The organism is Streptomyces sp. NPDC049040, from assembly GCF_043197715.1.
Classification (GTDB): domain Bacteria; phylum Actinomycetota; class Actinomycetes; order Streptomycetales; family Streptomycetaceae; genus Actinacidiphila.
In genome coordinates this window covers 1-55654 of the sequence record NZ_JBICTO010000016.1, presented here as the reverse complement: position 1 = coordinate 55654, position 55654 = coordinate 1, and the positions used below count along the sequence as shown (strand labels likewise).

Annotated in this window: 56 protein-coding genes (1 of these 56 cut by a window edge); 29 read left to right on the top strand and 27 right to left on the bottom strand. The window is 72.1% G+C overall.

All coding sequences use genetic code 11. The features are described 5' to 3' along the window. The 3 genes from ACGFMP_RS29580 to ACGFMP_RS29570 all read right to left on the bottom strand — a co-directional run. Positions 1-117, bottom strand: the start of a protein-coding gene (locus ACGFMP_RS29580; protein WP_393676103.1) for a pyridoxal phosphate-dependent aminotransferase. It extends 1095 nt beyond the left edge of the window; 117 of the gene's 1212 nt are visible here — the first part of the coding sequence; the start codon lies at positions 115-117; the stop codon falls past the left edge of the window. Between the two features lie 161 nt (positions 118-278). Then, the gene (locus tag ACGFMP_RS29575) at positions 279-1850 is read right to left on the bottom strand and encodes an amidohydrolase family protein (protein ID WP_393676102.1); all 1572 of its coding nucleotides are present in this window, start codon (positions 1848-1850) and stop codon (positions 279-281) included. 44 nt (positions 1851-1894) lie between these two features. Beyond that, positions 1895-3169 carry an alanine racemase gene (locus ACGFMP_RS29570; protein ID WP_393676101.1) on the bottom strand — a complete coding sequence of 425 codons (1275 nt, stop codon included), beginning with the start codon at positions 3167-3169 and terminating at the stop codon, positions 1895-1897. A gap of 142 nt (positions 3170-3311) precedes the next feature. On the opposite strand from ACGFMP_RS29570, the gene ACGFMP_RS29565 reads away from it, so the two are divergent. The 3 genes from ACGFMP_RS29565 to ACGFMP_RS29555 are packed head-to-tail and all read left to right on the top strand — an operon-like array spanning position 3312 to position 5580. Next, entirely contained in the window at positions 3312-4337 is a 1026-nt protein-coding gene (locus ACGFMP_RS29565) for a sugar kinase (protein ID WP_393676100.1), read from the top strand. After that, positions 4334-5140: an IclR family transcriptional regulator gene (locus ACGFMP_RS29560; protein WP_393676099.1), complete on the top strand. Its 807-nt coding sequence runs from the start codon at positions 4334-4336 to the stop codon at positions 5138-5140. The genes ACGFMP_RS29565 and ACGFMP_RS29560 overlap by 4 nt, the downstream gene beginning before the upstream one ends. Continuing rightward, on the top strand, positions 5137-5580 hold the full coding sequence (locus tag ACGFMP_RS29555; RefSeq protein WP_393676098.1) for a RidA family protein: 444 nt from the start codon (positions 5137-5139) through the stop codon (positions 5578-5580). The genes ACGFMP_RS29560 and ACGFMP_RS29555 overlap by 4 nt, the downstream gene beginning before the upstream one ends. 207 nt (positions 5581-5787) lie before the next feature. Here the strand turns inward: ACGFMP_RS29555 and ACGFMP_RS29550 are convergent, their stop codons facing one another. Beyond that, positions 5788-7335, bottom strand: a complete 1548-nt coding sequence (locus tag ACGFMP_RS29550) for a chitinase (RefSeq protein WP_393676097.1) — start codon at positions 7333-7335, stop codon at positions 5788-5790. Between the two features lie 266 nt (positions 7336-7601). Between ACGFMP_RS29550 and ACGFMP_RS29545 the strand changes: the two genes are divergently transcribed. The 11 genes from ACGFMP_RS29545 (at position 7602) to ACGFMP_RS29495 (ending at position 16986) form a co-directional block, all read left to right on the top strand. Next, on the top strand, positions 7602-8450 hold the full coding sequence (locus ACGFMP_RS29545; RefSeq protein WP_393676096.1) for a hypothetical protein: 849 nt from the start codon (positions 7602-7604) through the stop codon (positions 8448-8450). Positions 8451-8462: 12 nt separating this feature from the next. After that, positions 8463-9191, top strand: a complete 729-nt coding sequence (gene cpaB / locus ACGFMP_RS29540) for a Flp pilus assembly protein CpaB (protein ID WP_393676095.1) — start codon at positions 8463-8465, stop codon at positions 9189-9191. After that, on the top strand, positions 9188-10768 hold the full coding sequence (locus ACGFMP_RS29535; protein WP_393676094.1) for a CpaE family protein: 1581 nt from the start codon (positions 9188-9190) through the stop codon (positions 10766-10768). The genes cpaB and ACGFMP_RS29535 overlap by 4 nt, the downstream gene beginning before the upstream one ends. Positions 10769-10965: 197 nt before the next feature. Further along, entirely contained in the window at positions 10966-11313 is a 348-nt protein-coding gene (locus ACGFMP_RS29530; protein WP_393676093.1) for a TadE/TadG family type IV pilus assembly protein, read from the top strand. Then, complete coding sequence (locus tag ACGFMP_RS29525) at positions 11310-12644, top strand: CpaF family protein (protein WP_393676092.1); 1335 nt, start codon at positions 11310-11312, stop codon at positions 12642-12644. Before ACGFMP_RS29530 ends, ACGFMP_RS29525 begins: the two co-directional genes overlap by 4 nt. After that, a complete protein-coding gene (locus ACGFMP_RS29520; RefSeq protein ID WP_393676091.1) occupies positions 12641-13663 on the top strand; it encodes a type II secretion system F family protein in 1023 nt (340 codons plus the stop codon). Before ACGFMP_RS29525 ends, ACGFMP_RS29520 begins: the two co-directional genes overlap by 4 nt. 40 nt (positions 13664-13703) lie before the next feature. Continuing rightward, positions 13704-14603: a DUF5936 domain-containing protein gene (locus tag ACGFMP_RS29515; protein ID WP_393676090.1), complete on the top strand. Its 900-nt coding sequence runs from the start codon at positions 13704-13706 to the stop codon at positions 14601-14603. Positions 14604-14880: 277 nt separating this feature from the next. Then, the gene (locus ACGFMP_RS29510) at positions 14881-15123 is read left to right on the top strand and encodes a Flp family type IVb pilin (protein ID WP_393676196.1); all 243 of its coding nucleotides are present in this window, start codon (positions 14881-14883) and stop codon (positions 15121-15123) included. 35 nt (positions 15124-15158) lie between these two features. Next, a complete protein-coding gene (locus ACGFMP_RS29505) occupies positions 15159-15713 on the top strand; it encodes a pilus assembly protein TadG-related protein (protein ID WP_393676195.1) in 555 nt (184 codons plus the stop codon). Between the two features lie 35 nt (positions 15714-15748). Beyond that, positions 15749-16339, top strand: coding sequence for a hypothetical protein (locus tag ACGFMP_RS29500; RefSeq protein ID WP_393676089.1), 591 nt, complete (start codon positions 15749-15751; stop codon positions 16337-16339). 5 nt (positions 16340-16344) lie between these two features. Then, positions 16345-16986 (top strand): OmpA family protein, encoded by a 642-nt coding sequence (locus ACGFMP_RS29495; RefSeq protein ID WP_393676088.1) that lies wholly within the window; start codon positions 16345-16347, stop codon positions 16984-16986. 93 nt (positions 16987-17079) lie between these two features. On the opposite strand, the gene ACGFMP_RS29490 is transcribed toward ACGFMP_RS29495, so the two are convergent. Both ACGFMP_RS29490 and ACGFMP_RS29485 read right to left on the bottom strand, forming a co-directional pair. After that, on the bottom strand, positions 17080-17856 hold the full coding sequence (locus ACGFMP_RS29490) for a GNAT family N-acetyltransferase (RefSeq protein ID WP_393676087.1): 777 nt from the start codon (positions 17854-17856) through the stop codon (positions 17080-17082). 87 nt (positions 17857-17943) lie between these two features. Beyond that, complete coding sequence (locus ACGFMP_RS29485; RefSeq protein ID WP_393676086.1) at positions 17944-18291, bottom strand: DUF192 domain-containing protein; 348 nt, start codon at positions 18289-18291, stop codon at positions 17944-17946. A gap of 41 nt (positions 18292-18332) precedes the next feature. On the opposite strand from ACGFMP_RS29485, the gene ACGFMP_RS29480 reads away from it, so the two are divergent. Next, on the top strand, positions 18333-19061 hold the full coding sequence (locus ACGFMP_RS29480; RefSeq protein WP_393676085.1) for a prepilin peptidase: 729 nt from the start codon (positions 18333-18335) through the stop codon (positions 19059-19061). Between the two features lie 627 nt (positions 19062-19688). Here ACGFMP_RS29480 and mgrA read toward each other — a convergent pair. After that, a complete protein-coding gene (mgrA, locus tag ACGFMP_RS29475; protein ID WP_393676084.1) occupies positions 19689-20732 on the bottom strand; it encodes an L-glyceraldehyde 3-phosphate reductase in 1044 nt (347 codons plus the stop codon). A 165-nt stretch (positions 20733-20897) separates the two neighbouring features. Between mgrA and ACGFMP_RS29470 the strand changes: the two genes are divergently transcribed. From ACGFMP_RS29470 to ACGFMP_RS29455, 4 genes are all read left to right on the top strand, one after another. Then, on the top strand, positions 20898-21659 hold the full coding sequence (locus tag ACGFMP_RS29470; protein WP_393676083.1) for an isoprenyl transferase: 762 nt from the start codon (positions 20898-20900) through the stop codon (positions 21657-21659). Positions 21660-21907: 248 nt separating this feature from the next. Next, entirely contained in the window at positions 21908-23227 is a 1320-nt protein-coding gene (locus ACGFMP_RS29465; RefSeq protein ID WP_393676082.1) for a PhoH family protein, read from the top strand. A 412-nt stretch (positions 23228-23639) separates the two neighbouring features. Beyond that, positions 23640-24335, top strand: coding sequence for a transglycosylase SLT domain-containing protein (locus ACGFMP_RS29460; protein WP_393676081.1), 696 nt, complete (start codon positions 23640-23642; stop codon positions 24333-24335). Positions 24336-24522: 187 nt separating this feature from the next. Next, a complete protein-coding gene (locus ACGFMP_RS29455; RefSeq protein ID WP_393676080.1) occupies positions 24523-25947 on the top strand; it encodes an AI-2E family transporter in 1425 nt (474 codons plus the stop codon). A gap of 46 nt (positions 25948-25993) precedes the next feature. Here ACGFMP_RS29455 and ACGFMP_RS29450 read toward each other — a convergent pair whose 3' ends face one another. From ACGFMP_RS29450 to ACGFMP_RS29395, 12 genes are all read right to left on the bottom strand, one after another. After that, positions 25994-28438: an ABC transporter permease gene (locus ACGFMP_RS29450; protein ID WP_393676079.1), complete on the bottom strand. Its 2445-nt coding sequence runs from the start codon at positions 28436-28438 to the stop codon at positions 25994-25996. Continuing rightward, the gene (locus ACGFMP_RS29445) at positions 28435-29124 is read right to left on the bottom strand and encodes an ABC transporter ATP-binding protein (RefSeq protein ID WP_393676078.1); all 690 of its coding nucleotides are present in this window, start codon (positions 29122-29124) and stop codon (positions 28435-28437) included. The genes ACGFMP_RS29450 and ACGFMP_RS29445 overlap by 4 nt, the downstream gene beginning before the upstream one ends. Continuing rightward, entirely contained in the window at positions 29121-29645 is a 525-nt protein-coding gene (locus ACGFMP_RS29440) for a PadR family transcriptional regulator (RefSeq protein WP_393676077.1), read from the bottom strand. Before ACGFMP_RS29440 ends, ACGFMP_RS29445 begins: the two co-directional genes overlap by 4 nt. A gap of 77 nt (positions 29646-29722) precedes the next feature. Next, the gene (locus tag ACGFMP_RS29435; RefSeq protein WP_393676076.1) at positions 29723-30037 is read right to left on the bottom strand and encodes a hypothetical protein; all 315 of its coding nucleotides are present in this window, start codon (positions 30035-30037) and stop codon (positions 29723-29725) included. Between the two features lie 13 nt (positions 30038-30050). Further along, on the bottom strand, positions 30051-31013 hold the full coding sequence (locus ACGFMP_RS29430) for an SPFH domain-containing protein (RefSeq protein ID WP_393676075.1): 963 nt from the start codon (positions 31011-31013) through the stop codon (positions 30051-30053). A gap of 149 nt (positions 31014-31162) precedes the next feature. After that, a complete protein-coding gene (locus ACGFMP_RS29425) occupies positions 31163-31462 on the bottom strand; it encodes a hypothetical protein (protein WP_393676074.1) in 300 nt (99 codons plus the stop codon). 120 nt (positions 31463-31582) lie between these two features. Further along, the gene (locus ACGFMP_RS29420) at positions 31583-33658 is read right to left on the bottom strand and encodes a SpoIIE family protein phosphatase (RefSeq protein WP_393676073.1); all 2076 of its coding nucleotides are present in this window, start codon (positions 33656-33658) and stop codon (positions 31583-31585) included. A 184-nt stretch (positions 33659-33842) separates the two neighbouring features. Further along, a complete protein-coding gene (locus ACGFMP_RS29415) occupies positions 33843-34499 on the bottom strand; it encodes a class I SAM-dependent DNA methyltransferase (RefSeq protein WP_393676193.1) in 657 nt (218 codons plus the stop codon). Positions 34500-34777: 278 nt separating this feature from the next. Continuing rightward, positions 34778-35533, bottom strand: coding sequence for a DUF402 domain-containing protein (locus tag ACGFMP_RS29410; protein WP_393676072.1), 756 nt, complete (start codon positions 35531-35533; stop codon positions 34778-34780). Positions 35534-35556: 23 nt separating this feature from the next. Next, positions 35557-36966: a class II fumarate hydratase gene (locus tag ACGFMP_RS29405; protein WP_393676071.1), complete on the bottom strand. Its 1410-nt coding sequence runs from the start codon at positions 36964-36966 to the stop codon at positions 35557-35559. Positions 36967-37031: 65 nt separating this feature from the next. Next, a complete protein-coding gene (locus ACGFMP_RS29400) occupies positions 37032-37928 on the bottom strand; it encodes a YhjD/YihY/BrkB family envelope integrity protein (protein ID WP_393676070.1) in 897 nt (298 codons plus the stop codon). Between the two features lie 136 nt (positions 37929-38064). Continuing rightward, on the bottom strand, positions 38065-39720 hold the full coding sequence (locus ACGFMP_RS29395; protein ID WP_393676069.1) for a fumarate hydratase: 1656 nt from the start codon (positions 39718-39720) through the stop codon (positions 38065-38067). A 212-nt stretch (positions 39721-39932) separates the two neighbouring features. On the opposite strand from ACGFMP_RS29395, the gene ACGFMP_RS29390 reads away from it, so the two are divergent. Together ACGFMP_RS29390 and ACGFMP_RS29385 are read left to right on the top strand one after the other, a co-directional pair. Next, positions 39933-40640, top strand: a complete 708-nt coding sequence (locus ACGFMP_RS29390) for a DUF1707 domain-containing protein (protein WP_393676068.1) — start codon at positions 39933-39935, stop codon at positions 40638-40640. 999 nt (positions 40641-41639) lie between these two features. After that, positions 41640-41969, top strand: a complete 330-nt coding sequence (locus ACGFMP_RS29385; protein WP_235001883.1) for a WhiB family transcriptional regulator — start codon at positions 41640-41642, stop codon at positions 41967-41969. A gap of 83 nt (positions 41970-42052) precedes the next feature. Here the strand turns inward: ACGFMP_RS29385 and glpX are convergent, their stop codons facing one another. Next, on the bottom strand, positions 42053-43084 hold the full coding sequence (gene glpX, locus ACGFMP_RS29380; protein ID WP_393676067.1) for a class II fructose-bisphosphatase: 1032 nt from the start codon (positions 43082-43084) through the stop codon (positions 42053-42055). 169 nt (positions 43085-43253) lie between these two features. On the opposite strand from glpX, the gene ACGFMP_RS29375 reads away from it, so the two are divergent. Continuing rightward, complete coding sequence (locus ACGFMP_RS29375) at positions 43254-43793, top strand: DUF4245 domain-containing protein (RefSeq protein WP_393676066.1); 540 nt, start codon at positions 43254-43256, stop codon at positions 43791-43793. A gap of 40 nt (positions 43794-43833) precedes the next feature. Here the strand turns inward: ACGFMP_RS29375 and ACGFMP_RS29370 are convergent, their stop codons facing one another. From ACGFMP_RS29370 to xseA, 3 genes are all read right to left on the bottom strand, one after another. After that, a complete protein-coding gene (locus ACGFMP_RS29370; RefSeq protein ID WP_393676065.1) occupies positions 43834-44427 on the bottom strand; it encodes a malonic semialdehyde reductase in 594 nt (197 codons plus the stop codon). Between the two features lie 177 nt (positions 44428-44604). Then, positions 44605-44883, bottom strand: a complete 279-nt coding sequence (locus tag ACGFMP_RS29365) for an exodeoxyribonuclease VII small subunit (protein ID WP_393676064.1) — start codon at positions 44881-44883, stop codon at positions 44605-44607. Positions 44884-45037: 154 nt separating this feature from the next. Beyond that, on the bottom strand, positions 45038-46252 hold the full coding sequence (gene xseA / locus ACGFMP_RS29360) for an exodeoxyribonuclease VII large subunit (protein WP_393676063.1): 1215 nt from the start codon (positions 46250-46252) through the stop codon (positions 45038-45040). 110 nt (positions 46253-46362) lie between these two features. Between xseA and ACGFMP_RS29355 the strand changes: the two genes are divergently transcribed. The 3 genes from ACGFMP_RS29355 to ppgK all read left to right on the top strand — a co-directional run bounded on the left by ACGFMP_RS29355 (position 46363) and on the right by ppgK (position 49278). Continuing rightward, on the top strand, positions 46363-47412 hold the full coding sequence (locus ACGFMP_RS29355; RefSeq protein WP_393676062.1) for a hypothetical protein: 1050 nt from the start codon (positions 46363-46365) through the stop codon (positions 47410-47412). Between the two features lie 54 nt (positions 47413-47466). Further along, complete coding sequence (locus ACGFMP_RS29350) at positions 47467-48462, top strand: 4-hydroxy-3-methylbut-2-enyl diphosphate reductase (RefSeq protein WP_393676061.1); 996 nt, start codon at positions 47467-47469, stop codon at positions 48460-48462. Positions 48463-48534: 72 nt separating this feature from the next. Continuing rightward, a complete protein-coding gene (ppgK, locus tag ACGFMP_RS29345) occupies positions 48535-49278 on the top strand; it encodes a polyphosphate--glucose phosphotransferase (protein WP_393676060.1) in 744 nt (247 codons plus the stop codon). On the opposite strand, the gene ACGFMP_RS29340 is transcribed toward ppgK, so the two are convergent. After that, positions 49199-49774, bottom strand: coding sequence for a DUF6542 domain-containing protein (locus tag ACGFMP_RS29340; protein WP_393676059.1), 576 nt, complete (start codon positions 49772-49774; stop codon positions 49199-49201). The genes ppgK and ACGFMP_RS29340 overlap by 80 nt on opposite strands. A gap of 176 nt (positions 49775-49950) precedes the next feature. On the opposite strand from ACGFMP_RS29340, the gene ychF reads away from it, so the two are divergent. After that, entirely contained in the window at positions 49951-51039 is a 1089-nt protein-coding gene (gene ychF / locus ACGFMP_RS29335; protein WP_393676058.1) for a redox-regulated ATPase YchF, read from the top strand. A 107-nt stretch (positions 51040-51146) separates the two neighbouring features. Here ychF and ACGFMP_RS29330 read toward each other — a convergent pair whose 3' ends face one another. Then, on the bottom strand, positions 51147-51839 hold the full coding sequence (locus tag ACGFMP_RS29330) for a tyrosine-type recombinase/integrase (RefSeq protein WP_393676057.1): 693 nt from the start codon (positions 51837-51839) through the stop codon (positions 51147-51149). A 97-nt stretch (positions 51840-51936) separates the two neighbouring features. Continuing rightward, positions 51937-52323 (bottom strand): CPCC family cysteine-rich protein, encoded by a 387-nt coding sequence (locus ACGFMP_RS29325; RefSeq protein ID WP_393676056.1) that lies wholly within the window; start codon positions 52321-52323, stop codon positions 51937-51939. A 576-nt stretch (positions 52324-52899) separates the two neighbouring features. Between ACGFMP_RS29325 and ACGFMP_RS29320 the strand changes: the two genes are divergently transcribed. Beyond that, on the top strand, positions 52900-53181 hold the full coding sequence (locus ACGFMP_RS29320; RefSeq protein ID WP_393676055.1) for a type II toxin-antitoxin system Phd/YefM family antitoxin: 282 nt from the start codon (positions 52900-52902) through the stop codon (positions 53179-53181). Next, entirely contained in the window at positions 53178-53432 is a 255-nt protein-coding gene (locus tag ACGFMP_RS29315; RefSeq protein ID WP_251490148.1) for a Txe/YoeB family addiction module toxin, read from the top strand. Before ACGFMP_RS29320 ends, ACGFMP_RS29315 begins: the two co-directional genes overlap by 4 nt. Positions 53433-53877: 445 nt before the next feature. On the opposite strand, the gene ACGFMP_RS29310 is transcribed toward ACGFMP_RS29315, so the two are convergent. After that, on the bottom strand, positions 53878-54384 hold the full coding sequence (locus tag ACGFMP_RS29310; protein ID WP_393676054.1) for a hypothetical protein: 507 nt from the start codon (positions 54382-54384) through the stop codon (positions 53878-53880). Here ACGFMP_RS29310 and ACGFMP_RS29305 point away from each other — a divergent pair. Next, a complete protein-coding gene (locus ACGFMP_RS29305; protein ID WP_393676053.1) occupies positions 54371-55189 on the top strand; it encodes an Ig-like domain-containing protein in 819 nt (272 codons plus the stop codon). The genes ACGFMP_RS29310 and ACGFMP_RS29305 overlap by 14 nt on opposite strands. Positions 55190-55654: the final 465 nt, after the last annotated feature.

Genomic DNA, 55654 nt, shown 5'->3' with positions numbered 1-55654 from the left:
GGTGTTCAGCTTGAGGATGCGGTGACCGGCCGCCTCCAGCCGCATCGCCTCCTCAAGAACCGGACCCCGGATCTCGTAACAGACGTTTGCGAGTTTTGTGGACTGGATGACCTGCATGCCGGTCACCTTACGGGGCGGTCAGGTGCGCCGCTCGGTGTTTTTCGCCACGACGGGGACGTCGCGGCCACGCCCCGCCTGGCCGATCCGGCGGCCGCGCGGGCTGCCGCCGCCCTGGTGCCGCCCGGTGTGTTTCACCCCGGCGATCGGCTCCGTACGGGTCACTGCCGCCCCGCCGACCGCACGGAGCGTCCCGCCAGCACATCCGTCCGCCGGCCGTCCTCGATGACGAAGCGGCCGTCGATCAGGACGTGGGGGATACCGGTCGGCAGCGTGCGCGGCCGCTCGTAGGTCGCGCCGGAGGCGACCGTCGCCGGGTCGAAGAGGACCAGGTCGGCGCGGTGGCCCTCGCGGATCAGGCCGCGGTCGGCCAGGCGCAGCCGGGCGGCGGGGCGGCCGGTCAGATGGGCGACGCACTCCTCCAGGGTGAGCACTGCGAGCTCGCGCACGTAGTGGCCCAGGTAGTGCGGGAAGGTCCCGTACGCCCGCGGGTGCGGCTTGGCCCCGTGCAGGATGCCGTCCGATCCTCCCGTGTGGGTGCGGTGGCCCATCACCGTGCGCACGTTCCGCTCGTCGCCGACGTGCTGGAGGATCGTGGTGCCGAGCCGGTCGGCCAGCAGCAGGGCGCGGGCCGCGGGCCAGCCGTCGAGGCGGCTGCCGACGCGGCCGGCCAGGGCCGGGTCCGCGGTGCCGGAGACCTCGATCGTCGACCAGTCCATCGGCACCCCGTGGCAGCCGTCGGAGCCGGTCACCTCCAGGGCGTGCCTGACGCGTTCCGCGGTCGGCTCGTCGCGCAGCCTGGCCAGCGTCGCCTCGGGGCCGCCGACAGCCGCCCAGCTGGGCAGCAGCGCGGCCAGCGTCGTACAGCCGGCCGTGTACGGGTAGCTGTCGAGCGTGATGTCGGCGCCGTCCGCCAGCGCCTTGTCCAGCACATCGAGCAGGTCGGCGGCGCGACCCGCGTTGACGTCGAAGTTCATCGTCGCGTGCGCCAGGTGCAGCGGGCAGCCCGCCGCCCGGGTCAGCGCGATCATCTCCTCGTACGCGCGGAGCGCCCCGGCGCCGTAGGAGCGGTGGTGCGGGCAGTAGTAGCCGCCGTGCTGGGCGACCACCCGGCACAGCTCGGTCAGCTCGGCGTCGGGTGCGTACATCCCCGGGGTGTACGTCAGCCCCGACGACATCCCCACCGCGCCCTGCGCCATGCCCTCCGCGACCAGCTGCTTCATCCGCCGCAGCTCGTCCGGCGAGGCCGCCCTGTCCTCCCAGCCGACCGCCATCATCCGGACGGTGCCCTGCGGGACGAGGTAGGCGGCGTTGACCGCGACGCCCCGGTCGAGACGGTCCAGGTAGCCGCCGACGGTGCGCCAGTCGAAGCTGACGCCCGAGCCGTCGCCGTTCCAGCCGGCGATGAGGGTGCGCAGGGTGTCGAGGGTGCGGTCGTCGGCCGGGGCGTACGACAGGCCGTCCTGGCCGAGCACCTCCAAGGTGACGCCCTGCGCCGCCTTCGCCTCGTGGGCCGGGTCGGTGAGCAGCGCGAGGTCGCTGTGGGAGTGCATGTCGATGAAGCCGGGGGCCGCGGCCAGGCCTTCGGCGTCGAGCATCCGCCTGCCGGTGGGCCGCCGCCCCTCGCCCCGCCACACCCGGACGATGCGGCCGCCCTCGATCCCGAGGTCCCCTCGGTACGAGGGCGCGCCGCTCCCGTCCACGACGCGTACGTCCCTTACGACCAGGTCCATGCCTGCGACCTTACGTTCCGCCCTGCCCGCGCCCTCCCCGGCCCTCAGAAGAAGGTGCGGACGTAGTCCGTGACGGTGCCTTCGGGGGTGGCGACGGGGATCAGGGGCCACTTGTCGAAGGTCGTGCAGGGGTGCGAGAGGCCCAGGCAGACCAGGTCGCCGACCCGGAGCGGGTCGGCGTGCGGCACGTCGAGCCAGAGGTGCTGGTCGGAGATGCCGCTGACGCTGAGGCCTTCGGGCGCGGGGCGCTCGCCCTCGGCGGAGCGTACGGCCACCGGGGTGGGAAGCCCCAGGTCGTACGGTGCGTCGCGCTTGCCCGCGTTGAGGAAGGCCTGCCCCGGCGCCGGCCGGGAGACGACCTGGGCCCACAGCCGGAAGGCCGGCTCCAGGTGCCCCGGCACCCGGGTGAAGGGCGTCACCCGTGCGTAGTGCGTGTCGTCGTGCGTGACGTAGGCGCCCGACCGCAGCAGCCGCAGCACCGGCCGCGACATCGGGCCGATGTCGCCGAAGACGTCCGCGACCGCGTCGAACCACGCCGAGCCCCCGGCGCTGACCACGATCTCGTCCGCCTCGCCGAAGGCACCCGTCCGGTCCAGGCCGGCGGCGAGCGCGACCAGCCGCCGCAGCCAGGCACGCACCCGCTCCGGGTCGGCGTCCGGCACCTCGCCCTCGTAGCCGGCCACGCCGACCAGCCGCAGCCGGCCGGAGGCCGCGACGGCCTCGGCGACCACGGCGCACTCCGCTTCCGTGCGCACCCCGGTGCGGGCGCCCTCGCCGGCGCCGAGTTCGATCACGACGTCCACCGCGCGCCGGGTGCCGGCCGCCCGCAGCGCCTCGTCCATGAGCCGTACGCCGTCCACGGAGTCGACGTAGCAGATGAAGCCGAAGTCCGGGTCGGCGTCGAGTTCGGCGCCGAGCCAGCGCAGCGCGGCCGGGTCGACGAGCTCGTTGGCGAGGAAGACCCGCGGGATGCCGAAGGCGCGGCAGACCCGCAGCTGGTGGGGCACGGCGACGGTGATGCCCCAGGCGCCGCGTTCGAGCTGGCGGGCGAAGAGCTGCGGGGCCATCGACGTCTTGCCGTGCGGGGCGAAGGCCAGGCCGTGCTCGGTGCTCCAGCGCTCCAGGACGGCGAGATTGTGGTCGAGCGCGTCGGCGGCCAGCACGAGCAGCGGGGTGGTGAAACCACCGCCGGTCAGGGTGCGGCGCTGGTCGGCGAGTTCACCGACGGTGAGCCCCTCGGCGTCCGGGGGCAGGCCCTTGAAGCGGTGGTCCACGCGTTCCCCGCGCAGCGCGGCGACCCGTTCGGCGACGACGTCCATGCACCCTCCGTACCCCGCACTGCGTTGCAACATGTGCAACGGCCATTGCGTATCGTGTTTCGAGCTGTCTAACATCCGGGCCTGCGGCCGGTCAACGGCCGCCGACCCGTCCCCCCCCGTGGTTACCCCAGTGAGAGCGAGCGTGAGCGTGACGCCGAGCGTGGACGTCGTAGCCCTGGGGGAGTCCATGGTCACCTTCGTGCCCAGCAGGACCGGCCGGCTGGCCGACGTGCCCGCCTTCCACCGGACCATCGGCGGCGCCGAGTCCAACGTCGCGTGCACCCTGGCGCGCACCGGCCACAGCGCCCGCTGGGTCAGCCGGGTCGGCAGCGACGGCTTCGGCGACCACCTGGTCGACACGATCGCGGCCGCCGGCGTCGACGTCGGCGCCGTGCAGCGCGACCCGCACCGGCCCACCGGCATCTACTTCCGCACCGCAGGCGAGCGCGCGACCACCCTGGACGCCGTCCCCGGGCGCGCCGAGGTCGTCTACTACCGCAAGGGCTCCGCCGCCTCCGCCCTGTCGCCCGCGCTGGTGCAGCGCAGGGACGTGTGGGCCGGCCGGATACTGCACCTGACCGGGATCACCTGCGCCCTGTCGGCCACCTGCAAGGCGCTGACGCGGCGGCTCACCCACCGCGAACCCGGCCGCCCGCTGGTGTCCTTCGACGTCAACCACCGCCCCGCCCTGTGGCACGGCGCCGACCCGTGGCTGCTGGCAGAAATCGCCCGCGGCTGCGACCTGGTCTTCGTCGGCGAGGACGAGGCGCAGGCCGCCTGGGGTCTGGCGGACGCCGACGCGATCAGGGCCGCCCTGCCGGAACCCGCGACCGTGGTGGTCAAGCAGGGCGCCGCCGGCGCCACCGTCTTCAGCGGCGGCGAGCGCATCCGGGTGCCGGCGCCCGCGGTCGACGTCGTCGCCCACGTGGGGGCCGGCGACGCCTTCGCCGCCGGCTTCCTGTCCGCGACCCTGCGCGGGCTCCCGCTGCGCGACCGGCTGCGGCACGGCCACCTGCTGGCCGCCGCCGCGCTGACCGTGCCGGGCGACCTCGCGCCGCCGCCCGGCCGCGCGCACGCAGACGCGCTTGCCGCGCTGGACGACACCGCGTGGGGCAGACTGCGACTCGGCCCCGGCTGGACGGAGCGGGCACAGGAGGTGGGGCGGTGAGCCAGACGGTCGACCGCGCGCTGAGCATCCTGCCGCTGCTCGCCGAGGGCCCCGCGAGCCTGGAGCAGGTCGCCACCCGGCTCGACGTCCACAAGTCCACCGCGCTGCGGCTGCTGCGCACCCTGCACGACCACGGTCTGGTCTACCGCCAGCAGGACCAGCGCTACCGGCTCGGCGCCCGGCTCTTCGCGCTCGCCCAGCAGGCCGTCGAGGCGCTGGACATCCGCGGCATCGCCCACCCGCACCTGGCCGCCCTCAACGAACGCACCGGCCACACCGTGCACCTGGCGGTCTACGAACAGGGCGAGGTCGTCTACATCGACAAGGTGGAGAGCCGCTACCCGGTCCGCATGTACTCGCGGATCGGCCGCCCGGTCGCCATCACGGTCGCCGCCGTCGCGAAACTGCTGCTCGCCGACCTGCCGGAGCCGGAGCGCAGGGCGGTCGCCGAAGGCCTCGACTACCCGCGCTACACCGCGCGTTCCACCCCCGACGCCGCCGCCTTCCTCGCCGAGCTGGCCCGAGTGCGCGAACAGGGCTGGGCCTGCGACCTGGGCGGCCACGAGGAGTCCATCAACTGCGTCGGCGCACCGCTGCGCGGACCCGACGGGCGGGTCTGCGCGGCCATGTCGGTCTCGGCGCCCAACGTGGTGGTCACCGCCGAGGAACTCCTGCGGCTGCGGCCGCTGGTCCTGCGGACCGCAGAGGCGATCGGAGCCGAGCTGTCCGGCGTCGCGGGACCCTCCCCCGCCGCTGTCCCTTCCCCCGCTCCCACAGAACCCACGAGAGGCGCGACCGCATGAGCGAGCTGCCAGAGGCCAACCCCGACCGACTGCCGCGGCTCACGAAGACCGCGATCACCCCGCCGACGCACACCACGCCCCCGGCGAAGTTCTCGCACGGGGTGCGCAAGGGCAACATCCTCCAGGTCGCGGGCCAGGTCGGCTTCCTGCCCGCCCCCGGGGGCGGCGCGCCGACCCCGGCGGGCCCGACGCTGCGCGTCCAGGTCCTGCAGACCCTCTCCAACGTCCAGTCGATCCTGGAGGAGGGCGGCGCGACCTGGGAGGACGCGGTCATGGTGCGGGTGTACCTCACGGACACGGCGCACTTCGCCGAGTTCAACGAGATCTACGACGGCTTCTTCGCCGGCCTCCGGCAGGCACCGGCCGCCCGCACCACGGTCTACGTGGGCCTCCCGGCGGGACTGCTGGTCGAGATCGACGCACTGGCCGTGCTCGGTTAGCCGCAGCCGGCCGCGCACCGGCGCGGGCGCCGCGCCGAAGCCGCGGGGGAGGACCGCCCGCCCGGCCTCCCGCCGGCCGGGGCGGATATCGGCCTGCGGACGCCGACGACGTCCAAGCCCGTCGACGGCCGGCCGCGGGGAATCCCGCGGCCGGCCGTCGACGCGTGCCCGGGAGCGCGAGGGTGGCGCTCCCGGGCACGCCGCGCGCTACGGCAACGCGTGGACGTGCGGGCCGACACCGTTGGACCAGGTGTTGCCGGCCTTGGCGTCCCAGTTGGTCGACCAGGTCATCGCGCCGCCGATGCCGGGCCACGTGGTGGACGGGTGGAAGCTGCCGCAGCCCGTGCCCTTGGCGAGGCAGTCGAGCGCGTTGTTGACGACGGTCGGGCTGACGTAGCCGGAACCGGCCGCGCTGGTCGACGCCGGGGTGCCGATGCCGACCTGGGACGGTGACAGGCCGGCCTGGATCGCGGTGCAGGCCAGCGTGGTGATGAAGTCCACGGAACCCTGGCTGTAGACGCCGCCGTCACACCCGTTCATCGAACCGCTGTTGTAGTACTGGGTGTTCACGATGGTCAGGATGTCCTTGACCTTCAGCGCGGTGGCCAGGTAGTCGCTGCCGGCCGACAGCATGTCGATCGTCTGCGGCGCCATCGTGATGATCAGCCCCGAGCCCGCCTTGGTCCGCAGCGCCCGCAGGGCCTGCGGCATGTAGGTGGAGTCGATGCCGTTCTCCAGGTCGATGTCGACCCCGTTGAAGCCGTACGTCTGCATCAGCGTGTAGACGCTGTTGGCGAAGTTGGTGGCCGACGCGGAGTCGCGTATCGAGATGGTGCCGTTCTGGCCGCCGACCGAGACGATCACCTTCTTGCCCGCGGCCTGCTTGGCGGCGATGTCGGCCTTGAACTGCGCCACGCTGTAGCCGAGCGAGGGGTCGAGGGTGAAGGACACCGCTCCCGGCGTGGTCGTCGCGTCCGCGAAGGCGACGGCGATGATGTCGTACTGGCTCTGCACCTGCGCGATGGTCTGCACGGTGGCGCCGTTGTTGAAGTTCTGCCAGTAGCCGGTGACCAGGTGCTTGGGCAGGTTCCCGGACGGCGGCGTGGTGGGCGGCGTCGTCGGAGGTGTGGTCGGGGGCGTCGTCGGGGGTGTGGTGGGCGGGGTCGTGTGGGTGGTCGGCGGGGTGGTGGGCGGCGTGGTCGAACCGCCGGGGCCGGACAGGGTGATGTCGTCGGCGAAGTACGCCGGCTGCGCGTACCACCCGTGCGTGTAGACCGTGACCGAGCGCGTGCTCGCGCCGGTGGTGAAGTTGACGCTGAGCTGCTGGTAGGAGGACGCGCCGGGCGTCCAGGTCGACGGGTCGGTGCCGCCGGTCCCGGTGGCGCCGATGTAGACGTAGCTGCCCTGGACCCAGGCGCTCAGCGTGTACTGGGAGTTGGGCTGCACGCTGACGGTCTGCGAGCACTGCCCTGTGTCGCTGCTCGACGGGGTGGCCTTGAGCGCGCCCGACCCGGTGTGCACCGGGCTGGAGACGGCGGCGCCGCTGCCCGCGGTGCAGGTCCAGTTCGAAAGGCCGCTCTCGAAGCCGGGGTTGGCGACGAGGTTGGTGGTCGCGGCGCTCGCGCTGCCGACGGTGACCACGGCGACTCCGGCGCCGATCACCGCCGCCGCGCTCAGCGCGGCGACCGTACGCTGCCTGACGGTCGATCTGCGGTGCGTATGACTGGCTCGATTCGCGTGCGATGCACGTTCCACGACTGCCTCCTGGGGGCAAGGAGTTGGGGGGTGGTGGGAGTGCGGGAGGCCCGGAACGCCGGGCAGACCGTCGGAGGTACCGGGAAGCCCCGGTAAGGGAGAAAGTTGGTCCAGACCAATTGGGTTGTCAAGACCCCTTGCGGACAGCCGCCGTCCACCGCCGCCGATCCGCAACTTTGCGCACCCAACCAGCTACACATCGATAAGCTGACGAGCGGAAATCGCCAGGCCACGCGGCCCGATCGGGCGGAAAGGGGAGGTTCCGGATGCCGAGCGTCATCACGGTCACGTCGGACGATCTCGCACTTCCGCTGGAGGAGCAGGTGACACGGGTCTCGGCCGCGCTCGACGCGCACGGGCACATCGTCGCGCTCGCCCCCGCGGAAGCCGACGACCCCGCCCGCCGCCGGCTGCACACCGTCCGATCGGCCCTGGAGGCCGACCGGTTGGCGATCGTGCCGCTGTCCCTGCCGCCGCTGGCCCGGGCACTGCTGGGCGAGCAGCTGCGGCAGCTGTCCGGCACCGACCTCGGCCCGGGCGTGCTCGCGGGCGCCGCCCGCCTGCTGTCGTACTACCTGCACTCCGGCGCGCTGCTCGGGTCCGTCGCCAAACTCGACCGGGTGCCCGTCGGCGTCGGCAGCCACGTCAAGTCCCTCGTCCCCGGACGCCACTTCGCCGTGATCGCGCACCCCGAGCCCTACCTCGGTGAGGCGGACGCGCAGTCCGTCCCGCCAGGCCCCGGCTACCAGACGCAACTCGCCGTCGCGGGCAAGGGCCTCGACCCCGGCTGGATCACCGGGCCGCTCGCCGCCGCCTGGCACTCCCAGCACCTGCGGGAGGTGCCGCTGCCGCCGGACTCGGCCCGATGGTGGGGCACCGCCAAACTCGTCGAGTTCACCGCCTACATCGCCGACGTCGGCATGCTCTACCAGCTGGTCACCTCCGTGCGGCGCGACACCTGCACCTGGTGCGGCCTCGAAGTCATCGGCGACCAGTGCCTGTTCTGCGCCACCCGGCTCGCGGAGCGGCAGACCCCGGCCAAGCACGCGGCCGACACCCGCGGACGCTCCGTGGAGACACCGCGCCGCCCCCAACTCGAACCCCACAAGCGATAGGTCCGCCCGCACATGAACTCACGTCAGCGCCGTGGTGTCGTCCTTCTGGTGGTCTCCGCCGTCTGCGCGGTCGCCGCCTTCGCCGGGGTGGTCGCCGTCGTCAACGACGCGCGTTCGCAGGTCGGCGAGAAGGTCACGGCGTACGAACTGTCCTCCGACATAGCCGCGTACCAGCAGATCGGCAGCGCTGACGTGCACCGGATAACGGTGCCCTCGCGCTGGCTGCCGGACACCGCGGTGCGCGACCTCGGGCAGGTCCAGGGCAAGATCGCCGCGGTGGCGCTCAAGAAGGGCTCGCTGCTCCAGACCGACATGGTCGCCGCCCGGCCGGAACTGCGGCCGGGACAGATGGAGATCGCCATCATGATCGACGCGGAGACCGGTGTGGCCGGCAAGATCACCCCGGGTGCCAAGGTCAACATCTTCGCCACCTTCGCGGGCCGCAAGGACACCGACCCCGACGTCTCCCGGATCATCGTGGCCGGCGCCCAGGTCATCGACGTCGGCGAGATCAAGGCATTCGACAAGAACGCCGACGCCCAGCGGCTGTCCGCGGAAGGGGTGCCCATCACCTTCGCGCTGGGCGCCGAGGACGCCCAACGCGTCGCCTACGCCGAGTCGTTCGCCGAACACGTGCGCCTCGCCCTGGTCGCCCCCGGCGACACCTCGACCCCGCCGGACACCGCACGCGACTACACCCTGTCAGGCGACACCGCGAGCGGCGGAGGCGAACGCCCGTGACCGTACGCATCGTCGCCGGCACCTCGGACCCCGACGCGGCCCGCGCGCTGCTCGGCCTGCTCGGCCAGCTCCCCGGCGCGGAACCCGCCCCCGCCCTGCACGACTCCACGGGGGTACTCGAACTCCTCGCCCGCGCCGCGGAAGCCGGGGTCGACGAACTGCCGGAAGTCGTCATCGTCCACGAGACGATCGGCCCGATGCCCGCGCTCGACCTGGTCCGCGACATCGCCCTGCGCTTCCCCGCGGTCGGCGTCATCCTGCTCACCCCCGACCCCGGCCCCGCCGTGCTCGCCGCCGCCATGAACTCCGGCGCCCGCGGCGTCGTCGCGCTCCCGCTGGCCTACGACGAACTGGGCGCCCGCGTCGACGCCGCCGCCACCTGGGCCGCGGGCGTCCGCCGCCACCTGGGCCCCCAGCGGGCCGCGCTGCCCGCGGTCGCCGGCGGCACCCTGGTCGCCGTCGCGGGAGCCAAGGGCGGCGTCGGCACCACCGTCACCGCCGTCCACCTCGCACTGGCCGCACACGCCTCGGGCCGCTCCACCGCCCTGGTCGACCTCGACCTCCAGGGCGGCGACATCGCCTCCTACCTCGACGTGCAGTTCCGCCGCTCCGTCGCCGACCTCTCCGACATCGCCGACGTGTCCTCGCGGGTCCTGCACGACGCCATGTACGTCCACGAGTCGGGCCCGGCGCTGCTGCTCGCCCCCGCCGACGGCGAACGCGGCGAGGACGTCACCGACCGCGCCGCCCGCCTCGTACTCGCCGCGCTGCGGCAGCGCTACGAGGTCGTCGTCGTCGACTGCGGCACCCAGATGACCAGCGCCAACGCCGCCGCCGTCGAGGTCGCCGACACCGCGGTCCTGGTCACCACACCCGACGTCGTCGCCGTCCGCGCCGCCAAGCGCATGGTCCGCATGTGGGACCGGCTCCAGATCCGCAAACCCCAGGACACCACCACCGTCGTCAACCGCCACACCCGCGGCACCGAGATCCAGCCGACCCTGGTCGGCCGGATCACCGGCACCAGGGTCGCCGTGTCCGTCGTCCCCGCCGCCTTCAAAGAACTCCAGCCCGTCATCGACGCCGGCCGCCTCCACGACCTCGACGCCCGCTCCACCGTCAAGGCCGGCATCTGGTCGCTGGCCGGCGAACTCGGCCTCGTCACCGGCGCCGTGCTGCCGGCGCCGCGCGGCAAGAAGTCCCGCCGCGGCGGCGACCGCGGCCAGGTCACGCTGGAGACGCTGGGGATGACGCCGATCATCCTCGTCACCCTGATCCTGGTCTGGCAGGCCGTCCTGGCCGGCTACACCTTCACGCTGGCGGGCAACGCCGCAGACGAGGCGGCCAGGGCCGCCGCGGTCGCCGGCGCCACGCAGGCAGTGGGCGAAGCGGCGGCGCGGAAGGACCTGCCCGGCGCCTGGTCCGGCGACGAGGCCGACGTCACCGTCACCCGCTCCGACGGGATGATCGACGCCAAGGTCACCTTGACGGTGCCGGTCCTCTTCCCCGGCACGATCGACTTCCCCTTCCACGTGACCGGCCACGCCAGGACCGTCGACGAACGGCCCACCCCATGACCACCCGGCCCCCGTGCAGGAGGGCGTCCCGACAGGGGCGCAGGGAACCGCGCGTTCAGCCCGCCACCGGCGGGTGGCCGGGAGCGGGCGGAACAACCCCTCTCGGCCGGTGGCGGCGTGCAGCCCGCCGCGGGCCGGCCGCGCCCGCGGGGGGAGCCGCACGGCGTGAACGGGCCGCGTCCCGGGCGGACCGCGGTGTGGCCTCGCTCGAATACCTCGGGATGCTGCCGTTCCTGCTGCTCATAGCGCTGGCCGGGATCCAGCTCGGCCTGGTGGCGTACTGCGGCGAGCAGGCCGGCACCGCGGCCCGTACCGCCGCCCGTACCGCGGCGCTTCCCGCCCCCGACGGAGGTGTCGGCGCCGGCAGGGTGGCAGGCCAGTCCGCCGTCAGCGACTGGCTGACCGCGATCATCGACTTCCCCCGCGACGACGACGCCATCACCGCGCGGGCCAGCATCGAGGTCCCCTCCGTACTCCCGGGAGTCCACCTCTTCGGGCCCGTGTCGCGTTCCGCGACCATGCCGAAGGAGGACACCACACCATGAGCCTGCGCGCCCGCCTCACCGTGGAAGAGGCCACCCCGCAGACCCAGGAGAGCCACCTGGTCGCCGTCTACCGGGCCAAGCTGCTCCAGGAGATCGACCTGGCCGAGATGTCGGCGCTGCCGGCAGCCGAGCGCAGGTCGCGCCTCGAACGCGTCCTCGGCCACATCATCAGCCGCGAGGGCCCGGTGCTGTCCACCGCGGAGCGCTCCGCGCTGATCCGCCGGGTGGTGGACGAGGCGCTCGGCCTCGGCATCCTCGAACCGCTGCTCGAAGACCCCACGGTCACCGAGATCATGGTCAACGGCCCCGACCGCATCTACGTCGAACGCGGCGGCCGGGTCGAGCCCGTCGCCGCCCGCTTCTCCTCCGCGGAACAGCTGCTGCAGACCATCGAGCGCATCGTGTCGACCGTCAACCGCCGCGTCGACGAGTCGAATCCGATGGTCGACGCCCGGCTGCCCTCCGGCGAGCGCGTCAACGTCGTCATCCCGCCGCTGTCCCTGACCGGGCCCACCCTCACCATCCGCCGCTTCCCGCGCGCCTACACGCTCAAGGAACTCATCGGCCTCGGCACCCTCGACGAGCACATGCTGCTGCTGCTCTCCTCGTTCGTCCGCGCCAAGTGCAACATCATCGTCAGCGGCGGCACCGGCTCCGGCAAGACGACGCTGCTCAACGCCCTCTCCGGGCTGATCCCCGACGGCGAGCGCATCATCACCGTCGAGGACGCCGCCGAACTCCAGCTCCAGCAGGAGCACGTGATCCGCCTGGAGTCCCGGCCGCCCAACGTCGAGGGCGAGGGCCGGATCACCATCCGCGACCTGGTGCGCAACTCGCTGCGGATGCGCCCCGACCGCATCATCGTCGGCGAGGTGCGCGGCGGCGAGACGCTCGACATGCTCCAGGCCATGTCCACAGGGCACGACGGCTCGCTCGCCACCGTGCACGCCAACTCCGCAGAGGACGCCGTGCTGCGGCTCCAGACCCTCGCGTCGATGAGCGAGGTCAAGATCCCCTTCGAGGCGCTGCGCGACCAGATCAACAGCGCCATCGACGTCCTCGTGCAGCTGCACCGGCACATCGACGGCACCCGGCGCATCGCCGAGATCGCCGTGCTGTCCTCCCACGGCCGTGACGTCTTCCGGCTCACCTCCGCCACCCGCTTCCGCGCCGAACCGCTCGGCGTCGACCGCATCGTCCGCGGCTGGTACGAACACCGGCCCGTGCCCCGCGAGATCGGCGAACGCCTCTACCTCGCAGGCGAACACGTCCCGGCAGCCTTCGGCGTCGGCGGCAGCGAACTCGAACTGGAGAGCAGGGAGGCGAAATGACACTGCTTCCGGGCGGGTCCGCCGCCACGACAGGACCACGGGGCGGGCGGCCCGCACTCGCCGCCGCAGGACGGGACTTCGCCACCGGCCCCTACCCGCTGCTCGTGCTCGGCATCACCGTGCTCGCGCTCGCGCTCGCGGTGTGGGGCCTGCACGCCTGGCGCGGCGGCCGCGCCGACCGGGTCGCGCTGGTCGAACGGCTCGCCGCCGAAGCGGGCGGCCCCGGCGGCGCACCGGTCCCCTTCGCCTCGCTCGACCGGCGGGTACGCCGCTACGCCTGGGGCCGCCGGCTGGCCGGCCGGCTCGCCGCCACCGGCACCAACCTCACCCCCGGCCAGTTCACCGCCTCGGTGATCGGCCTGGTGGTCGGCTCATGGGTGGCGGCCGCGGCCCTGCTCGCGCCCTTCTTCGGCCCGATCGCCGCACTGATCGCCGGCTGGGCCGCCTACTCCTTCCTGGAGTGGCGCCGCCGCATCCGCACCGAGCGCTTCATCGCCCAACTCCCGGACCTGGCACGGGTCCTCGCCAACGCCACGCAGGCCGGACTCGCCCTGCGCACCGCCGTGTCGATGGCCGCGGAGGAGCTGGACGCGCCCGCGGGGGAGGAGCTGAAGAAGGTGGCCGACGCCATGGCGGTGGGCCACCCCATCGAGGACGCCCTCGGCGAACTCCAGCAGCGCCTGCCCAGCCGCGAGTTGATCGTGCTGGTCTCCACCCTCGTACTCTCCAGCCGGGCCGGCGGCTCCGTCGTCGAGTCGCTGCGCAACCTCACCGTCACCCTGGAGGAGCGCAAGGAGACCCGCCGCGAGATCCGTACCCAGATGTCCCAGGTCACCGTCACCGCCTACGCGGTCCCCGTCATCGGCCTCGGCTCGCTCTTCCTGCTCGACCGGATCATGCCCGGCTCGCTCAGCGCGATGACCGGCTCCACGGTCGGCCGGATCTGCGTACTGATCTCGCTCGGGCTCTACGCGCTCGGCTTCGCACTGATCCGCCGCATGTCGAGGATCGACGTATGAGAACGGCCAGGACGCCCGACCGGCCCACGAGGAGCCCGGAATGACCCTCATCGGCCTCGGACTCGCGCTGGCGGTCGCCGTCTGCGCGGTCGGCGTCGTGCACGCGATCGGGCTGCTGCGCGCCGACGTCAAACTCCCCGACGACCTCGCCCTCGCGCTCGACATCGGCCGCACCCGCACCACCAGGACCGGCAACGCCATCGACCGGCTCGGCATCCGCTGGGCCCCGATGGTGCTGCGGATGATGGGCCCCGCGCGGATCGCCAAGATGCGGGCCAGGATCGACCACGCCGGCCACCCGCACGGCCTGACCGTCGAGCGCTACGCCGCCCGCCGCGCCGTCTACGGCACCCTCGGCGGACTCGCCGCGCTGCTGCTGCTCACCCGGGGCAACTGGTTCCTGGCCCTGCTGCTCCTCGCCTACGGCTGGGGCTGGGCCGACCTCGGCATCTGGCTCGCCGTCCGCCGCCGCCGCGACGACATCGAACGCACCCTGCCCGACTTCCTCGACGTCCTCGCCGTCGTCGTCAGCGCGGGCCTCGGCTTCCGGCAGGCCCTGGAACGCGTCAACTCCGTCTACACCGGCCCCTGGTCCGACGAGATCCGCGTCGCCCTGCGCCAGATGGACGTCGGCGTCAGCCGCCGTGACGCCTTCGACCAGCTCCGCAAGCGCAACCGCAGCGACCAGGTCGGCCAGTTCGTCACCGCCCTCCAGCAGGGCGAGGAACTCGGCGCCCCGATCGCCCGCACGCTCCTGCAGATCGCCACCGACATGCGCCGCACCGAAGCGCAGAACGCCCGCCGCCGCGCCGCCCGCATGGTCCCCCGCGCCACCGGCGTCATCACCATCCTGCTGGTCCCCGCGACCATGATCCTGCTGATCACCGGCACGATCATCGGCTCGCAGATCCACTTCGGCGATGTCTTCGGAAACGGGTGATCGAGATGCGACGGAGGGTGATCAACGGGCATGCTGTAGGCGCCACTTGTCCTTCGGACGAATGGCGCGCAACCGGCTGCGAATGCCCGAGGTTCGGGTGTACCTTTGCATTCGCAACCATATTTGCACCTGCAATCAGAAACAACCCGCTGCGGACGCCAACCGACCACCAGCGAGAGGCGGTGTGCCGTGACCACCATCCCCGACCCCGACGGGCAGCCCACGACCACCGCCGTAGGTATCACCAGCCAGGTGACAAAGAATGGGGCGAACAACGATGAACAGGTGGGCACTCCAGCGCTACACCGACGCCGAGGTCTGGCTCCGCACCCAAGCGGACCGCGCGACCACACGCCTGAAGTCCCGCGCGGACAGCGGCCAGACGTCATTCGAGTACCTGGGGATCGCGGTAGTGATCGCGGTGATCATCGGGGTGCTGGCGACGACGGGCATCGGGGATGCCGTGCAGACGGCCATTCTCGACGCGATCAGCAAGATCTCCGGGGGCAACGGCAAGTAGCGGCATTCTGTGCGAATGACGACGCGGGTCAGACGATCGGCATCTACATCGTCGCGATCACCGCGCTGTTCTTCCTCGCATTCGCCTTCTTCGCGGTCGGGCAGGCGTCCGTGGCGCGAAACTCCGCCCAGTCCGCGGCGGACGCCGCTGCTCTGGCGGCAGCTCGCGAAAGTCGGGATGAAGCACACGATGCGCTGCTTGCCGCCCTCAAGGCCGGCGACACCGACAAGCTCGGTCATCTGCTGCAGCTTCTGGGCGACGATGACGAGGGACCCTGTCGGATGGCCCAGGTCTTTGCCAACGACAACGGTGCGCGGGCGGACGACTGCGAACGAAGCAGTGATCCGGCGGGATACACCGTGTACGTCCAGTCGTTGCACGGCATCGGAAAGACCGTGGTTCACGACGCTGACGATGTCCGGGCCGAGGCCCACGCGACCGCTGAGGTCACGTCGCGATGTCCCGGCTTGGAGAGCCAAGGCGGAATCATCACCTTCACCTGCGATGACGGCAATGTCACGGTCGATCCCAAGGCTGATGACTTCACATTGGATCTGTCGGTGTTCTACGCAGTCCACTTGACCAGCTGACGGTCGGTCGGCCGAGGAACGAGGTACGGGGAGCGATGAGCACCTGGCACAGGGGCACGACGGTGCTGGCGATGACAGCGGTCGGCGCACTCATGCTTTCAGCGTGCGGAGGAGGTGGGGGCGGGGACAAGAAAGCGGACGGCAAAGCGTCGTCCTCGGCGACCTCGTCACACGACAAGCCGTCCAAGGGTGATGACGCGACGCCGTCAGCCGCGCCGACGCAGATCCTCGCTCAGATCAAGGGGGAGCACGACATCGTGGTCGTCATCAACTCGGCGGTGAGGGACGAGGATGGATTCGTGACGGTGCAGGGCGCCCTGACCAACAATGGCGACTCGGTCTTCAATGCCGTCACCTGGCGTGGGCCTGAGACAGCTCTGATTCCCTCCGGGCCCTCCATTGCCGGGGCAGTGCTCGTCGATGAAGCGGGGAAGAAGCGCTATTACGTACTGCGGGACACGGACGGCAAATGTCTGTGCACCATGGGCCTCACCCTGATCCAGCCCAAGGAGACCCGCCCACTGTTCGCTCAGTTCCCCTCCCCTCCCGCCACCACCACCCAGGTGGAGTTCGAACTCCCGACCATGCCCCCCGCCAAGATCACCATCTCCGATTCCGAGGGGTGACCCCGATGAAACCCGCGGCGGCTGCCGCCAGCCTCACGCTCACCGTCGTCCTGCTGGCCGCGGCCGCGCCGCAGGCGCTGGCGGACACGAATCCGCCCCCTTCGGCCGGGGACGCCACTCCCACCGCGCCCGTGAAGATCGACCCGAGTTCGCCGAATCTCCAGTTGCCTGAGGGGTCGACGCTGGCCGCGCCGAAGGTGCTGGACATCGTGTCGGTGACGGACGAGTCCACGGTGGCGGCGAGCGAGCCGGAGCAGCGGCAGGAGACGTCGAATTCGACGGTCACCTACGCGTTGCAGTCGGAGGTGGCGTTCGCCAAGGACAGCGCGACGCTGTCACCGTCCGTGACGTCGCGGATCCAGGCGATCGCGGCCGACATCAACGCGCGCCACGTCACATCACCCATTCGGGTCTTCGGGTTCACCGACGATCTGGGGAGCAGCGAGCACGGGGCGACGCTGTCGCGGCAGCGCGCACAGGCGGTCTACCAAGTTCTGGCAACGGAACTGGGCAAGGCCGGTGACGCATCCCACACTTTTCAGGTGCGGGGCTACGGTGAGGATTACCCCATCGCGGACAATTCCACCGAAAGCGGCCGTCGGCAGAACCGCCGAGTGGAAATCACTTTCACTCCTCCTGGCGCGTAACGTGCGGGATGCGCGCCGGGACGCGGTACGGTGTAACTCCCCCCCTCGGGCCGGTTCGCTCTCCCCCCCTGCGAACCGGCCCGTTTTTTTGTGTCACGCCGCGGGCGCCTCCGGGGCCGTGCGGGCCGGCGGGAAGCTTGCCGCCCGCAGTGGGCGGTAGGCCAGGCCCAGCGAGCGGTAGAGCCGCAGGGCGGGGGTGTTCCGGTCGTCGACGACCAGCGCGGCGGTGCCGTGGGTGTCCAGGGCCTCGGCGAGTACGAAGGCGCAGACCTGGCGGCCGAGACCGCGGCCGCGGGCGGCGGGTGCGGTGGCGATGCCCGCGAGCAGGCCCACGCTGGGGGCGCACCAGGCGAGGGCGGCGACCGCGGACGGAGTGCCGGAGCCGTCGGGCGGCAGGATGCCGGCCCAGCGGTCGTCGGCGCCGGGGCGGCCGGGGTAGGCGTAGGAGTCGGGGAAGGCCTCGTCGAGCAGGGCGGTGACACCCGGTGCCGCGTCCGGCGGCAGCCAGCCGGCGGTCCCGTCGGGCGGGACGGCGGCGGAGCCCGTCCGGTCCATCCAGCCGAATCCGGCTGTGGGGCGCAGTTCTGGTTCCGCGATGACCAGGGCGTCGATGAGGCCGCGGTCGCCGAAGGGCCGGTAGCTGCGGCCGATCTCCGCCAGTACGTCCCGCACCAGGGGTATCGCGTCACCGGCGGGGCCGGTCACCACCAGCCGGTCGCGCAGCGAGAGTCCTGGCGCTGCCACCGCGACGGCCCCGCCGCGGGCGAAGACCCGCCCCGTGGTGCGGTCGCGGGCGGCCCAGCGGCACAGTGCGTCGTCGGTCGGCAACTCGGTGTGGGGCGAGATCTCGTCGGAGGTGGTGAAGAACATTCCGTATGCCTATCAGCAGCGCGGGGGTCGCCGCACCGTGAAATAGCCGTATGCGGAGCAAAACGGGCGGAGGTGGGGGTGGCGGGCTCAGCCGATGTCGAGCCGCACGCCCCGGCGGACGCCCCAGCGCGCCAGTGCGCCGGCCTCCGCTTCCAGGACGTGCCGGGCCAGCAGCCGGGGGCGGCCGACCCGGCCTGGTGGCATGGTGCGGACCGCGATCACCCGCAACCGCCGGTCCAGATAGGCCACATCGATCGCGAACCGCATCCGCACGGTGTGCACGCTTGACGCCGGGGTGAGCAGCAGCGCGCCCTCGATGCCGTCCTGCCCGAGCAGCCCGCGGGTCCTGGCGCGGTAGGACGCCGCGACCCGCACCGGCACTTCCGCCTCCGGGGTGCGCAGCATGACGTCCCCGTCCCGCCAACGTCGGCCCATGGCCCCTCCCTTCGCGCAGGCGTACGTGTACGGTCGGCCCGGTGCATGTCTATCCGATCGTGGCCGCCGCCGTGTGGGGATTGGCGAGCGGGCTGCTACTCCCGCGTGCCGCACACCGGTTGGCGGTCCCGTCCGGCGAACCGTGGGCCGCGGCCTGCCTGTCGGGCCACCCTTTGCCGCCGGGTGTGCGCGGCTGGCTCGGCCCCGCGCGCTGCCCCGGCTGCGCCGTGCCGGGGCGCGGCCACGGCCGCGGGCTGCTCCCTGCGGTCGCTTGCGTGCTGCTGTGCGCCGCGCTGGCCGCCGTCACGGGGCCGCACCCGGAACTCGTCGGCTGGCTGCTGCTGGTGCCCGTCGCGCTGACCCTCGCACTGGTCGACCTGCGCGTCTTCCGGCTGCCCGACGTCCTCACCCTGCCCGCCTTCGGCGCGACCGCGGCTCTCCTCGGCGGCGCCGCGCTCCTCCCGTCCCATCAGGGCTCCTGGTTGCGTGCCCTGCTCGCCGCCGTCGCCGTCGGTGTCCTCTACCTTCTGCTCTTCCTCATCAACCCGGCGGGCATGGGCTTCGGCGACGTCAAACTCGCCCCGACGGTGGCGCTGCCGCTGGGCTGGTACGGGTGGGCCACCGTGGTCACCGGCACATTCGCGGCTTTCGCCCTGGGCGCGGTCTTCGGCCTGGCCCTGCTCGTCACGGGCCGCGCCACCCGCAAGTCCCCGCTGCCTTTCGGCCCGTTCATCCTCGCCGGCGGCGCCGTCGCCCTGCTGCTGCGGTAACCGGCTGCCGCGGCTCACCGCCCGGTCGCGCGCCCGGCGGCCACCGCGGGCTGCGGCCCCTCTCCTGCCGCATGGCGGCCGGCCGGAGGCTGAGGCAGAAGGCGAGCGCCGGGAGCGCGGCCGCGCACAGCAAGACCGTGCCGGTCGCGTCGACGAACGCCGTGACGGCGGCCCCGTGCAGGGGGCGAGGCCCCCCGCGGCCGTCACCCCCGCGCCCCGGGCCTTGGCCCTGCCCTGACGCGGCGCCGGGGGAAGGCCCGGGACAGGCACCCGGGAGCCCCGGGCACCCGGGGCCGGGCCGGCCCCCCGCGGCCGTCACCCCCGCGCCCCGGGCCTTGGCCGCGCGCTGAGACGGCGCCGGGGGAAGGCCCTGGGACAGGCACCCGTGCAGGGGGCGAGGCCCCCCGCGGCCGTCACCCCCGCGCCCCGGGCCTTGGCCCTGCCCTGACGCGCGCCGGGGGAAGGCCCCGGGACAGGCGCCCGGGCGGGGGCGAGGCCCCGCGCGGCCGTCACCCCCGCGCCCCGGGCCTTGGCCCTGCCCTGACGCGCGCCGGGGGAAGGCCCCGGGACAGGCACCCGGGAGCCCCGGGCACCCGGGCGGGGGCCGGCCCCCGCCCGGGTCGGCCCTCAGGCCTCGCTGCTCACCGACCAGAGGTTCACGCCCTCCGGCTCGACCGCCAGCCGGTCGATCTCCGCCAGCTCCTCCGCGGACAGCGGCGCCGCCCCGACGGCGGCGACGTTGGCCTCGAGCTGGCCCACAGACGAGGCCCCGATCAGCGCCGACGTGACCCGCGGGTCGCGCAGCACCCAGGACAGCGCCAGCTGCGCGAGCGACTGGCCGCGGCCGGAGGCGACCTCGTTGAGCGCCCGCAGCCGGGCGACCGTCTCGTCGTTGACCAGCGCCGGGTTCAGGGACTTGCCCTGGGCGGCCCTCGACCCCTCGGGGATGCCGCCGAGGTAGCGGTCGGTCAGCAGGCCCTGGGCGAGCGGCACGAAGCCGATGCAGCCCATGCCCTCCTCCTCCAGGACGTCGAGCAGGCCGTCGTCCTCGATCCACCGGTTGATCATCGAGTACGAGGGCTGGTGGATGAGCGCGGGCACGCCCAGCTCCCGCAGGATGCGGGCGGCCTCCCGGGTGCGCTCGGGGCCGTAGGAGGAGATGCCCACGTAGAGCGCCTTGCCCTGCCGGACGGCGGACGCGAGCGCGCCCATCGTCTCCTCCAGCGGGGTCTCGGGGTCGAAGCGGTGGGAGTAGAAGATGTCGACGTAGTCGAGGCCCATCCGGCTGAGCGACTGGTCGAGCGAGGCCAGCAGGTACTTGCGGGAGCCCCACTCTCCGTACGGGCCGGGCCACATGTCGTAGCCGGCCTTGCTGGAGATGACCAGCTCGTCGCGGTAGGGCCGGAAGTCCTGCGCGAAGAGCGTGCCGAAGTTGGCCTCGGCGGCGCCGTAGGGCGGGCCGTAGTTGTTGGCCAGGTCGAAGTGCGTGACGCCGAGGTCGAAGGCGCGGCGCAGGATGGCGCGCTGCGAGTCCAGCGTGCGGTCGTCGCCGAAGTTGTGCCACAGGCCGAGCGAGATCGCGGGCAGCTTGAGCCCGCTGCGGCCGGACCTGCGGTATTCCATCGAGTCGTAGCGCTCTTCGGCGGCGCGGTAGAGGTTTCTGATGTTCACGGTTCCTCCCTATCACGGGCGGCTGAACCGCTTACTACGCGCGGACCGACAGGCCCGCGTGCCGCGCCGGGCCGCCGGCCGCGCCGCGACCCGGTTCGTCCGGACGGCCATTCGGGCAGTACCCTGGCGCCCCGGGCGACCGAGCGCAGGAGGGGCTGGTACGCGATGAGTCTGCGCGATCTGGTGTACGGGCTGTACTCCCGACGGGTGGAGGCCCACCTCGACGTGGCGCAGGGTCCCAAGCACATCGGTGTCATCCTCGACGGCAACCGGCGCTGGGCGAAGGCCGCGAGCAGCACGGCGGAGCAGGGGCACCAGGCGGGCGCCGACAAGATCGCCGAGCTGCTGGGCTGGTGCGAGGAGACCGGTGTCGAGGTGGTCACCCTGTGGCTGCTGTCCACCGACAACTTCGACCGCCCCCCGACCGAGCTGGTGCCGCTGCTGGGCATCATCGAGGACGCGGTGGCCGGGCTCGCCGCGACCGGCCGCTGGCGGGTGCACCACGTCGGCACGATGGACCTGCTGCCGCAGCGGACGCAGGAGGTGCTCAAGGAGGCGGAACAGGCCACCCACGGCATCAAGGGCCTGCTGGTGAACGTCGCGGTCGGCTACGGCGGCCGGCAGGAGATCGCCGACGCGGTCCGCTCGCTGCTGTACGAGCACGCGGGGCGCGGCACCTCCATCGAGGACCTGGCCGAGATCCTGGACGTCGAGCACATCTCCGAGCACCTCTACACCCGCGGCCAGCCGGATCCCGACCTGGTGATCCGCACGTCGGGCGAGCAGCGGCTGTCCGGATTCATGCTCTGGCAGAGCGCGCACTCGGAGTACTACTTCTGCGAGGTCTTCTGGCCCGCCTTCCGCAAGGTGGACTTCCTGCGGGCGCTGCGCGACTACGCCGCCCGGCACCGCCGCTACGGAGCGTAGCCCCACTCTGACCTGGGCAAAAAGGACTGTTGACGACACAGCCGACGGAGTTACCGTTGCCGTTGTCGCAGTCCGCACACCGCCGAATCGGGGATGAGCGGTCGGTGACCGGATCATGACGGTCGGATGACTGTCATATGCATCCGCATGGGTACCGGATTTCCCGGGCATACCACAGGCAGACCGGCATCCGGCCCTACGGTTGCCGGACCGCAAGCTCACCTCTCCCCGAGGGGGTTCGTCCACACGTGGTGACCAGCAAGAATCGCCGTGTTCACGACCGGCGCACGTACGTACTCGACACCAGCGTGCTGCTCGCCGACCCCAACGCCTTCACCCGCTTCGACGAGCACGAGGTCGTGCTGCCGGTCGTCGTGGTGACGGAGTTGGAGGCCAAGCGCCACCATCCCGAGCTCGGCTACTTCGCCCGCCAGGCGTTGCGGCTGCTCGACGAGTTCCGGATCAGGTACGGCAGGCTCGACGCGCCGATCCCGATCGGCGACTTCGGCGGCACCCTCAGGGTCGAGCTGAACCACTCGGACCCCGGGGTGCTCCCCGCGGGCTTCCGGCTCGGTGACAACGACTCGCGCATCCTGGCGGTCGCCCGCAATCTCCAGGCCGAGGGGTACGACGTGACCGTCGTGTCCAAGGACCTGCCGCTGCGGGTGAAGGCGTCCTCCGTCGGCCTGCTGGCCGAGGAGTACCGGGCCGAGCTGGCGATCACCTCGGGCTGGACCGGCATGGAGGAGCTGGTCGTCGGCGCGGAGGAGGTGGACGCGCTCTTCTCGCAGGAGACGGTCGAGCTGGCCGAGGCCGCGGACCTGCCGGTCCACACCGGGCTGGTGCTCCAGTCGGAGCGCGGCAAGGCGCTCGGCAGGGTCACCGCGGACGGCCGGGTGCGGCTGGTGCGCGGCGACCGCGAGGCGTTCGGCATCCACGGCCGCAGCGCCGAGCAGCGGATCGCGCTCGACCTGCTGCTCGACCCTGACGTCGGAATCGTGTCGATGGGCGGCCGCGCGGGCACCGGCAAGTCGGCGCTGGCACTGTGCGCGGGCCTCGAGGCGGTCCTGGAGCGCCGCCAGCACCGCAAGGTGATGGTCTTCCGGCCGCTGTACGCGGTGGGCGGCCAGGAGCTGGGCTACCTGCCGGGCAGCGAGGCGGAGAAGATGAGCCCGTGGGCTCAGGCCGTCTTCGACACGCTGTCGGCGGTCACCTCGAAGGAGGTCATCGAGGAGGTCGTGGCGCGCGGCATGCTCGAGGTGCTGCCGCTGACCCACATCAGGGGCCGTTCGCTGCACGACGCCTTCGTGATCGTGGACGAGGCGCAGTCGCTGGAGCGCAATGTGCTGCTGACCGTGCTCTCCCGGATCGGCGCCGGCTCCCGGGTGGTGCTCACCCACGACGTGGCGCAGCGCGACAACCTCCGGGTGGGGCGCTACGACGGCGTGGTCGCGGTGGTGGAGAAGCTGAAAGGCCATCCGCTGTTCGCCCATGTGACACTCACCCGTTCCGAGCGGTCCCCGATCGCCGCGCTGGTGACCGAGATGCTGGAGGACGGCGGGGCCTGATCGTCTTGTACGATGCCCCGATTTGCCCATCGATGACGTGAGTTGAGGCTGCTGCACCCGGCGTGAAGGGTGCAGCAGCCTAGCGTTTTCCGGCCCCGGTGTCCGCGCAATGACGCACGCTGCCCGATGTGACCTTTGCCACTCAACCGGAAATTGCCGCGCGGCGTCTGCGTACGGCAGGGTGTGAGGCTGTCAGGCCCCGCTCATGGCACTCCCGGACCCCTCGGGGAACGGGACGCACCACCACCACACAAGTCAACATCGACCGCCATGAGCCGCCCGAGCAGTACGCGAATCCGCAACGGACTTCGCACCGGGTCAGTACCCCTGTGACCGACCGGCCCGTATGGCGGACCGGAGAGGGGGGCAGCGCCAGGGGCACGATTTCGCCCGTGCGGTCACCAATCGGGCGATGCCGGAAGGAAACCGTGTGAGCCGGATCTCGGTCCGGGGATTCGCGGTGGCGTCAGCCACTGCGGTCACCACTGTGGGCGCCGTCGTGGGCGTCGCGTCGGGAGCAGACCAGGGCGCAGTCAATGAGCCCGTGGAAGCCGCCGGAACGACGACCCTCCTGGCGGACATTCCCGCTGGACAGCAGGTTCAGCAGGCGTCGTTGACCGACCAGGTACAGGGTCAGTCCGACGCGGCTGACGCGACGGCGCGGCAGGCCGCAGAGCAGAGCGCCCGCAAGCAGGCGGCGCAGGACGCGGCAGCCAAGAAGAAGGCGGCGGACGCGGCGGCCGAGAAGGCGCGCGCCAAGACGCTGGCTGCCAGTCGCGGCGACTCACGGGCCACGTTCCCGTTCAAGGCGTCCTACACGGTCGCCGAGGTCAAGGCGATGGCCCAGCAGATCGTGGGCAGCGGCCAGTACGCCTGCTTCTCCAACATCGTGACCAAGGAGAGCGGTTGGAGCTACATCGCGACCAACCCCTCCTCCGGTGCGTACGGTCTGGTCCAGGCGCTGCCCGGCTCCAAGATGTCCACCGCGGGCGCCGACTGGCGTACCAATCCGGCCACGCAGATAAAGTGGGGCCTCAACTACATGAACAGCCGGTACGGCAGCCCGTGTGACGCCTGGGCGTACTGGCAGGTCCACCACTCGTACTAGACCGGCGGCGGACCGACCGGTCGGATGTACCCGCGGAAACCCCCGAGCCCGGCGGCTCGGGGGTTTCGGCTTGTCCTGCCCCTGTTCCCCCGTCCGGGTGCGGGTGTGGACGCGGAGGCAACCCGGGCGCCAGGTAACGTCGTCCTGCACAGCAGTGCCACAGACGGTCGAGGGGCGGGGGAGAGCGATGCCGGAGAAGCGCCAATGGAGTACCGCGCTCGCGGCCGGGCTTGCCAACCTCGCGGGGCGCCTCGAAGAGCGGCACTCCGAGGTCACCGCGCGGGACGCGGCCGACCACCCGACGGCGGTGGTCGCCACTCCCGCTCCTGTGCCGGATCCGGTCGCGGAGCCCGCGACCGCGGCGGCAGCGCCCGAGCAGGACCGCGCCGTCCCCGCGGCCGTGGTCCCGGCCCAGCGGACCGCGCCGGCGACGGACCCGGTCACCGTGGTGCCGTGGAGCATGCGGGTCGCCGCCGAGGTCGGCTGGCGGCTGCTGATCCTGGCCGGCACGGTCTGGGTGGTGATGCGGGTCATCGGCGCGGTGCGCCTGGTGGTGCTGGCCTTCGTCGCCGGGCTGCTGATCACCGCGCTGCTGCAGCCTTTCGTGGCCCGGCTGAAAAGGCACGGAGTGCCGCGCGGGCTCGCCACCGCGATGGTCTTCGTCGGCGGCTTCGTCGTCATGGGCCTGGTCGGCTGGTTCGTCGTCTGGCAGGTGATGGACAACATCGACAACCTGTCGGGCAGCCTCCAGGACGGCATCACCGAGGGCAAGAAGTGGCTGCTCAACAGCCCCTTCCATGTCACCGACGACCAGATCAACCAGGTCGCGAAGAATCTCAGCGACGCGATCGGGTCGAACACCAAGGCGCTCACCGACGCCGGGCTCGAAGGCGTCACCGTCATCGTCGAGCTGCTGACCGGTGTGCTGCTCGCCATGTTCAGCACGCTCTTCCTGCTCTACGACGGCCCGAACATCTGGAACTGGGTGCTGCGGCTGTTCCCCGAGGCCGCCCGCGAGGGGCTCGCCGGCGCCGGGCCGCGCGCGTGGCGGACCCTGACGCTGTACGTGCGGGGCACGGTGATCGTCGCCTTGATCGACGCCATATGCATCGGCATCGGCATCTTCTTCCTCGGGGTGCCGATGGCGGTCCCGCTGGCCGTCGTCATCTTCCTGTCGTCCTTCGTGCCGCTGGTCGGCGCGGTCGCGTCCGGCTTCATCGCGGTCGTGGTGGCCCTGGTCACGGAGGGCCCGGTCACCGCGCTGCTGGTGCTGGCCGTGGTGCTGGCCGTGCAGCAGATCGAGGGCCACGTCCTCCAGCCGTTCATCCTGGGCCGGGCCGTCCGGGTCCACCCGCTCGCGGTGGTCCTGTCGGTGGCGGCCGGGTCGCTCGTCGCCGGAATCGGCGGGGCCGTGGTGGCGGTGCCGCTGGTCGCGGTCGGGAACACGGTGGTCGGGTATCTGCGCGCGTACTCACGGGAGAAGGCGCTCGCCGCGGTGCCGCAGGTCGTCGAGCCGAGCCTGCCGGCCCGTGGCTCGGCCGCGGACCCGGCGGTGGCCCCGGCCCCTGACCCCGAGCCCGAGGTCCAGGAGCCTGCCCCCGATCCCGCTTAGGGCCCGGGACGGCGCCCGATCGGGCGCCGTCCCGGGCCGCGGGGGGCTACTCCGTGTGGAGGCCGTCCGGGCGCATCAGCCGCCACAGCGGCGGGAGGCTCAGCAGCGTCACCGCCAGGACGACGCCCGAGCCGACCGCCGACATCGTCGCGACGCTGCCCCAGTCCATCCGGAAGGGCCTGCTGACCATCGCCAGCAGCGCCGCGCCCAGGCCGATGCCGCCCGCGCAGGCCAGGACCAGGCCGAGGACGACGGGGATCGTGGTCTGCCACAGCACCGACCACGCCAGGGCGCTGCGCTTGGTGCCGAAGGCGACCAGCACCGCCAGCAGCTTCTTGCGGTCCCGCAGCTGCTCCAGCATCGTCACCAGCAGGCTGGCCCCGATCAGCACCATCGTGAGGGTCGCACCGGCGAACAGGCCCCGGCGCAGCTGCGCGTAGCTGGTCTTGGTGGAGGTGCCGCTGATGGTCATCACGTAGGAGTCGAGGCCGAAGGTCGCGGCGGTGTTGCGCACGTACTCCACGGCGTCCGGCTGCCGGTCGTCGAGGCTGACCATGATCTGCGCCCTGGGGCCGGCCAGCCGGCTGCTGTCGATCGCCTCGGGCGTGAGGTAGATCCCCCACCCCCTGCTGCCGGTCGGGTCGACCCTGGCCGGCACGGTACGGGTGTCGGCCGGGAGCGTCCACAGCCTGGGGGTGCCGGTGTAGCGGTTGCCGTAGGCGACGTTGAGGTCCACCCGCGAGCCGGGCTTGAGGTACGCCGACGCCGGGTCGTGGCCACCGTCCTGGTCGCCGGGCGGCATCACCACGTAGGCGCTGCCGGGCCCGCAGCTCGGGCCGATGGCCGCAAGCTGCCGCAGGGTCGCGCAGTCGCCGACGCTCAGCGGCAGGTAGGCGGTGTCGGTCTGGTCGCCGCGGATCGTGGACGCGTCCGGCTGGGTGGCCTGCGAGTCCAGGTATCCGTAGGCCTTGCGCACGCCCTTGGTGCCGGCCACCTGCCGGATGTCGTGGGTGACCCGGTCGCTGGTGGTCGCGAGGGTGGAGATCTCCAGCTGGGCCCGGGCCGGGTCGGCGCCGGTGTCGGACACGAAGTCGCCGTCGACCGCGTGGAAGAGCATCTGCAAGGCGATGGCGCCGGCCACGGCCACCGTCACACCGCTGACCATGCGGCCCGAGGCGTTGCTGTTCAGCTGGAGCCTGCGGGTGGCCAGCTGCCAGGCGACCGGGCCGCCGCGCAGCCGTCCCACGGCGGTCTCCACCACCCAGGGCAGCACCGCGGTCACGCCGATCAGCAGCAGGATCGTGCCCGTGGCGATCTGCCCCTCGTTGATCGACGCGTCGCCCTTGACCTTGCCGAACGTCGGCATGAGCAGGGCGAGTCCGACGGCGGGGATCAGCAGCCGCCACCACAGCCTGCGGTGCCGTCCGGTGCCCTGGCGGAAGACGCCGAGCGGTTCGATGACGGTGCGGCGCAGGCTGAGCAGCGTCACCGCGACGGCCGCGACGGGCACCGAGACCGCGATGAGCACGGTCAGCGCGGGGCTGGGTGTCAGGTCGGAGGGGAAGGCGGAGATGTCCCTGAGCGTGATGTCGGCCGCGAACTGCCGGGCGACCAGGAAGAGCACCGCCCCCAGCAGCAGGCCGAGCACCGCGCCGAAGAGCGCCTCGCCCGCGGCGATCCGCCGCGTCATCCGGGCGTCCGCGCCGACCAGCCGCAGCGCGGCAAGCCGCCGGTCCCTGCGCTCGCCGCCGAGCCGCACCGCGGTGGCGATGAAGACCGCGACCGGCAGCAGCAGCACCACCAGGACCATCACCAGCAGCAGGTTGAAGACCGGCCCGCGGACCTCGCTGTTGCTGTGGGCGCCGAAGCCCCTGGCCCGGTCGGCGTTGCCGTGCTGCCGGTTCGCGTCGTAGGCGACGAGCTGGTCGCTGCCGGAGTAGTAGTAGAGGTCGGTGGGTCCCATCAGCCCGGCCTTGCCGATGGTGCCGGTGATCTCGTACGGGATGCGCTCACGCAGCAGCGGGGCGGAGGCGAGCAGCTTCTTCAGCGCGGGGGAGACGACCATCTGCCCGGGCCGGGGGATCGCGGCGACACCCGGTGGCAGCGCCGCGGCCGGGCCTTCCGGGTGCAGCAGGACACCGGTGATGTCCTTGCCGTGGTAGGTGGTGTCCGAGTTCGCGAGCAGGAAGGTGTCGGGGCCGGCCTTGAGCGACTGGTCGGACACCGTGGTGTCGCGGGCCACCCGGCGCTGGTCGCGGGTGTCCATCATCGCCGGCACCGCGGACGCCAGCAGCAGCAGAGCCACGCCGAGTGCCACACCGACGGCGGTCAGCGCGGTCCGTGTCCAGCCTTCGCGCCCGCCGCCGGCCGCGAAGCGGACGCCCAGCGCCAGGTCGCGCCGCCAGCTGCCCAGGCCCGCGGGCGGTTCCGGCGCCCGGTTGCCGCCGCCGACGACGTCGAAGCCGGCGAAGGGCTCGTGCGAGGGGTTCATGACACCCGTTCCATGTCGCGCGACTTCCCGTCCCGCACGACGATCTCCCGGTCCGAGTAGGCGGCCACCCGCGGTTCGTGGGTGACCAGGACGACGGCGGCGCCGGTGTCGTGCGCGGCCTCGGTCAGCAGCCGCATCACCCGCTCGCCGTTCAGCGAGTCGAGCGCGCCGGTCGGTTCGTCGGCGAAGACCACCCGGGGGCCGCCGACCAGGGCGCGGGCCACCGCGACGCGCTGGCCCTGGCCGCCGGACACCTCGCCCGGCCGCTTGCCCGCGGTGTCGGCGACCTCGAGGCGCTCGAGCCACCGCGCGGCCTCCTCCTCCGCCTGCTTGCGCTTGCGCCCGCCGAGCCGCATCGGCATGGCCACGTTCTCCAGGCAGGTCAGCTCGGGCACCAGCTGGCCGAACTGGAAGACGAAGCCGAAGTCGGTGCGCCGCAGGGCGCTGCGCTCGCCGTCGGACATCGCCGACAGCTCCCGCCCGCGGTAGCGGACCTCGCCGGAGTCGGGTGTGACGATCCCGGCGAGGCAGTGCAGCAGGGTGGACTTGCCGGAGCCGGAGGGTCCCATCACGGCGACCACCTCGCCGGCGCGCACGGTCAGTTCGGCGCCGTCGAGCGCGGGGGTGGCGCCGTAGGACTTGCGCAGGTCGGTCGCGACGAGCAGTGGCTCGGGGGCGGCGGTCACCTGGTCACCTCCGCGGCGAGCTGGTCGAGCCTGGCGGTGGTCAGTTCGAGCCACCGCAGGTCGGCTTCGAGGTGGAAGAGCGCGTGGTCGCAGATGAGCTGGTCGGCCAGGTCGCCCGCGGACTTGCGCCGGGTCAGCTCGCGCATCAGCCGAAGGTGTTCGGCGCGCTGGGTGTCGAGCAGGTCGGCCGCGGGGCGGCCGGTCAGCAGCGCGAGGACCACCTTGGTGTAGAGGGTCGTCTGGAGGTAGGGCTCGGGCTTCTCCGGCTGTGCGAGCCAGCTCTCCACGTCGGTGACCCCGGCGTCGGTGATGGCGTACCGCTTGCGTTCCGGGCCGCCGCCCGGCTCTATCCCGTCGACCTCGACGAGGCCGTTCCGCAGCAGCCTCGCCATCGTCGAGTAGACCTGGCCGTAGGCGAGCGGCCGGTCGTGTCCGAAGCGTTCATCGAAGGCGCGCTTGAGGTCGTAACCGTGGCGCGGCCCGGACTCCAGAAGTCCGAGCAGGGTGTGGCCGATTGACATGCGAGCACAGTACACCATGGGTATACATCGCGTGTATACCCATGGTGAACAGCTGATGATCACACTGTCTGTGCAGGTCAGGACGGTGAGTTCGGGTCCTCGGGGGGTGCGCCCTTCGGTGGCCGGCCGCGGCGCGGGATCGGCCCCGCGCCGGTGGGCAGCCGCCCCGCGTCCGCCAGCGCCCGCCGCAGCAGGAACTCGATCTGCGCGTTGGTGCTGCGCAGTTCGCCCGCCGCCCAGGCCGCGAGCGCGTCGTGCACGGCGGGGTCCAGCCGCAGCAGCACCTGCTTGCGGGCGGCGCGGGCCGCGCGGGCGCCGGCCGGCGCGCCGGCCGGGTCGGAAGGGCCGGCGCTCTGCGTACGGTCGGCTCCGGTGCCGCCGGGGTCCGTCACGTCACGCCCTCCGTCACTGGTAGAGGGTCCCCGTGTTGAGCACCGGCTGGGCGGCGCGGTCACCGCAGAGCACCACCAGCAGATTGCTCACCATGCTCGCCTTGCGCTCCTCGTCCAGCTCGACGATGCCCTGCTCGGCGATCCTGGACAGGGCCGACTCGACCATACCGACCGCGCCGTCCACGATGGTCTGCCGCGCCGCGACGATCGCGCCCGCCTGCTGCCGCTGGAGCATCGCCGAGGCGATCTCGGGCGCGTAGGCGAGGTGGGTGAAGCGCGACTCGATGATCTTCACGCCGGCCGACCGGACCCGGGCGGCGATCTCGACGGACAGCCGCTCGGTGATGTCCTCGGAGTTGCCCCGCAGCGACAGCGAGTCGTCGTGCGCGTCGTAGGGGTAGTTGGTGGCGATGTGCCGGACGGCGGTGTCGGTCTGGATGCCGACGAACCTCGCGTAGTCGTCCACCTCGAAGACCGCCTGCGCGGTGTCGGCGACCTGCCAGACCACGACCGCTGCCAGCTCGATCGGGTTGCCGTAGGCGTCGTTGACCTTGAGCACCGCGGTCTCGTGGTTGCGCAGCCGGGTGGAGATCCTGCGGCGGCTGGTGAAGGGGTTCACCCAGCGCAGGCCGTCCTGCCTGATGGTGCCCTGGTAGCGCCCGAACAGCTGGCAGACCCGGGCCTGGCCCGGCGCCACCTGGGTGAGGCCGAAGAGCGTGATCAGCGCGCAGACGATGACCACGACGCCCAGGCCGATCAGCACGGCCGCCAGCGCCCCCGGGTGGTCCTTGGCGCGGGCGCCGCCCGCCGCGATCAGCGCGGCCCCGCCGAGGACCACGAGCAGGGCGATCAGCAGGAAGGGCAGCCCCGGCATGCCGACGGCGCGCCGCTCCTGGACGCGGGGTGCGGGCATCTCGGGTATCGCGGCGTCGGTGACGCTTCTGTGCGGCTGCTGAGGTGTGGACGGCTGTGACATGGAGTTCCCCCTGCTGGGTGGTCGATCGGTCTATCATAGTGATAGCACATTTTTACCGGGGGTGGGGAGGGAGCGGGCGCGATGCAGCCCCGGGGCACGGGGCTGTCAGCACGTGCCTCGGGGCTGCGGTCCCTGCGGGGAGCGGCGGTTCAGCCGGGCCTGACGGCTGCCGCGATACGGCCGCCGACCCCCTGGCCGGCGCTGCGCCGGTATGCGAAGGCCCGATCGGGCACCGGAGCGCCGACGCCGGAGCCGGGGTGCCCGGCCACATCGCCGACCAGGCCCTCGCGGCCCGCACGCGCGGCGTGGTCCGGCACCGCGGGTGCCGGGGTGCCCGGCCGGCCGAAGCCGTCGGCCTCGCGGTGCCGCGCGCAGGGCTGCCGCACCCTCTCGCCGGCCGCCTGCCGGCCGGCGTCGTCCGTCGGCGCCGATGCGTTCTGCGTGGTCATGGACCCACGCTCGCACCGCGCCGCGACCCCCGCCCGCCGGACCGGGGCCCCGCGGGGGCGCCGGGGCCGAACGACGGCGGCACCTCTGCCCCGCAGCTGCCCCGCCCGCGCGCGGCGGGGTCACAGGGGCAGTTCGAACCAGACCACCTTGCCCGCGCCCAACCGGGTGGCTCCCCAGCGCTGCGCCATGCGGTTGACGAGGTAGAGGCCGCGGCCGCCCTCCTCCTCAGGCGCCGCGTGCCGCATCCGCGGCAGCAGCGGCGCGTCGTCGCCGACCTCGCAGCGCAGCACGTCCGTACGCAGCAGCCGCAGCGTGATCGGTCGCTCCGCGTACCGCACCGCGTTGGTGACGATCTCGCTGACCAGCAGCTCGGCGGCCTCCAGTTGGTCCTCCAGGTCCCAGCGGCGCAGCGCCTGGCGGACCAGGCGGCGGGCCCTGCCCGGCGTCTGCGCCTGCGGCTCGAGGAACCAGTAGGCGACGTCGCTCGGGGCGATGCCGTCGAAGCGGGCGGCGAGCAGCGCGATGTCGTCGTCCCGGTCGCCGGGGCCGAGGATCTCCAGCACCTCGTCGCACAGCGGCTCAAGCGGCGGCGGCGAGACGACGGACGCGGCGTCGTGCAGCCGCTCCCGCAGCAGCTCGATGCCGCCCCACACGTCCCGGCTGCGCGACTCCACCAGGCCGTCCGTGTACAGCAGCAGCGTCGCCCCCGCGGGCGCCGGCAGCTCGACTGCCTCGAAGGGCACACCCCCGACGCCGATCGGGGCCCCGGGCGGCACCCGCAGCACCTCGGCGAGGCCGTCCGCGTGCAGCAGGACCGGCGGCGGGTGCCCGGCGTTGGCCACCACCAGGCGGTGCGCGATCGGGTCGTAGACGGCGTAGACGCAGGTCGCCATCCGGTCCTGGCCGAGCCGCTGGGCCTGCTCGTCGAGGTGGTAGAGCACCTCCTGCGGCGCCAGGTCGAGGCCCGCGAGTGTCTGCACGGTCGTCCGCAGCTGGCCCATGATCGCCGCGGACGTCATCGAGTGGCCCATGACGTCGCCCACGACCAGCGCCACCCGGCTGCCGGGCAGCGGGATCGCGTCGTACCAGTCGCCGCCGACCCGCGCGGACTCGGCAGCCGGCAGGTAGCGGCTGGCCAGCTGCACACCGGTGGGCTGGGGCAGCGAGTCGGGCAGCATCTCGCGCTGGAGCGCGTCCGCGATGTACGCCTCGCGCCCGTACAGCACCGCCTTGTCCACACCGAGCGCGGTGTGCGTGGCGAGCTGCGCGGCGACCAGCAGGTCGTCGGACTCGAAGGGCGCCCGGCCCGCGCGCCGCAGCAGCACCGCCGCGCCGATCACCCGGCGGCGGCCGCGCAGCGGCGCCAGCAGCGCCCGGCGGCCGGTGGGCAGCCCGATCTGGTCGTCGGGGCGGCCGAGCAGCTCCGCCAGCGCGTCAGCGGCCCGCACGGAGTCCGCGAAGACCGGGCGCACACCGCGCAGCACCTCGGCGAGCGGCCCGTCGAGCAGCACCCCGATGGAGTCGCCCGTGCCGCCGTACGACGGCTCCAGCGTCGGCAGCAGCGCGGGCAGCAGCGGGGTCGCGCCGACCGGCGCGTCGTCGTCGGTCTCCGACGGGCCTTCGAGGCCGCCGTCGGAGCGGCGCAGCCGCAGCCGCAGCGGGCCCGACGGGCGCTCGTCGCCGACCGGCAGCGGCTCGCGCAGGTACACCAGGATCGCGTCGGCGAAGGCGGGCACCGCGGAGCGGCACAGCCCGAGCAGGATCTCGTCGAGGTCCACGCCGCGGGCGATCCGCCGGGTGGCCGCACCGACGTAGCGGAGCCTGTCGGCCTCAGGGCCGGTCTGCGCCGGCATCGGGATACGCATCCCCGCCGACTCCTCGTCCGCCGGGTGCCCGGTCGCCTCGATGGGGATGCCGCGGGGCGGGGTGCTGACGAGCGCCGTCATCGACTCCTCGCCCGGGCGCTGGTCATGGTGCGGCCCCGCCGTGCCCAGATCCGGCCCCGCGCGGCCCTCGTCGGGGTCGGTCCTGTCGTGGTCGAGGCGCCGTGCGGTGTCCGCGGGCCCCGGCCGCAGCGGGCCGGTCAGCGGCTCCGTCACGTCGTCCTTCGGTTTCTCCGGCAGGCTGTAGCCGCCACGCGGGTCCGGCGCAGGCGCGGCGGGGTGCCTGGGTGGGCGGGGCGGGTCGGTGGTCACGCGAGTCTTTCCATCCGTCTGTGCGCCACGCGCTGGCCGCGGCGGGCTCGGGCCTGTTCGGTGTCTGCGTCCTGCGTGTGTTCCTACCTGCGTTCGTGCATGTGGCGGTGTCTGCGGTGGTGTCTGTGGTCGTCCGTACGGTCGTTCCCGCGCCGATGGCCGCGTCGCGGATGCTCGCGGCGTCTCACCCGCGTCGGCAGCGGAGGAAGATCTGCTGCTCGGGCGGTACGTCCGTACTGGCAGGCGCGTACGCGTACGCATCCTCCTCGATCACGTCGAAGCCCGCATCCGTGACGACCTGTCGCAGTTCGTCCCGTAGATAACCCGATACCCGGATCGTGTGACCGAGGAACGGGATCGGCGCATCGTCCACATCCGCCTCGACCATCGACAGCGCCAGCAGCCCGCCGGGCTCCAGCAGCCCGTGGATCGCCCGCAGGGTGGGCGGGATCTCGGCACGGCGGAGCATCAGCAGCGAGAAGAAGGCCGCGACCCCGGCGAAGGCGCCCGCCGCCAGCGGCTCGCCGGCCGGCAGGTTCGCGATGTCGGCCTGCACGAACTCCGCCTTCGGCACGTTAGCCCCGGCCCTGCGGACCATCCCGGCGGACAGGTCCACGCCCACCACCCGCAGCCCCGCGTCGGCCAGCTGGCCCGCGGTCGGCAGCCCGGTGCCGCAGCCGAGGTCCAGCACCCGGGACCCGGGCGGCACCGTGGCCGCCAGCCAGGCACCGGCCGCGAGCTGGCCCTCCTTGTGCGGGAAGGCCTCGTCGTACCGGTCGCCGATCGCGTCGAAGGCCGCGGCCTGCTCCGCCCGGCCCCACGGCCGGTCGTCGGCCGGGATGACCTGATCGGCGGCACCGACCGGGGTGCCGTCCGTGCTCCGCGCCGTCCCACCGCGCTCGTCGCCGCCGGTTCCCACTGCTCAGGGCCTCCCTGACTGCTCTCGGATGGTGATGGGCTGGTGCGGGCCGTGCGTCCGTGCGGGCACCGCGACGCACCGCAGCCGGCGTCCACCGGGCACGCCGGTGACGCGGCGTCAAACTCTAGGCCGTGACCGGCGTTTGTGCGATGCTCCGGAGACCGATCCTACGGTTGACGGTCAAGGGTGCAACAAGGGGTTCAGGCGGATCGTCTCGCGGGCCGGACAGCGAACCGGTCGCCGCCGCGGTCCTCCGGCCGCTCGCCGAGCCCGTCCGCGGGCCGGTCCCAGTCGGCCGGCAGCGCCGGCACCGGCCACCGCCGGTCGGGCCGCCAATCCTGCCAGCGGTCGCAGAAGGGCGGACCCCAGGCCCTGATCACGTCGACCGCCCGCAGGCCCGCCGCCCGCACCCGCACCGCGAGGTCCATCGGCATCAGGCCGTCGGCCTGCGCCTGGGCGAACTCGTCCTCGTCGAGCCAGCGCCAGCTGCGGTCCTGGTGCACCGCGATGTCCAGGAAGTGGTCCTCCGAGTCCACCCCGCCCGACCAGCGGCGCAGCGGCTCCTCCAGGTTCACGTACCAGCTGCGGAACCGCCACCCCTGATCCCAGAACAGCCACACCGACCACGGCTCACCCGGACGGGCGAGTTTCAGGACGCCGGCACCCCACCAGTTCTCCACCCGGGTGGTGCGCGGCTTGACGTAGCGGGTCGCCAGCGGCTCGCGGTGCACCGGCGTGCCGTCCGCGATGACCGGCCGCACCACCGGCGTGCCGGGCGCCATCCACACGGCGAGCACCTCCGCGTCGTCGCGCACCACGGTCACCGGACGTGCGATGTGCACCGCGTCCGTACCGTTGCCCCGATAGCGCCACAGCACCTGGTCACCGGGCGCCCAGAAGCGCCCCTGCGGTTCTCCTGCCGGGGTCGCGGTCCCCGTCTCGGTATGGGCTGTCATGAACAGAGCTTACGGATCACGTGTTACGGACGGGTCATACGCAACACGTCCAGTGCGTCGTCCAGCTGCTTTTCGGACAGCAGCCCGCGCTCCACATAGCCGCCCTCGATCACCGCCTGGCGGATCGTCTTGTGCTCCGCCAGCGCCCGCTTGGCCACCTTCGCGGCCTCTTCGTAGCCGATGTACCTGTTCAGCGGGGTGACGACGGAAGGCGACGACTCGGCGTACTCCCGCGCCCGCTCGACGTTCGCCGTGATCCCGTCGATCGTGCGGTCCGCGAGCAGACGGCTGACATTGGCCAGCAGCCGCACCGACTCCAGCACATTGCGCGCCATCACCGGCAGCATCACGTTCAGCTCGAAATTCCCCGCCGCGCCCGCCACCGTCACCGTCGTGTCGTTGCCGATCACCTGCGCGGCCACCATCAGCACCGCCTCCGGCACCACCGGATTGACCTTGCCCGGCATGATCGACGAGCCCGGCTGGAGGTCGGGCAGCGCGATCTCGGCGAGCCCGGTCCGCGGGCCGGACGCCATCCAGCGCAGATCGTTGGCGATCTTCGTCAGCCCCACCGCGATCGTCCGCAGCTGGCCCGACATCTCCACCACGCCGTCCCGGGCGCCCTGCGCCTCGAAGTGGTCGCGCGCCTCGGTCAGCGGCAGCCCGGTGGCCCGCGCCACCTCGGCGATCACCGCGGCCGAGAAGCCGGGCGGCGTGTTGATGCCGGTGCCCACCGCGGTGCCGCCGAGCGGCAGCTCCGCCAGCCGGGGCAGCGACGCCTCCAGCCGCTCCACGCCGTACCGCACCTGGGCCGCGTAGCCGCCGAACTCCTGGCCAAGCGTCACCGGCGTGGCGTCCATCAGATGGGTGCGCCCGGCCTTCACGACGCCGGCGAACTCCGCCGCCTTGCCCTCCAGGGATTCCGCCAGACGAGTGAGCGCCGGGATCAGGTCGCCGGTGACGGCCGCGGTCGCCGCGATGTGCAGGGAGGAGGGGAAGACGTCGTTGGACGACTGGCTGGCGTTGACGTCGTCGTTGGGGTGGACCGGGCGGCCGAGCCGCTCGGTCGCCAGTGTCGCGATGACCTCGTTGGCGTTCATGTTGGACGAGGTGCCGGAACCGGTCTGGAAGACGTCCACGGGGAAGTGGTCGTCCCAGCGGCCCGCCGCGACCTCCCCTGCCGCCTCTGCCACGGCCTCCGCCACGTCCTTGTCCAGGACGCCGAGCTCCCCGTTGGTCTTCGCCGCCGCCGCCTTGATCCGCGCCAGCGCCTCGATGTGGGCCCGCTCGAGGCGGCGGCCCGAGATCGGGAAGTTCTCCACCGCCCGCTGGGTCTGCGCCCGCCACTTCGCCCCGGCGGGCACCCGCACCTCGCCCATCGAGTCGTGCTCGGTGCGGTAGCCGCCGTCCGTGGTCGCGTCGCTCTCGCTCATACCTATAACAGTGCCCGGGAACACCCGATGTGTTCCCGGGCACCGCGAAACCGCGGGGCGGCGCCTCAGTCGATCGCGCCGCCCGCGCCGTCGGAGCGCCAGCGCACCCCCGGCGTGGCCTCCTCCGGCTCCTCGTACCAGCCCTCCTGGCGCCGCGGCCGCGGGATCTCCGCACCGCGCCGCAGGATGCGCACGTCCCGTACGTGCCGGCCGAGCAGCGCGCCGCCGAAGACCACGAAGCCGACGCCGACCAGCCAGGTCACCACCGTCAGCACGGTGCCGACAGGGCCGTACGCGTCGCCGTTGCTGACCATCAGCTGGGCGAAGAAGAAGTGCGAGAAGACCCGCAGCCCGGCCAGGCCCAGCATGGTGAAGACCGCCCCCGGCAGCGCGGTGCGGACATCGACCTTGCCGCCGAGCAGGAAGCGCTGTCCCCACGCGAAGAAGGCCACGCCGAGCCCGAAGGTGATGGTGATCCTCGCGATGCCGCGCACCGGGCCGCTGCCCATGGCGGCGGCGCTCTGCGACTCGCTGAACAGGTACGCGGTCAGCACCGCCAGCCACACCGCCCGCCGCCAGTCCCGGTGCCACGGCCCCGACGGCAGGTCCCAGATCTTGCGGTAGCCGGTCTCCACGCTCGCCACGAAGGTCAGCCCGAAGTACGCCAGTGACGCCAGGCTCCAGGCGCTGGTGGCGCTCAGCACGGTCCTGGGCGCGGCGAAGAGCGTCCGCACGCTGTGCGAGCCGTCCGCGTCGAGCCCCATGCCGTCCACGACCCACTGCGCGAACCCGGGTCTGTGCTCCCACGGCGTGGCCGCCGCGACCACCACGAGCAGCGGCATCAGCGTCACGAAACCCAGCGCCGCGAACCCCATCGAACGGTGCATCAGTTCGATGTGCGTGGCCTGCTTCCACAGCCGCCCGGCCGCGGACCGCTTCCAGGCGCTCATCAGCCCGGCCATGGCACCACCCTCCCCAGCGTCACCGCTGTGGATACCGGCCAACCTCCCCCCGGCGCAACTCGGCCCCCGCGACCACCCCTTACGCCCCAATTCGCGGGCCCGCAAAGGGTGGTGGCGCGCCTCGGGAGGCCCCGGGTCAGGCGCCCGGGCGCAGCGGGATCGAGGTGAAGGTCGGGGCGGGTGCCGGATCGGTGAAGAAGTCGTTGCCCTTGTCGTCGACCACGACGAAGGCGGGGAAGTCCTCCACCTCGATCCGCCAGACCGCCTCCATGCCCAGTTCGGCGTATTCGAGGACGTCGACCTTCTTGATGCAGTCCTGGGCCAGGCGCGCCGCGGGGCCGCCGATCGAGCCGAGGTAGAAGCCGCCGTGCGCGGCGCACGCGTCGGTGACCTGCTGGGACCTGTTGCCCTTGGCGAGCATCACCAAGGAGCCGCCCGCCGCCTGGAACTGCTCGACGTAGGCGTCCATCCTGCCCGCCGTGGTCGGGCCGAAGGAGCCGGAGGCATAGCCCTCGGGGGTCTTTGCGGGCCCCGCGTAGTAGACGGCGTGGTCGCGCAGGTACTGCGGCATCTCCTCACCCGCGTCGAGCCGCTCCTTGATCTTCGCGTGCGCGATGTCGCGGGCCACGACCAGCGGGCCCGACAGCGAGAGCCGGGTCTTGACGGGGTATTTGGTCAGCTCGGCGCGGATCTCGTCCATCGGCCGGTTGAGGTCGATACGGACGACGTCCTCGTCCAGGTGCTCGTCGGTGGTCTCCGGCAGGAAGCGCGCCGGGTCGGTCTCCAGCTGTTCGAGGAAGACGCCCTCCGCGGTGATCTTCGCCAGCGCCTGCCGGTCGGCCGAGCAGGACACGGCGATGGCCACCGGGCAGGACGCGCCGTGCCGGGGGAGCCTGACCACCCGCACGTCGTGGCAGAAGTACTTGCCGCCGAACTGCGCCCCGATGCCGATGGTCTGGGTCAGCTCGAAGACCTTCTGCTCCAACTCCTTGTCCCGGAAGCCGTGTCCGGCCGCCGAGCCCTCGGCGGGCAGCTCGTCCAGGTAGTGCGCGGAGGCGTACTTGGCGGTCTTGAGGGCGAATTCGGCGCTGGTGCCGCCGACCACGATCGCCAGGTGGTAGGGCGGACAGGCGGCCGTACCCAGCGAACGGATCTTCGCCTCGAGGAACTTCATCATCGAGGCCTCGTTCAGGACGGCCTTGGTCTCCTGGTAGAGGAAGGACTTGTTCGCGCTGCCGCCGCCCTTGGCCATGAAGAGGAACTTGTACGCGCCGCCGTCGGTGGCGTACAGCTCCACCTGCGCCGGCAGGTTGGAGCCGGTGTTCTTCTCGTCCCACATGGTCAGCGGCGCCATCTGCGAGTAGCGCAGGTTGAGCTTGGTGTAGGCGTCGTAGATGCCGCGGGAGAGCGCTTCCTCGTCACCGCCCGAGGTCAGCACCTGCTGGCCGCGCTTGCCCATCACGATGGCCGTGCCCGTGTCCTGGCACATCGGCAGCACGCCGGCCGCCGCGATGTTGGCGTTCTTGAGCAGGTCGAGCGCCACGAAGCGGTCGTTGGGGCTGGCCTGCGGGTCGTCCAGGATGCGGCGCAGCTGCGCGAGGTGGGTCGGGCGCAGGTAGTGCGAGATGTCGTGCATCGCCTCGGCGGCGAGCCGGCGCAGCGCCTCGGGCTCGACGGTGAGGAAGGTGCGCCCGCCGGCCTCGAAGGTGCTCACCCCCTCCGCGGTGACGAGGCGGTACGTGGTGGTGTCCTCGCCGAGAGGGAGCAGATCCGTATATTCGAACTCGGGCATAAGGGGCATTCCTCACTCGGCTGCGTCGTCGCTGAAGCGTGTCCAGCATACGAGCGTGAGTGCGGCGGTACGGCTGTGAGGTAGGGCTCACCGCCGCCGCGACCCTGGCTTCCGGCGGCCGGTCGCCGGCCGACCCCTAAGGGTCGGATGCGGGTCAGCTCCGGCCGTTCTCGGGGTAGTCGCGATCTATCGCGTCTGTGTACGGTGGATCGGTGGATGAATCGCAGCTCCAGAAGCCCGCGCAGCAGCCCGTAGAGCCCGCACAGCGCCCGGCGGAGACGGCCGTCGCGGCCCAGCCCGCCACCGGGACCCCCGGCGAGGTGGACCTGCGCGCGTCGGACGCCGACCGGGACCGGATCGCCGACATCCTGCGCGAGGCCCTGGCCGAGGGCCGGCTCGACTCGACCGAGCACTCCGAGCGCCTCGACCGGGTCTACGCGGCCAAGACCCTCGGCGAGTTGGAGCCGCTGGTACGCGACCTGCCGTCCGGGCGTACGACGTCCCCCGCGCCCGCCCCCCTGCCCCGCGGATACGCCGGCGACGGCAGCGGCGAGAACCCGAACCTGGTCGGCATCCTCGGCGGCGCCGAGCGCAAGGGCCGCTGGCGCGTCGGCCACAAGATCACCGCGGTGGCGATCATGGGCGGCGTCGAGATCGACCTGTCAGAGGCCACCTTCACCGCGCCGGAACTGGTCATCCACTGCACCGCCGTGATGGGCGGAGTCAGCATCAGGCTGCCGGAGAACGTGACGCTGCGCGGCGGCGGCGTGATCGGCATCATGGGCGGCTCCGACATCAAGGCCTACGAGTCCACCGACCCCGGCGCACCCGTCGTCCGGGTGGACGGAGTGGCCTTCTGGGGCGGCGTCGAGGCGAAGGCGAAGCGGGGCAAGAAGATCAAAGACTGGACCCGTAAATAGGCCTTCCGGGCCCGGTTTCCCGGGTGCGCCGCGGCCCTTCGCCGTCGACGGCCAGGCCCCTGCGTGCGCGGGCGACCCCCTGCTTGCCGTCCTGCGACGACATACGGCAACCCCGCCGGGGGTGCGGGCAACCCCCACCCACCGTCGTGTGACGAGGTACGGCAACCACCGCCAGGGGCGCGTGGGGGCACCCCCAGGCGAAGCCCTGGGGGAGAACGGCGCGCCAAGCCACGGACGGCAGTCGTGTGGCGACGGACCCCCGCCACCCCAGGGGCGCGGGGAACTGCGCGCCAAGCCACGGACGGCAGTCGTGTGGCGACGGACCCCCGCCACCCCAGGGGCGCGAGGAACGGCGCGCCAAGCCATGGACGGCAGTCGTGTGGTGACGGACCCCCGCCACCCCAGGGGCGCGGGGAACTGCGCGACCAGCCCCCACCGGGGGTGCGGGTCGTCACCGTCCCAAAGGGGCTGTTGCTGTCGTACACGGACCACCGGCCGGTGGCCGGTTGCGCGCGCAGTTCCCCGCGCCCCTAGGTGGCTGCCCCCTTCCGCAATGGGAGCCGCAGCACCCCCGCGCCCGGGGAGGTTGACCCTCCCTGAAGGGGAGCCGCAGCAGCCGCGCGGGCGGGGAGGGTTGACCTCTTGCCGGAGGGGAGCCGTGGCAGCACCGCGGGCGGGGAGGGGTGAACCCCCGCTGGAGGGGAGCCGGGCCGCGCCCGTGGCGGGGGGTGTGGGGCGGTTGGGGAGGGAGGGGGGAGTGTGGCGTGTGTGCGCCACCTGTGCTGCGTGTTCACGCCACGCCCAGGTCAGCGGGGGTATCGGTGCGTGACCGTAGGTGAACACGGTGCGCATGAAGTCGCGCACAGCGGGTAGGGGAACGGGACACGCCGCCGCGCTGCCGCCGCCGCACGCTGCGCACGGGGAGCAGTCGGCGCGGGCCAGCGTGACACCACGAGCCGTCGTCAGGAGTTTCCCGTGCTTCAACCGATCGAGCCCGTCATGGACCCCGCCACTCCACCAGGTCATCCACGCGACTTGGGCGGTCCCTGGCACTCGGAGGCGGCATGCCGCAGTGACGAGGCGGGGCTGTTCTTCGCACCGTCGAAGGAGCCCACCGCGGCCCGGCTGGCCCGGGAGGAGGCGGCGAAGCGGGTCTGCGCCCGCTGCCCCGTCATGCTCGAATGCCGCGAACACGCCCTGCTCCAGCCGGAGCCGTACGGCGTGTGGGGCGGTATGACGGCGGCCGAGCGCCGGGTGGTCCTGGCCCGCAGGCGCCGCCGCGAGGTCGAACTCCAGCGCCCCGCGGCCGGTATAGCCGTCGCGGGCTGACGGGGCGGCGGTTCACGTCCTGTCCGGGTGGCCGCGCGCTCGGGGCGCGGCCACCCGGGCAGGGGGTAGCGCGGGGACGGGGCTCAGCGTGCCCGGTCGAAGTCGATCGCGCTGTAGGCCCGCAGCTTCGACAGCCGGTGCTCGGAGTCGATCTGCCGGATGGTGCCGGACTTGGACCTCATCACCAGTGATGAGGTGGTGGCCGTCTCGCGCCGGTAGCGCACTCCGCGCAGCAGCTCGCCGTCGGTGACGCCGGTCGCCACGAAGAAGACGTTGTCACCGCTGACCAGGTCCTTGGTCTCCAGCACCCGGTCCAGGTCGTGCCCGGCGTCCAGTGCCCGCTGCCGCTCTTCGTCGTCCTTCGGCCAGAGCCTGCCCTGGATGATGCCGCCCAAGCAGGTGACCGCGCAGGCGGCGATGATGCCTTCCGGTGTGCCCCCGATGCCGAGCAGCAGGTCGACGCCGGTCCCTTCGCGTACCGCCATGATCGCGCCGGCCACGTCGCCGTCGGCGATGAACTTGATGCGGGCGCCGGTCTCCCGGATCTCCCGCACGATGGCGTCGTGCCGCGGCCGGTCGAGCACCACGACCGTGACGTCCTCGGGCGCGCTGCCCTTGGCCTTGGCGACCCGGCGGACGTTGACCGACGGCGGCGCGGTGATGTCGACGACTTCGGCCGCCTCCGGGCCTGCGACGAGCTTGTCCATGTAGAAGACCGCCGAGGGGTCGAACATCGTGCCGCGGTCGGCGACCGCGAGCACCGAGACGGCGTTGGGCATGCCCTTGGCGGTGAGCGTGGTGCCGTCGACCGGGTCCACGGCGACGTCGCACTCCGCACCGGTGCCGTCGCCGATCCGCTCGCCGTTGAAGAGCATCGGCGCTTCGTCCTTCTCGCCTTCGCCGATCACCACCACGCCGTTCATCGACACGGTGTGCACCAGGGTCCGCATCGCCTTGACCGCGGCGCCGTCCGCTCCGTTCTTGTCGCCGCGCCCGACCCACCGCCCGGCGGCCATGGCGGCGGCCTCGGTGACGCGGACGAGTTCGAGGGCGAGGTTGCGGTCGGGTGCCTCGGGGCTCACTTCGAGCGCGGGGGGCAGGTGTTGTTCGGTCATCGCAGCGCACCTTTCTGTACGAGGACGGCCGGATATGAGGGTCCTGCGACCCTATCTGGTTCGCGCGAATATGAGCAGGGTGCTTGTCACATGAGCAGATGGCGGCCGGGTGTCGGGGTCCCGCGACCCGGTGGTCGGGGCACTGCGGGGCATGGGGGACCATGGATGCGTGGCAGCAGACAAGCGTGGCAACAAGACGGTGAAGGACCTCTTCCTGTCCCTGGCGGTTCTCAGTGTCGTCGTCGCGGTCATCTACCTGTTCATCCCGCATGACTCCAAGGCCGACCCGGTCAAGCCGATCACCTATTCGGTGGAGCTCGGGCAGGCCAGGCGGGACGCGCCGTACAAGGTCGCGGGGCCCGAGGGTCTGGGCGCCCGGTGGCGGCCCACCTCGGTCACCTACAGCGCGGCCGATCCGCACAAGGTGACCTGGCACCTCGGCTTCGTCGACCCCGAGCAGCAGTACGTGGCCATCGAGCAGAGCAACGGCGACCCTGACGCGTTCATTGCCGAGGTGACGCTCGGCGCGCACCGCGACGGCACGCGTACGGTCTCCGCCGGCGGCCAGGTCTGGGAGCGCTGGGCGGGCAAGCGGTACGACGCGCTGGTGCGCAAGGAGCAGGGTGTGACCACGATCGTGCTCGGCACCGGGCCCGACGGCCAGCTCACGCAGATGGCCGCCGCGCTCCGCGAGCGCGGCGGCCGGTGAGACCGGTTTCCGGGCCGGGCCTTCGCCCGGCCGGTGCGACTCAGACGGTCGTGACAACCTCGTCGTAGGACAGCCGCGGGTTGCGCGGGTACCAGGCGTTCTCGCCCGGCTTGCCGATGTTCACCACGGCGAGCACCGAGTGCTCGCCGTCCGCGAAGAACTCCTTGTTGATGCCGTCGGCGTCGAAGCCGGTCATCGGGCCCGCGGCGAGGCCGGCGGCGCGCACGCCGATGATGAAGTAGCCGACCTGGAGCGCGGCGTTGAACGCGGCCGACCGCTCGCGCACCGGGCGCTCGCCGAAGAGGACGTCCTTGGCCTGCGGGAAGACCGGGAACTGCGCGGGCAGCTCCTCGTGGAACTCGTTGTCCGCGGCGAGGATCGCCACCAGCGGGGCGGTCGAGGTCTTCGGCTGGTTGCCCTCGGACATGTGCTGCACCAGGCGCTCGCGGCCCTCGGCGGAGCGGACCAGCACGACCCGCAGCGGCTGCTGGTTGAAGGCGGTGGGGGCGTACTTGACGAGGTCGTAGATCGCCTGGACCTGCTCATCGGCCACCGGGTCCGCGGTGAAGGTGTTCGCGGTGCGGGCCTCGCGGAAGAGGAGGTCCTGGGCGGCGGGGTCGAGTGCGAGCGTCATGGAATACCTCTGGGGGGAGTGGATCGGTACACAGTCCCGTGTGCGGGACAACGAATCCAACCTCCGTGAAAGCTCAACCATTCCGCTTTCAACTGTGAACCAAGTCACAGGTCCAAGGGTCAGGTCCAGGACCAGGTCCAGGGCTTTGAGCTGGTACTTTACGCCCCCCGGCGGGTGCTAAGCCTCCGCGCCGTCCGGATCCCCGCCCTCCTCGCCCGTGGCGTCCGCCGCCGCGTCCGCCTCCTCCTCCGCCGCGAGTGCCGCGTTCAGCCGCCTGCGCGCGCCCTCGAGCCAGTGCCGGCACACCCTCGCCAGCTCCTCGCCCCGCTCCCACAGCGCGAGCGACTCCTCGAGCGTGGCGCCGCCCGCCTCCAGCCGGCGCACGACGTCGATCAGCTCGTCGCGGGCCTGCTCGTACCCCAGCGCGGCGGTGGTGGTGTCCTGGTCTGCTGCCATGGCGCCCAGCCTACGGGCGGCCGCCGACAGCCCCGCTCAGCCGCAGGACCCCGGCCCGCACACCCGCCCGGGCGGCAGCCCGCGCCCGTGCGCGCGCCCCCGCCGGCGGCCCGCGCCCGCACGCCCACCCGCTGCACGCGCCCGGCCGCCCGGTTCACCCGCCGCCGGCCACCCGTACGGTGAAGTCGCCCGCCGCCACCCGCGCCCGCAGCGTCTCGCCCTCGGCGACGTCGGCCGGGTCGCGCACCGCGGCGCCGTCCGCGCGCTGGAGCACCGCATAGCCCCGCCGCAGCGTCGCCGCGGGGGACAGCGCCACCACCCTGGCCAGCGTGTGCGACAGGTCCGCGTCCGCCCGGTCGAGCGCGTGCCGCAGCGAGCGGCGGCCCCGGTCGAGCCGGTCGGCCACCTCGGCGGCCCGGTCGTCGATCATCCGGTGCGGCGCCGCCATCGAGGGCCGGCTCAGCGCCGCTTCGAGGCCCCGCTCCTCCCGGTCGAGCAGCCCGCGGATCACCCGCAGCGCCCGGTCGCTGACCAGCTGCACCTTGGCGAGCTCCTCGCGAACGTCGGGCACCACACGTTTGGCGGCGTCCGTCGGTGTGGACGCGCGCAGGTCGGCCACCAGGTCGAGCAGCGGCGAGTCGGGCTCGTGCCCGATCGCCGAGACGACCGGTGTGACGCAGTCGGCGACCGTGCGCACCAGCTGCTCGTCCGAGAAGGGCAGCAGGTCCTCGACGCTGCCGCCGCCCCTGGCCACGATGATCACGTCGACCTCGGGGTGCGCGTCCAGCTCCCGCACCGCCTCGACGACCTTGGGCACCGCGCTCGCGCCCTGCACGGGCACATTGCGCACCTCGAAGCGCACCGCGGGCCAGCGCAGCCGAGCGTTCTCCCGTACGTCCCGCTCCGCCGCCGAGGCGCGCCCGGTGACCAGGCCGATCAGCTGCGGCAGGAAGGGCAGCGGGCGCTTGCGGTCGAGCGCGAACAGCCCCTCGCCGGCCAGCTGCTTCTTCAGCCGCTCCAGCCGCACCAGCAGCTCGCCCACCCCCACAGGGCGGATCTCCACCGCCCGCAGCGACAGGCTGCCCCGCGGGCCGTACCACTCCGGTTTCGCGTGCAGCACCACCCGCGCACCCTCGCCGACCACGTCCGCGACCTGGTCGAAGACGCCGCGGAAGCAGGTCACGCTCAGCGAGACGTCGTGCGAGGGGTCGCGCAGCGTCAGGAAGACCACGCCCGCCCCCGGGCGCCGGGACAGCTGGGTGATCTGCCCCTCGACCCACACCGCGCCGAGCCGGTCGATCCATCCGCCGATCAGCCGGGACACCTCGCCGACCGGGATCGGCGTGTCCGCCGAGGTGCTGAGAGCCATTCCCCGACCATAGCGCCGCCCCCCGACACCCCGGGGGCAACCGTGCGGGACGCCGGGACTACAGTCGTACAAGCTACGACGCCCGTACGAAATCTTCCGGGGGAACGACCATGAACAGGCGCATCGTGACCATCTCCGTCGGCCTCGCCGCCGCCGGCCTGCTGGCAGCCGGCTGCGGGGGGAGCGGCGGCGGCGACAAGCCGGCCGCCTCCGCCACCGCCTCGGGCAAGGACGCCAAGGACGCCAGGACCGGTGACAAGGGCGACAAGGCGGCCGCCGCTCCGATCATCACGGTCGCGCAGGCCAACGCCGTCCTGGACAACTACCAGAAGATCAACAACGAGGCCAACACGACGCAGGACACCGCGAAGCTCGGCACGATCGAGGCCGGCGCGCTGTTTCAGGAGGACTCGGCGGCCTACAAGCAGTATCCGAAGCTGTCGGCCAAGGACAGGAAGGGCTACTACGAGCCGTTCACCTACTCCCGGCGGCAGTTCTTCATCCCCTCCACCGGCTCCTGGTTCATGGCCAGCGCCGACACCGGCAACACCCTCCAGGTGATCGTCTTCCAGCAGCAGTCGGGCGGTCACTGGAAGATGGTCGTGGCCGACAACTACAAGGGCACGCTGCCGGCCCTGGCCAAGGGCTCCGACGGCGCCCCCGTCGTCGTCGCGCCGGACGCGACCGTGGGCGCCACCGACCTGTCCGGCCTCGGCGGCGCCGTCGCCGACCTGCGCGCCTCCGGCGGCGCCAAGGCCGGCGGGCGACTCGCCGACTCGGCGGTCAGGCGTGCGGCGGTCAAGGATCACACGACGCGGAACGACCACTGGGGCCGCTACAAGACCTGCCTGCGGACCGACTACGAGGCCGCGGGCGACAAGTGGGACAGCGCGTACACCAAGTACCCCGACGTCTACGCGCTCAAGGCCGCGGACGGCGGCGCCCTGGTGGCCTCGACCTCCTACTTCGTGAAGCTGGAGTTCTCCACCCGCCCCGACACCTGCACGGTGGTGCCGGGCGGCGCCACCACGGCCTACCTGCACGGCGACCAGACCGGTGTCCGCAGCCGCTACGCGAGCCTCGACGTGATCTCGGTGCCCGCCGCGGGCAAGCCCGTCCAGCTGGGCGGCGACACCTACCTCATCGGCGCGAGTTCCTGACCGCCTCCACACGCCCCCCGACCGCCCCCGAACGCGCCGGGCACCCACCGTACGATGGACCGCATGACGACCGAAACCAGCCGCCGCGTCCTGCTCGCCGCCCCCCGCGGGTACTGCGCAGGCGTGGACCGTGCCGTGATCACCGTCGAGAAGGCGCTCGAGCAGTACGGCGCCCCTGTCTACGTGCGCAAGCAGATCGTGCACAACAAGTACGTCGTGCAGACCCTGGAGAAGAAGGGCGCCGTCTTCGTCGACGAGACCGCCGAGGTGCCGGAGAACGCGATCGTGATCTTCTCCGCGCACGGCGTCGCCCCGGTCGTCCACGAGGAGGCCGACCGCCGCAAGCTGGCCTCGATCGACGCGACCTGCCCGCTGGTGACCAAGGTCCACAAGGAAGCCGTCCGCTACGCGAACGACGACTACGACATCCTCCTCATCGGCCACGAGGGCCACGAGGAGGTCATCGGCACCATGGGCGAGGCCCCGGAGCGGACCCACCTGGTGGACGGCCCCGGGGACGTCGCGGACCTGAGCGTCCGGGACGAGTCGAAGGTCGTCTGGCTGTCCCAGACGACGCTCTCGGTGGACGAGACGATGGAGACCGTCGACGCGCTCAAGGAGCGCTTCCCCAACCTGCTCTCGCCGCCGAGCGACGACATCTGCTACGCCACCCAGAACCGCCAGGTCGCGGTCAAGCAGATCGCCGCCGACGCCGACCTGGTCATCGTGGTCGGCTCCCGCAACTCCTCGAACTCCATCCGGCTGGTCGAGGTCGCCCTCCAGGCCGGCGCCGGCGCGTCGTACCTGGTGGACTTCGCCGACGAGTGCGACGAGGGCTGGCTCGAAGGCGTCGGCACGGTCGGCGTCACCTCGGGCGCCTCGGTGCCGGAGATCCTCGTCGACCAGGTGCTGGAGTGGCTGGCGGTGCGCGGGTTCGCGGATGTCCAGATCGTCACCTCGGCGCGCGAGTCCATCCAGTTCTCGCTGCCCAAGGAACTGCGCCGGGACTTGCGTGCCGAAGCGCTGACCGGGGAATCTGCCAAGGGGTGAGTATGTCCGCGCGCCTCCCACGGGGGGAGCTACGAGAGGTGCGGCCCGCGGCCCGCCTCTAGCCTGGAGGTCATGAACGTGTTCGGTGTGGACATCGGCGGTACGGGCATCAAGGGCGCCCCTGTCGACCTCGACAAGGGCGACCTGTCGGACGAGCGGTACAAAGTACTGACGCCGCATCCGGCCACCCCGGAGGGCGTGATCGACGGCGTGCACGACGTCGTGACGCACTTCGGCTGGTCGGGACCGCTGGGGGTGACCTTCCCCGGGGTCGTGCGGGACGGCGTGACCAGGACCGCCGCCAACGTCGACGCCGCCTGGGTCGGCCTCGACGCCCGCAAGGCGATAAGCGACCGCCTCGGCCTGCCCGTGATGGTGCTCAACGACGCGGACGCGGCGGGCGTCGCCGAGATGACCTTCGGCGCCGGGCGCGGGCACGGCGGCACCGTCATCGTGCTGACGCTCGGCACGGGCATCGGCAGCGCCGTCTTCGTCGACGGCCGCCTGCTGCCCAACACCGAACTCGGCCACCTGGAGCTGCACGGCCACGACGCGGAGAAGCGCGCCTCGGTCAAGGCCCGCGAGGACGAGGACCTGAGCTGGGAGCACTGGGCGCACCGGCTGCGCAAGTACCTGGCGCACGTCGAGATGCTGTTCTCGCCCGACCTGTTCGTGCTGGGCGGCGGCATCAGCCGCAAGTCCGAGAAGTTCCTGCCGTATCTGCACGGCCACGGGCTCAGCGCGGAGATCGTCCCCGCCGAGCTGCAGAACAACGCCGGGATCGTCGGCGCCGCGATGGCAGCCGCAAAGCTCTGACCCCGACGATCAGCGCGGCCAGCACGGTGCCGGTGTAGAGCCAGCCGGTCATCAGCGCGAGCCCGGTGAACAGGCCCAGCAGGTGCCCGGCCAGGCTGCCGTCCCCGCTGTCGCCGGTCAGCCCGATGCCCACGGCGAAGGCGATCGGCGCCGCCACCGGGGCCGCCACCAGGTCGTACGGCCGCACGTAGAACGCCGCCGTCGCGCTCACCGCGACGAAGGCGACGCCGAAGAAGACGCCGGGGCCGTCGAAGAGCATCGCGTCGACGGTGCCGGCCAGCACGGTCACCACGGTGACCAGCAGGCCGGTGCCGAGGCCGGTCAGCCGCGGCCTGGGCTGGGCGGCCCGCAACCGGCGGACCAGGGCGGTGACCGGGTGCGCGGGCTTTCCCGGTGCGCCCCGCGGCCCGGGGTAGACCCCCGCGGCCGCCTCCCCGCCTGGTGCCGGGGCAGGAGCGGCAGCGGAGCCGCTCGGTCGCGCACTGTGTTGATCCACTCACCCAACGTAGGCGCCCGGCTCCGGGAAACCGTGCAGCCGACCCGGAATTTCGCCCGGCTGGGCGCCCGTGTTCGAAGCCGGGCCGGGTGGTGCGCCCCGGCCCCGTAGACTGGCGGCCGGCATCCGGGCTGCGGACGCCGGCCTCGTTACGGGAAGCTACGGGAAGTCGCCACGTGTCGCTCACCATCGGAATCGTCGGTCTGCCGAATGTCGGCAAGTCGACGCTCTTCAACGCCCTGACCAAGAACGACGTGCTGGCGGCCAACTACCCGTTCGCCACGATCGAGCCCAACGTCGGCGTGGTGGGCGTCCCCGACGCCCGGCTCGACACCCTCGCCGGGATCTTCAGCTCGGCCCGCGTCCTGCCCGCCACCGTCGACTTCGTCGACATCGCCGGCATCGTCCGCGGTGCCTCAGAGGGCGAGGGCCTGGGCAACAAGTTCCTGGCCAACATCCGCGAGTCCGACGCGATCTGCCAGGTCATCCGGGCCTTCAAGGACGAGAACGTCGTCCACGTCGACGGCAAGGTCTCGCCCAAGGACGACATCGAGACCATCAACACCGAGCTGATCCTCGCCGACCTCCAGTCCGTCGAGAAGGCCATCCCGCGCCTGACCAAGGAGGCCCGCCTCCAGAAGGAGAAGGCCGCCGTCCTGGCCGCGGCCGAGGCCGCCCAGGCCATCCTGGCCGCCGGCGACACCCTCTTCTCGCACGGCATCACCAAGGGCACCGAGCAGGGCACCCTTCTGCACGAGCTGCACCTGCTCACCACCAAGCCGTTCCTCTACGTCTTCAACGTCGACGAGGACGAGCTGACCGACGAGGCCTTCAAGGACGAGCAGCGCGCCCTGGTCGCCCCGGCCGAGGCGATCTTCCTCAACGCCAAGCTCGAGAGCGACCTCGCCGAGCTCGACGACGCCGAGGCCCTCGAACTGCTCCAGTCCGTCGGCCAGCAGGAACCCGGCCTCGCCACCCTCGCCCGCGTCGGCTTCGAGACCCTCGGCCTCCAGACCTACCTCACCGCCGGCCCGAAGGAATCCCGCGCCTGGACCATCAAGCGCGGCGCCACCGCCCCCGAGGCGGCCGGCGTCATCCACACGGACTTCCAGAAGGGCTTCATCAAGGCCGAGGTCATCTCCTTCGCCGACCTCGTGGCCACCGGCTCCGTCGCCGAGGCCCGCGCCAAGGGCAAGGCCCGCATGGAGGGCAAGGAGTACGTGATGCAGGACGGCGACGTGGTGGAGTTCCGCTTCAACGTGTAGCTGCGCGGGCGGTAGGCCGTCTGACCTGCGGCGGAGGTGTGGGGCGGGCTTTGCGGTCCGCGCCGAGTCCGCAAGCGCACTGACGCGTCGTCAGTACGGGGGAGTGGCTACGCCGCCTCGGGGGCTTGCGCGTCGCCCTCGTCGGGGCGGTCCGCGTACGCCTTGTCGACAGCGGCCCGGGTCCGTTCCTCGGAGTCGGGCCATAGGTGGGTGTAGGTGTTCAGCGTCATGGCCGCGTTGGTGTGGCCGAGGCGCTCGGAGACGGTTTTTACGGATTCGCCGTGCTTGATGAGCAGGCTGGCGTAGTGGTGGCGTAGCGCGTGGGGGCCGGTGCCTTTCGGGATGCCGGCCTTGGCGCAGGCGGGCCGCCAGGCGTGGTCCATGAAGTGGGTGTAGACGATGGGTCCGCCCTGCGGTGCCGTGAAGAGCCAGCCCTCCGCGCTGGCTACGGGGAAGTCTCGCAGGTGTGCTTTGAGGGCGTCCCCGGCCATCTTCGGCAGCGGCACTGTGCGGTGCGAGCGCGTGGTCTTCGGGGGCCCGACGTACACGCCGTGACCCGCTGCCTGCTGGATCTGCTGGTCAACCGAGACGGTCGCGTGGAGCAGGTCCATGTGACGGAGTTGGAGCCCGAAGAGTTCGCCGGGCCGTAGGCCGGTCGCGGCGCCCAGCAGGACCAGGGCCTTGTAGCGCCCGGGCATCTGCTTGGACAGGGTCCGTATCTCTTCGACGGCCAGCGGCACGATGCGCGTTCGGGGGACGGCGGGCAGTTTCGCGCCACTGCACGGGTTGTCGGGGATCATGCGGTCGCGGACGGCCGCACGGAAGACGGCGTTGACGGTGTTGAAGACGGTCCGTGTCGTGCTGGCTGCGAGCTTGTGTGTGGACGTGAGGCCGGCGTCATGGCAGAGGGCGGCCGCGACGCCAGAATGTGGCGAGCCACCAGCAGAGAACCGAGCGGTCGTCGGGCCACGGAGCCCGGTCCTCGGCGTCCCAGTCCTCAAAGGAGTCACGCGTCAGGTCGATGGGGCGCCAGGCGGGGTCGAGCGGTTCGTTCTCGGCCGGCGGACGGACGTACCGGCGGCCGTGCTCGTCGCAGGCACCGAAGTCCTGGTAGTTCCGCTGGGCCTCGATCAGGGAGACCCTGTTGGCGCCGACGGCCGTGGTCGGCCAGCGGAACTGGACCCCGTCGTCCTCCCAAAAGCAGACGGGGCAGATTTCGTAGGAGCCAGGCATCTCGTCGAGCACGCGGTGCCCGCAGCAGGGACAGGGGTGGCGGTCTCTCACCAACGCAGTCTCGGTGAACACCCGGCCGGTGTGCCACGGATTTCTCTGGAGCGGCACACCCGACCAGTCCGCAAGCAGTCCGCAGGACGCGGACGCCCGTAAACCCCCATCGGAGGCCGACGCACGCCAACGACGGAACGCCTGGTCAGAGCCATGATCGGCGCTCCGCCACAGGTCAGGCCCAGCTCCGATGTGTTCCGCTTCAACGTGTGATCGAGTACCTACGGGTGCCCTGACCTGCGGGGAAGCGATTTGTGCTGCCTTGCAGTCCGCAGCGGTCCGCAGGATTTCAGATTCGCCTGGCGCCGTGGCCGATACCGGGGCGCGCGCTGAGTGAATGGACCGCTGGGTGAATGTGTCCATGGGGTCACGACCGAGGTGTGGCATGCGCACCCTGAATGACGTCGCCCTGGCTGGCGCTCGGCAGCTGCCTTACGCCTCCCCGGACAGAACGCCCAGTCGTTCGCGTGGTGCCTTGTACTGGATTCTCTGCGGTGCTGTTCAGCTGTTCCCTCTGCTCGACTGACCCCGAGAGTGGTACGTTATTCAGTACCACTCATCGAAGGGTTTCCTGTCATGTCCATCACCGCGAGCGAGGCTCGCAAGGATCTGTTCCCGCTCATCAAGAAGGTCAACGACGATCACGAGGCCATCGAGATCGTCTCCAAGCACGGGAATGCCGTGCTCGTCTCCGCTGAGGACTACGCTGCCCTGCGTGAGGGCTCTTACCTTCTTCGCTCGCCTGCGAATGCCCGCCGCCTCCTCAAGGCCTACGAGAACGCTCTCGGTCGCATAAACCTCTCCGAGCGTGAGTTGATCGACCCTGACGCGGCGGATGCGGGGCAGGGCGCCGGGTGAGGCTCGTGTTCGAGGACCAGGGCTGGGAGGACTACACGTCCTGGCTCAAGAACGACCGAAAGATGCTCGCCCGGATCAACAAGCTCATCGAGGACGTCAAGCGTGATCCCTTCACGGGAATCGGCAAGCCCGAGCCGCTGAAGTATCACCTGGCGGGCGCCTGGTCACGGCGGATCGATGACGAGCACCGCCTCGTCTACCTCGTCACGGACGAAGAGGTCATCATCCTCGCCGCCCGCTACCACTACTGATCGTCCTCCCTCGAAGGTCCACCTCGGCCAGTCCGGCAGACAGTCCGCAGGACGCCCGTAAACCACCGTCGGCAGCCAACGCACGCCAGCACAGACATACCTGGTCGGAGCCATGATCGGCGCTCCGCCGCAGGTCAGGTCCGGCCCGGATGTGTTCCGCTTCAACGTCTGACCGTGTGCTCGGCGGAGGCCTGACCTGCACAGGAAGCGATTTGTGCTGCCCTGTGGTCCGCAGTGGTCCGCAGAATGTCGGATCCGCCCGGCGTCTTGGGTGCGGACCGTTGCGCAGTGGGGCTGCCTGCGCTGCGACCGGCGGTGCGAGTGCGCGATGGGCGGCCGGCGGAATCGGGGCCACGCCGCTGCGGCGAGCAATGGAGTTGCTTACGGACAAGCGGATCGTCGCCGCAGAGCTGCCCGTTTCGCTGAGGCCGTCGAAGGATCGCCGCTACCGGGTGACCGATCCCAACCTGCGATTCTGGTTGTACCTGCTCGGCCCGTACATGGTGGCTCCCGGGCTGCTGAGGTACTCGGCGTCGGCGCCGGCCAAGTCCGCGCGGGCGGCGGCGATTTCTTCCGGGGTGAAGGAGCCGTGTTCTGCCTGCGACCGGCGATCCACCGCAGGCCGGGAGCGCCCCGAATGCGTTCCGACTCGACGGGTGAGGCTGGTGCGGAACCGAAGTGGCGCGGATGGTGTCCAGGTCCGTGTGGGGTACAACAGTGCGAGCGCAGGGGCGGGCGGCACCGTGAAACGAGCTAACAGGATCATCAGTGTGGCTGTGCTGGCGGCAGCGCTGGTGGCGGGTGTGAGCGGCTGTGGTGGCGACTCACCCTCCTCCGGGTCCCGATCGGCGGCCTCCTCCGGTACGGCGAAGGCGAGCACCGGCCCCGCGTCGAAGCCTTCGCTGCCGACGAGATCGGCGACGCTGCAGCGGCCGCAGATGCTGCTCGACACCATCGAACCGCAGAGCGGTACGACCGTGGGGGTGGCGATGCCGATCTCCGTCACTTTCAGCAAGGCGGTGGCCGTCTCGGCCCGCGCGGACATCGAGAAGCACCTGGAACTCACCACCTCGACCCCGGTGACCGGCGCTTGGCACTGGTTCAGCTCCCGGCGGGTGGACTTCCGCCCCAAGGCGTACTGGCCCACCGGGACGAAGGTCACCCTTGACGCGGAACTCGCCGGAGTGGGCGACGGGAACGGACGCTACGGCGTCCACTCCTACCGGCACTCTTTCACCGTCGGCTCGGACGACGAGGTGCACGTCTACGCGGACCAGCACCTGATGAAGGTCTATCGCGACGGCGCGGTGACCAAGACGTTTCCGATCGACGCCGGCAGCGCGAAGTACCCCTCGTGGACCGGGACGATGGCGGTCATGGGCAAGGCACGAAAGGTGCTCATGGACTCGTGCAGCGTCCACATCGCCTGCAGCAAGAGCGATCCGGACTACTACCACGACTACTACCCCTTCGCCGTGGAACTGACGACCTCCGGAACGTACGTGCACTACTCCGACGGCGACCCGCAGCCGGGCCACAGCGCCGGCTCGCACGGCTGCGTCCACCTGTCGATGGCCGACGCGCAATGGTTCTTTGCCTTCGCCCGCCAGGGGGACCCCGTCACCATCACAGGCTCCGCGAGCCCCGCCGCCCCGGCGGACAACGGCTACGCCGACTACGACGTGACCGACTGGAGCACCTGGATCTCTCCCAGCGCGAGCGGGCTCGGCCAGCTCACCACCCCGACCACCGCCTGACAGTCCCGTCCACCCGTCCTTGCCGATGGCCTCGGCAATCCGGTGTAGCGGATCCGGGCGAGCGTCGGACGGCCGCCGTCCGTGCCGACGCGGCTGGTCGCGGCGGGAGGCCGCAGGGCCTCGCATCGTCAAAGCGACGCGCTGGAAGGCGCCCCCTCCTCGCCTTCCAGCGCGTCTTCGACGGCTGTCTCACTCAGGCCACCAGGTGACCGGGGCCGAGGTGCCAACCGAAGCTACGGGATCGCTCCGTACGCGCACTTGTGGATTGCCCGTCCGGGAGGACCGGCGCATGTCCGGTCCGGTGGTGATGGTCCGTGCAGCGATCACCGCAAGTCTGCGGTGAGCTGCTGTCCTTCGGCTGACGGGCCGCGGTTGCGTCCTTGGAAGTGGTGTAGCGGGTTGGACCTGATCCGGGGGTTTGTCCCGGTGTCCGGGTTGGTGCCCGCATAGAGAGACGGCCACCGG

Bases quoted from the DNA above. Each gene is read 5' to 3' on its own strand.
- ACGFMP_RS29575 (WP_393676102.1), bottom strand. From the start codon at position 1,850: ATGGACCTGGTCGTAAGGGACGTACGCGTCGTGGACGGGAGCGGCGCG.
- ACGFMP_RS29570 (WP_393676101.1), bottom strand. From the start codon at position 3,169: ATGGACGTCGTCGCCGAACGGGTCGCCGCGCTGCGCGGGGAACGCGTG.
- ACGFMP_RS29555 (WP_393676098.1), top strand. From the start codon at position 5,137: ATGAGCGAGCTGCCAGAGGCCAACCCCGACCGACTGCCGCGGCTCACG.
- ACGFMP_RS29545 (WP_393676096.1), top strand. From the start codon at position 7,602: ATGCCGAGCGTCATCACGGTCACGTCGGACGATCTCGCACTTCCGCTG.
- cpaB (WP_393676095.1), top strand. From the start codon at position 8,463: ATGAACTCACGTCAGCGCCGTGGTGTCGTCCTTCTGGTGGTCTCCGCC.
- ACGFMP_RS29525 (WP_393676092.1), top strand. From the start codon at position 11,310: ATGAGCCTGCGCGCCCGCCTCACCGTGGAAGAGGCCACCCCGCAGACC.
- ACGFMP_RS29520 (WP_393676091.1), top strand. From the start codon at position 12,641: ATGACACTGCTTCCGGGCGGGTCCGCCGCCACGACAGGACCACGGGGC.
- ACGFMP_RS29515 (WP_393676090.1), top strand. From the start codon at position 13,704: ATGACCCTCATCGGCCTCGGACTCGCGCTGGCGGTCGCCGTCTGCGCG.
- ACGFMP_RS29510 (WP_393676196.1), top strand. From the start codon at position 14,881: ATGAACAGGTGGGCACTCCAGCGCTACACCGACGCCGAGGTCTGGCTC.
- ACGFMP_RS29500 (WP_393676089.1), top strand. From the start codon at position 15,749: ATGAGCACCTGGCACAGGGGCACGACGGTGCTGGCGATGACAGCGGTC.
- ACGFMP_RS29495 (WP_393676088.1), top strand. From the start codon at position 16,345: ATGAAACCCGCGGCGGCTGCCGCCAGCCTCACGCTCACCGTCGTCCTG.
- ACGFMP_RS29490 (WP_393676087.1), bottom strand. From the start codon at position 17,856: ATGTTCTTCACCACCTCCGACGAGATCTCGCCCCACACCGAGTTGCCG.
- ACGFMP_RS29485 (WP_393676086.1), bottom strand. From the start codon at position 18,291: ATGGGCCGACGTTGGCGGGACGGGGACGTCATGCTGCGCACCCCGGAG.
- ACGFMP_RS29470 (WP_393676083.1), top strand. From the start codon at position 20,898: ATGAGTCTGCGCGATCTGGTGTACGGGCTGTACTCCCGACGGGTGGAG.
- ACGFMP_RS29460 (WP_393676081.1), top strand. From the start codon at position 23,640: ATGCCGGAAGGAAACCGTGTGAGCCGGATCTCGGTCCGGGGATTCGCG.
- ACGFMP_RS29455 (WP_393676080.1), top strand. From the start codon at position 24,523: ATGCCGGAGAAGCGCCAATGGAGTACCGCGCTCGCGGCCGGGCTTGCC.
- ACGFMP_RS29450 (WP_393676079.1), bottom strand. From the start codon at position 28,438: ATGAACCCCTCGCACGAGCCCTTCGCCGGCTTCGACGTCGTCGGCGGC.
- ACGFMP_RS29440 (WP_393676077.1), bottom strand. From the start codon at position 29,645: ATGTCAATCGGCCACACCCTGCTCGGACTTCTGGAGTCCGGGCCGCGC.
- ACGFMP_RS29430 (WP_393676075.1), bottom strand. From the start codon at position 31,013: ATGTCACAGCCGTCCACACCTCAGCAGCCGCACAGAAGCGTCACCGAC.
- ACGFMP_RS29425 (WP_393676074.1), bottom strand. From the start codon at position 31,462: ATGACCACGCAGAACGCATCGGCGCCGACGGACGACGCCGGCCGGCAG.
- ACGFMP_RS29410 (WP_393676072.1), bottom strand. From the start codon at position 35,533: ATGACAGCCCATACCGAGACGGGGACCGCGACCCCGGCAGGAGAACCG.
- ACGFMP_RS29405 (WP_393676071.1), bottom strand. From the start codon at position 36,966: ATGAGCGAGAGCGACGCGACCACGGACGGCGGCTACCGCACCGAGCAC.
- ACGFMP_RS29400 (WP_393676070.1), bottom strand. From the start codon at position 37,928: ATGGCCGGGCTGATGAGCGCCTGGAAGCGGTCCGCGGCCGGGCGGCTG.
- ACGFMP_RS29395 (WP_393676069.1), bottom strand. From the start codon at position 39,720: ATGCCCGAGTTCGAATATACGGATCTGCTCCCTCTCGGCGAGGACACC.
- ACGFMP_RS29385 (WP_235001883.1), top strand. From the start codon at position 41,640: ATGGACCCCGCCACTCCACCAGGTCATCCACGCGACTTGGGCGGTCCC.
- glpX (WP_393676067.1), bottom strand. From the start codon at position 43,084: ATGACCGAACAACACCTGCCCCCCGCGCTCGAAGTGAGCCCCGAGGCA.
- ACGFMP_RS29370 (WP_393676065.1), bottom strand. From the start codon at position 44,427: ATGACGCTCGCACTCGACCCCGCCGCCCAGGACCTCCTCTTCCGCGAG.
- ACGFMP_RS29365 (WP_393676064.1), bottom strand. From the start codon at position 44,883: ATGGCAGCAGACCAGGACACCACCACCGCCGCGCTGGGGTACGAGCAG.
- xseA (WP_393676063.1), bottom strand. From the start codon at position 46,252: ATGGCTCTCAGCACCTCGGCGGACACGCCGATCCCGGTCGGCGAGGTG.
- ACGFMP_RS29355 (WP_393676062.1), top strand. From the start codon at position 46,363: ATGAACAGGCGCATCGTGACCATCTCCGTCGGCCTCGCCGCCGCCGGC.
- ACGFMP_RS29350 (WP_393676061.1), top strand. From the start codon at position 47,467: ATGGACCGCATGACGACCGAAACCAGCCGCCGCGTCCTGCTCGCCGCC.
- ppgK (WP_393676060.1), top strand. From the start codon at position 48,535: ATGAACGTGTTCGGTGTGGACATCGGCGGTACGGGCATCAAGGGCGCC.
- ACGFMP_RS29330 (WP_393676057.1), bottom strand. From the start codon at position 51,839: ATGATCCCCGACAACCCGTGCAGTGGCGCGAAACTGCCCGCCGTCCCC.
- ACGFMP_RS29320 (WP_393676055.1), top strand. From the start codon at position 52,900: ATGTCCATCACCGCGAGCGAGGCTCGCAAGGATCTGTTCCCGCTCATC.
- ACGFMP_RS29305 (WP_393676053.1), top strand. From the start codon at position 54,371: ATGCTGCTCGACACCATCGAACCGCAGAGCGGTACGACCGTGGGGGTG.